We start from the raw sequence: 44,321 nt of genomic DNA on the forward strand, positions 1-44,321 counted from the left end.
CGGTGGCCCGTAGTGTCGTGGTCGCCCGGGAGGACCGTCTGGTCGGCTACCTCGTCCCGCACACCGCCGACGACGGCACCGGCCGGGCCAGGAACAGCGCGGCGGAACGCGAACAGCTCGACGCCTGGCGGCGGATCTACGAGGACCTGTCCGACGCACCCGAACACCCCGGCCGGCGTCGGCAGGCGCCGTTCGGCGAGGACTTCACCGGCTGGAACAGCAGCTACGACGGCTCGGCCCTCCCGGTCGGCCAGATGCGGGCCTGGCGGGACGCCGCCGTCGACCGCATCCTGGCGCTGCGGCCCCGGCGGGTGCTGGAGATCGGCGTCGGCACGGGTCTGCTGCTGGCCCGGATCGCCCCGCACTGCGTGCACTACCGGGCCACCGACGTCTCCGGCAGCGCCGTCGCCGCGCTCGCCGAACAGGTCGCCGAACGGCCGGAGTTGGCGGGCAGGGTGCTGCTGGAGCGGCGCGACGCCGAGGACACCGAGGGCCTGCCGGCCGGAGAGTTCGACACGATCGTGCTGAACTCCGTCGTCCAGTACTTCCCCAGCGGGGAGTATCTGACCGAGGTGCTGGCCGGGCTGCTGCCGCTGCTGGCACCCGGCGGCGCCGTCTTCGTCGGCGACGTGCGCGACGCGCGGCTGCTGCGGACGCTGGCCACCGCGGCACAGCTGCACCGCGCCGGGCCCGGCACCGACCTGCCCACGCTGCGGCGCGGCATCGACCAGGCGCTGCGCATGGACAAGGAACTCGCCGTCGACCCGGCGTTCTTCGCCGCCCTGCCGGACCAGCTCGACGCGCTCACCGACGTCGACGTGCAGCTGAAGCGCGGCCGGTTCCCCAACGAGCTGCTCCGGTACCGCTACGACGTGGTGCTGCACACCGCGCCGTCCCCGGCCGGCCCGGACACCTCCGCGATCCCGCGGCTGGAATGGCCCCGGCAACCGGATCCGCTCGACGCCGTCCGGCAGGTGCTGACCGGGGACCGGCCCCCGCTGCTGCGGCTCACCGGCGTGCCCAACTCCCGGCTCGCGCACGAGGTGTCCCTCGCCCGCGCGGCCGGGCGCGGGGACACCACCGTCGAGGAGCTGCGCCGCCGGCTGCACACCGAGCCGGCAGACCTGAGGGACCCGGCGGACCCGGTGGGCGGGGCCGTCGACGTCGAGGATCTGCGGGAGCTGGCGGGGGAGTGCGGCTACCGGGCCGGGGTCACCTGGTCACCGGACGCGCTGGAGGCCGTGGAGTTCGTCCTCGCCGACACCGCGCACACCCCGGCGGCCACCGTGCTCGGCCGGTACCGCGCTCCCCGTGCCGGGGCCGCGGCGGCGCTGACCAACCACCCCGTGGCCGCCCGGGGCACCGGCGCCCTGCTGGCCGCGCTCCGCGACCACCTGGCCGCCAGGCTGCCCGAACACCTCGTCCCTTCGGTGCTCGTCCCGCTGGAGGAGCTGCCGCTGACCGCGTCCGGCAAGCTCGACCGCGCGGCGCTGCCCGCACCCGAACTGGGCGCGGGCAGCGGCGGACGGGCCCCGCGCACCCCGCAGGAACAGGTGCTCGCCGAGCTGTTCGCCGAGGTGCTGGGACTGCCCCGGGTCGGGGTCACGGACAGCTTCTTCGCGCTCGGCGGGCACTCCCTGCTGGCGACCCGGCTGACCGCCCGGGTGCGGGCCACCCTCGGCGTCGAACTGCCGGTGCCCACACTGTTCGAGGCCCCGACGGTGGCCGCGCTGGCCGAACGCCTCGCCCGCGCCCATGCCGCGCGCCCCGCGCTGCTGCCCGAGCCGCGCCCCGCACGGGTGCCGCTGTCGTTCGCACAGCGCCGCCTGTGGTTCCTGCACCGGATGGACGGCCCGAGCGCCACCTACCACATGCCCCTCGCGCTGCGGCTCACCGGGCCGCTCGACCGGGAGGCCCTGCACGCCGCGCTGGGGGATCTCCTCACCCGGCACGAGAGCCTGCGCACCGTCTTCCACGAGACGGGCGGCGTCCCGTACCAGCACGTGCTGCCCGCCGACACGCCGATGCCGCTGCGCACCGCCGCCGTCGACGGCACACAGCTGCCGCAGCGGCTCGCCGAGGAGGCCCGGCGCGGCTTCGACCTGGCCGCCGAACCCCCGGTGCGGGCCGCGCTGTTCACGCTCGACCCGGGGCAGCACGTCCTGCTGCTCGTCGTGCACCACATCGCCGCCGACGGCTGGTCCATGGGCCCGCTCTCCCGCGACCTGGCCACCGCCTACGCGGCCCGCTGCCGGGGCACGGAGCCGGCCTGGGCGCCGCTGCCTGTGCAGTACGCCGACTACACCCTGTGGCAGCGGCGGCTGCTCGGCGACGAGGACGACCCGGACAGCGCGTTCGGCGACCAACTCGCCTACTGGCGCGATCAGTTGGCCGGGCTCCCGGAGTGCCTCCGGCTCCCCGCCGACCGGCCGCGCCCCGCCGTCGCCGGAAACCGGGGCGACACCGCCGTCGTACGGATCGACCCCGAGCTGCACCGGGCGGTCCGCAGGCTGGCGACCTCCAGCGGCACGAGCGTGTTCATGGTCCTCCAGGCCGCGCTGGCGGCGCTGCTGCACCGGCTCGGCGCCGGCACCGACATCCCCGTCGGCAGCCCCGTCGCCGGCCGCACCGACGCCGCGCTCGACGACCTCGCCGGGTTCTTCGTCAACACCCTGGTGCTGCGCACCGACACCTCCGGCGACCCGGCCTTCACCGAGCTCCTCGCCCGGGTACGCGGCACCGCGCTGGCCGCCTACGCCCACCAGGACGTCCCCTTCGAGTACCTCGTGGAGGCGGTCAACCCGGCCCGCTCGCTCGCCCACCATCCGCTGTTCCAGGTCATGCTGGCCCTCCAGAACGCGCCCTCGGGCGAGTTCGCCCTGGACGGTCTCCAGGTGACGCCCGAGCCGGTGTCCACCGGCACCTCCCGTGTCGATCTGACCTTCAGCCTGACCGAGCAGCAGGCACCCGACGGCGGCCCGGCCGGTATCGACGGCGCCGTCGAGTACGCCACCGACCTGTTCGAGCCCGGCACCGTCGCCGAGCTGTGCGCCACCTGGCTGCGGCTGCTGCGGCAGTTCGTGCGGCACCCGGAGCGGCCGATCGGCCGGGCCGAGGTGCTGTCCGCCGAGGAACACCGGCGGCTGGCCACCGGCCCCCGGCTGGACCTCGGCCCGGACGCCACCGTGCCCGGCCTGTTCGCCGCCCGCGTCCGCACCGCCCCGGACGCGCCCGCCGTGCTCGCCCCCGACGCCGAGCTGACCTACGCCGAACTCGACGCGCGCTCCGACCGGTTGGCGCACGCGCTGATCGAGCAGGGGGTGCGCCCCGAGGGAGCCGTCGCCGTGCGGCTGCCCCGCTCGGCCGGGTTCGTCGTGGCCGTCCTCGCCGTCCTGAAGACCGGCGCCGCCTATGTGCCGCTCGACCCCCGCTACCCGTCCGCCCGCACCGAGCTGATCATGCGGGAGACCGGTGCGCGGGTGCTGCTCACCGAGGACGTGCTCAGCGCGCTGGAGGGCACGGCACCGGACCGGGGCGCACCCCCCGCCGTGTGCCTGCCGCAGCAGCTCGCCTATGTGATGTACACCTCCGGGTCCACCGGCCGCCCGAAGGGCATCGGCACCACCCACCACGACGTCGCGGCCCTCGCCCGGTCCGGCTGCTGGCGCGGCGGCGCCCACCGACGGGTGCTGCTGCACTCGCCCGCCGCCTTCGACGCCGCGACCTACGAACTGTGGACGCCGCTGCTCGGCGGCGGCACCGTCGTCGTCGCCCCGCCCGGCGACCTCGACGTGGGCACGCTGCGCGACGTCGTCGCCCGGCACCGGGTCACCGCGCTGTGGCTGACCGCCGGCCTGTTCCACCTGGTCGCCGAGGAGCACCCGGAGTGCTTCGCCGGGGTGCGCGAGGTGTGGACCGGCGGCGACGTGGTGTCCGGCGCGGCCGTCACCCGGGCCCTGGAGGCGTGCCCCGGCCTGGTCGTCGTCGACGGATACGGACCGACCGAGACCACGACCTTCGCCACCGCCCACCGGATGACCGCCCCGCCGGGCCCCGGCCGCCCCGTCCCCGTCGGCCGGCCCCTGGACGGCATGCGGGCGCACGTGCTGGACGAGGCCCTGCGTCCGGTGCCGCCCGGCGTGGTGGGGGAGCTGTACCTGGCCGGCGCCGGGCTGGCCCGCGGCTATGTGCGGCAGCCCGCGCAGACCGCCGGCCGGTTCGTCGCCGACCCGTGGGGCCCGGCCGGTGCACGGATGTTCCGCACCGGCGACCTGGCCCGCCGGCGCACCGACGGCGAGCTGGAGTTCACCGGCCGCGCCGACGACCAGGTCAAGCTGCGCGGCTTCCGGGTCGAGCCGGGCGAGGTGGAGGCCGTGCTGGCCGGCTGCGCCGGGGTCGCACAGGCGGCGGTCGTCGTCCGGGAGGACCGGCCCGGCGACCGCCGGCTGGTCGGCTATGCCGTACCGGCGCCCGGCGCGGAACCGGACGTCGCCGAGCTGGTCGAGACGCTGCGGCAGCGGCTGCCCGGCTATCTGGTGCCCTGGGGCCCGGTGCTGCTGGACGCGCTGCCGCTGACGGACAACGGCAAGCTCGACCGTGCCGCGCTGCCGGCCCCGGACGCCCACGCGGCGGACCGCGGCCGGAATCCGCGCACCCCGCAGGAGGAGCTGCTGTGCGGGCTGTTCGCCGAGGTGCTCGGGCTGGAACGGGTCGGCGTCGACGACGACTTCTTCTCCCTGGGCGGCCATTCGCTGCTGGCCGCGCGGCTGGTCTCCCGGATCCGGGATGTCCTCGGCACCGAACTGGGGCTGCGCACCCTCTTCGAGGAGCCCACCGTGGCCGGACTGTCGGCCCGCCTGGCCTCCGGTGAACCCGACGCCGCGTTCGAGGTGCTGCTGCCGCTGCGCGCCAACGGCAGCCGCCCGCCGCTGTTCTGTATCCACCCCGGCAGCGGCATCAGCTGGTCGTACTCCAGCCTGCTGAACCATCTCGGGCCGCAGCACCCGGTGTACGCGGTGCAGGCCCGTGGCCTCGCCCGCGCCGAGACGCTGCCGGACTCCTACGAGCGGATGGCCGTCGACTACGTCGAGCAGATCCGCACGGTGCAGCCCGCGGGCCCCTACCGGCTGCTCGGCTGGTCCGCCGGTGGGCTGATCGCCCACGCCGTCGCCACCGAACTCCAGCGGCGCGGCGAGGCCGTCGACCTGCTGGCGGTGCTCGACGCCTACCCCGTCCCCGACGTCGACTTCGACGAGCCGCCGGTGCCCACCGAACGGGACGTCCTGGTCGGCATGTTCGACCACGCGCCGCAGCTCGCGGACGACGAGACGCTCACCTACGAGCAGGTGGCGGACTTCCTCCGGGAGCAGGGCAGCGCGCTGGCCGGGCTGGAGCCGCGGCACCTGGAGGCGATCGTCCGCATCATGATCAACAACGCGACGCTCGCCCTCGACTTCCGCCCCGGCGTCTTCGACGGCGACCTGCTGCTGTTCAACTCCACCATCGACCGGGAGGCCGACGCACCGGGCCGGCACACCTGGCAGCCGTACGCCACCGGCACCGTCCACTCCCACGACATCACCACCCGGCACGACCGGATGACCCAGCCCGGCTCCCTCGCCCAGATCGGCCCGCTGCTGTCGGCGGCGCTCGACGAACTGCCCGACAGCCCGCACGACGACGAGGACGAGGCGTGCGGAAAGCCGCCCGGGGAGTCGTTCGAGGAGTCACCCGGGAAGCCGTCCGCGCGGCGGACCGGGGAACGGGCGGCCGGCGAGCCCGGCGTCCGGCACGACCGCGGCCCCGACACCCCGCCCGAGCACGCGGCCCCGCACACCCCCGTGGCCGACGTCCCGCACGCGCGCCGCCCCGAGGAACCCGGCCACGGGCCCGTGCACCCGCAGGACCGGTCGGCCCCCGCGAACGGCTGACGACCGGCCACCGCACGGCCGACGGCCCGCGACGGCGGAACGACGGCCGACGACCGAAGTCCGGCAGCCGAAGACCGCCGGCCGACGACCGACAGCTGAAGACCGACAGCTGAAGACCGCCGGCCGAAGCCCGAAGCCCGAAGCCCGAAGCCCGAAGCCCGAAGACCGAAGACCGCGTACCGCCCCGGCGCGCCCGCGCCGGGGCCCGCAACCGGAAGAGAGAGACCCATGAACAACCCGTTCGAGGACGACGAGCGCACCTACCAGGTACTGGTCAACGACGAGCGCCAGCACTCCCTGTGGCCGGTCGGCATCGACGTGCCCGCCGGCTGGACCGTCGCGCACCCGGAGGACACCCGGGAGGCGTGCCTGGCCTACGTCGAGCGCGAGTGGACCGACATGCGCCCGCAGAGCCTCGTCGACGCCATGAACACCGGGCAGTGAGCCCCCAGTCCGCACGCCGACCGGCATCGAAACCGACACCCCGGCACACCATGGACGACACCGACACCCGCTCCGGCCCCACCGACCTCCCCGACGGCCCCGGCAGTCCGGGCGGCCCCCGACCCGAGAGCGCACCCGGCGGCGCCGACACGACCGGCTCGACCGGAACGACCGACTCAGCCAGCACCGCCGACACGACCGACACGACCGACACGACCGACACTGCCGAGATCATCACCCGGGAACTGGCCTCCGACCGGTTCCGCGCCGACCCCTACCCCGCCTACGCACTGCTCCGCGACCGGCCGGAGCCCTACCGCAGCCCGGACGGCGTCTGGTACCTGGCCCGGCACGACGACGTCCAGGCGGCACTGACCGACCTGCGGCTGTCCAACGACCGGGATCGGATCACCCGCGCCCTGGCGGCCCGCACCGGCGCGGGCCGCGACATCAGCCGGCTCACCCGCCGCCTGGGTCGGGTGATGACCAACACCGACCCGCCCGAGCACGCGCGGCTGCGGACCCTGGTCAACAAGGGCTTCACGGCCCGGCGGATCCAGCAGCTGCGCCCCCGCATCCAGCAGGTCGTCGACGCCCATCTGGACCGCGCGCTCGCGGCCGGGCGGCGCCTGGACCTCATCGCCGACCTGGCCGCCCCGCTCCCGGCCACCGTCATCTGCGACCTGTTCGGCATCCCCGAGGCCGACCGGCCCCGGCTCCTCGCCTGGTTCCGGCGGATGACCGACCTGACGGACGGCATCGACCGCGTCGAGGCCGCCGTCGACCGCTTCGAGAACTATCTGGCCGGCGTCATCGCCGAGCGGCGCGCCGCCCCGGGCGACGACATCATCAGCGCGCTGGTCGCCGCGCAGGAACGCGGTGACCGGCTGACCGACGAGGAACTGTGGTCGACCTGCTTCATGCTGCTCACCGCGGGCGTGGACACCACCACCCATCTCATCGGCAACGGCGTCCTCGCCCTGCTGCGCCACCCCGCCCAACTCCGGCTGCTGCAACAGGATCCGGCGCTGATCGGCCCCGCCGTCGACGAGCTGGTGCGCTACGACCCCCCGACGCAGATGATCATCCGGGCCGTCGCCCGGCCCGTCCCGCTGCACGGCGTCACCCTGCGCCCCGGCGACCTGGTGCACCTCGTCCTCGCCGCGGCCAACCGCGACCCGGCGCGCTTCAAGGACCCGGACAGGCTCGATCTCACCCGCGACGAGGGTCGCCCGCTCAGCTTCGGCACCGGGCGCCACTTCTGCCTCGGCGCGCCCCTCGCCCGGCTGGAGGCCGAGATCGCCATCGGCACCCTGATCCGCCGGCTGCCCGGGCTCCGCCTCGACACCGGCACACCGCGCCGGCGCGCCAACCCCATGATGCGCGGCCTCACCGCACTGCCCCTGACCCACTGAACCGCCCACCGACCGGCCGACCACCCGCAGCGCCCCGGCACCGACCAACACCGACCAGCCCCGCCCAGCCCCGACAGCGTCACCCCGCACCGACAGCACCGACAGCACGGACCAGCACCGACCACCACCACCCCGGCCGCCACGCCGGGAGACGGAGGCCCACACCGATGTCCTGGGAATACCTCATCCGCCGCGAGCACCAACTGCCCGTCACTCCCGAGCAGTTGTGGCAGGCCGTGGCCACCGACGCGGGCAACCGCGGCTGGCTCTACCCGATGGAGATCGAGCCGCGCGTCGGCGGCCGGGTCTCCCGCGGCCCCGCCACCGTCCTGCACTGGGAGCCGCCCGCCCACTTCGCCTGCCGGCACACCGACGAGGAGACCGGCTTCTCCAACACACTCAGCTACCGCATCGAGCCCGGCCCCGACACCGGCTCCACCCTGCGCTTCTCCATCCACTGGCAGCACCCCGGCGCCGCCGACGACAACTGGAACCTGCGGGCCGACGCCGCCACCCGGCACAGCGACTTCTACCACCACAGCCTCGCCGAGTACCTACGGCACTTCGCACCGCGCCCCGCCCACTACATCCGCGCCTACCGCCCGGGCCCCGACCCCGACCCGGACGCCTTCCCCCGGCTGCTGGACAGGCTCGGTGTCCCCGCCGACGCCACGGCCGGCGACCGCGTCGCCCTGCGCCCCGACGGACTCCCCGCGCTGGACGCCGTCCTCGACCACCGCAGCCCCGACTTCCTCGGCCTGCGCACCGAGGACGGCCTGTACCGCTTCTTCAACGGCCACTCCTGGAACTGGCCGACCTGGCTGGGCCACCACCTGTTCGACGAGAGCACCGACCCGGACGAGGCCGTGCACCGCTGGACGGAATGGCTCACCAAGACCAGCTGACCACCCCACGCGCCCGCCTCCGCCCCCGCGTGGCGGCCGTCCGGCGAGTACCGGCCCTCCGGCCGATCGGAGCCGGACGGCCGGCAGGGGTCAGGCGGCGGTGACCGGGGCACGGGCCGGATCCTCCGGCAGCCCGGCACCACAGCGCTCACGTAAGGAGTGGACACCGTGCAATCACCACCGTCCCGCCCGGTCGGCTCGGCGAACGTGACCGACCACCCCGGCCCTGCCGCCGCGCCCCTCTCCGGCGATGAACCGGACCTGACCGGCCACGAGTTCCAGCACGACCCCTGTCGCGCCTACGGGCGGCTCCGCGAGCAGGGGCCGGTCGTGCGTGGCTGGCTCTCCCCGGAGCAGTCCGTCTGGTTGATCACCCGCTTCGCCGACGTCCGCGCGGTGCTCCGCGACCACCGGTTCGTCAACTCGCCGCTGTCCGTGCCGGGCCACACCGGGCCGGACCCCAGGAAGCCGATGCTCTCCGCACTCGGCCTCCCCGAACGGATCCACCCGTACTTCCTGCGTTCCGTGGTCGACAGCGATCCGCCCGGACACACCGTGCTGCGCGGCCTGGTGTCCCGGGCGTTCACCGCTCGCCGCATTCGCGCCCTGCGACCGCGCGTCGCACAGATCGCTGACCGGCTGCTGTCCGAGCTGCCGGGTTACGCCGAGAACGGAGTGGCCGATCTGGTCCGGCACTTCGCCTATCCGCTCCCGATCGCCGTCATCTGCGAACTGGTCGGCATCCCGGAGCCCGACCGGCCGCTGTGGACGTCGTGGAGCGAGGATCTGCTCGCGCTGGATCCCGGCCGGCTGAGCACCTCCACCCCGTCCCTCGTCGACAGTGTGCACGCCGCCGTCGAGGCCCGGCGCCGCTGCCCCACCGACGACCTGCTCAGCGGTCTGATCCAGGCTGCCGACGGCAGCGGCGGCGGCCTCGCCGACGGGGACATCGTCACCATGGTGCTCATCCTCGTCCTCGCCGGGCACGAGACCACCGCGCACCTGATCAGCAACGGCACCGCGGCGCTGCTCGGTCACCCGGACCAACTGGGGGCGCTGCGGGCCGACCCGGGCCTTCTTCCCGGCGCGGTCGAGGAGTTGATGCGCTGGTGCGGTCCGGTCCAGTTGGCCCGCACCCGTTATGCCGCCGAGGACGTCGACCTGCACGGAGTCCGCATCCGCCGCGGCGACACCGTGCAGTGCGTACTGGTCTCCGCCAACCACGACCCCCGGCAGTACACCGCACCGGAGCGGCTCGACCTGACCCGCCACCGGGGGGCCTCCGCCGAGACGCATCTGGGTTTCGAACACGGCATCCACTTCTGTCTGGGCGCGCCTCTCGCCCGTCAGGAGGGCGAAGTGGCATTCCACGCGCTGTGGGAGCACTTCCCGCGGCTCTCCCTCGCCGTACCCCGGGACAGCCTCGAACGGCTCCCGGCCTCCGGTGGCTGGCGTCTTGCCCGTCTTCCGCTCCGTCTCGGACCGCATGCGTTCCGCACACCGTCCGGTTGAACGGGCATCCGGCCACACCGATACGGAGCAAACGGGCACCTCCACGCCCGCCCGGTGACGTGCGCGGACGCGGAGCGGACCGGGCGTAACGGGCGCAACGGCCGCCGCCCGGAGCGCTCGTCCGGTCCGCCTCCGCGGCCCCTTTCGTTGACCTTGTCCAATCCAGGGCGGCGTGCCGGGGCGATGGCCGCCTCACGAATGCATTACGGCCGCCGGTTTTCCGAAATCACGTCCACTTGTGGGCGATTTCTTCTCGCGACGAGCGCGGCGCCGATCGCGCCACTCCGTGGTACACCTGTCCGATCTCCGTCCGGGCGCACCCCCGCCCGGACGGCTGTGCGCGGCCGGCCGACGTCCGGCGTGCACATCTCCCGGGGAGTCGGAGTCCGATCCGGACGGGCCGGATCGCACGGAGAAAGGCGCACGACATGACCTCTGAGAAGGTCACGGACGGCACGGAGAACGCCCCAGCGGACGGCACGGGCGGCAACAGCGCAGAGGGAGTGTCCGACGAGGGATACCAGCGAGGGCTGGGCAGCCGCCAGGTCCAGATGATCGCCATCGGCGGTGCGATCGGTGTGGGCCTGTTCATGGGTGCCGGCGCGAACATCGCCAAGGCCGGACCCAGCATCATCCTGATGTACGCCATGGCGGGCGTCGTCATCTTCTTCATCATGCGGGCACTGGGCGAACTGCTCATGTACCGCCCGGTGTCCGGCAGTTTCGCCGAGTACGCCCGGGAGTTCCTGGGCCCGTTCTTCGGCTTCGTGACGGGCTGGACGTACTGGCTGCTGTGGGTCGTGACCGGCATGGCCGAACTGACGGCCGCCGCGATCTACATCCACTACTGGTTCCCCGGCATACCCCAGTGGGTCAGCGCACTGGTGTTCCTGATCGTGCTGTTCGGCGTGAACCTGATATCCGTCAAGGTCTTCGGCGAGGTCGAGTTCTGGTTCTCGATGATCAAGGTCACCGCGATCATCGGCATGATCGTCATCGGCCTCGGCGTGCTCACCTTCGGCTTCTCCCAGGCCGGTGACACCGCGACCGTCAGCAACCTGTGGGCCCACGAGGGCTTCTTCCCCAACGGCATCGGCTCCAGCCTGATGACGTTGCAGGGCGTCATGTTCGCCTACATCGCCGTCGAACTCGTCGGCATCACGGCCGGCGAGAGCCAGGACCCGAAGACGACGCTGCCCAAGGCGATCAACACCCTGCCGTGGCGCATCATCATCTTCTACGTCGGCTCGCTCGTCGTGATCCTGTCCGTCGTCAAGTGGACCGAGTTCTCCGAGGGCGTCAGCCCCTTCGTGGCGGCCTTCGCCAAGATCGGCATCCCGCTCGGCGCCGGCATCGTCAACTTCGTCGTGCTCACCGCGGCGCTCTCCTCCTGCAACTCCGGCATGTACTCCACCGGCCGGATGCTCCGCGACCTCGCCGAGAACAAGGAGGCCCCCACCTACTTCGGCCGGCTCAACACGCGCCAGTCCCCGGCCACCGGCATCACCGTCTCGGTCCTGCTGATGGGCATCGGCGTCGTGCTCAACTACGTCGTCCCGGAGAAGGCGTTCGCGTACGTCACCTCGGTCGCCACCGCGTGCGGTATCTGGACCTGGTCGATGATCCTCATCAGCCACCTCCTCTACCGCCGGGCCGTCGTCGCCGGACGGCTGCCGAAGTCCTCCTTCCCCGCACCGGGCGGCAGCGCCCTCAGCTGGGTCGCGCTGATCTTCCTGGCCATGGTCCTGGTGATCGTCGCGCTCGACCCGACCGCCCGGATCTCGCTCTACGTGGGCATCGGCTGGGCCGTCGTCCTCGGCGCCTACTGGCTGCTGAGCGCACGCAGCACCGCCTACGCCCACCGCTCCGGCCTCCAGGCCGGCGCGCGGCCCACCGAGGACCTGGAGACCGCGGACAGCGCCGACTGACCCGGCCCCCTTCCTCGCCCCGGCAGAGCCCGGCCGCCACGCACCTCGGTGCCCCGGCGGCCGGGCTCTCCGGTCTCCGGCGACCGCCGTCCTCAACTCCCGTCGTCGAGCGCCGCGATGAGCCGCTCGGCGGTCGGCAGATTGCACCGCCCCAGATCGAGCAGCGGCCCGACCAACTCGTCCGCGCACGAGGAGAGATCGACCTGGAGCGAGGGCAGCAGCACATCCGCCTTGCCCAGCGCGACGATCAGCCGCCGGCAGACATCATCGGCTTCACGAAGCTTGGCCATCGTCGTCGTCATGGTGTCGCGCCTTCCGGGAGAGATCTTCACTTTCTGTGCCTCCATGGTTGCGCTGGGGGCATAGTGGTGTGCAGGGGGAAATCGTGCCGATGCGTCTGTCAAGAGGCGGAGAGCGAAGAGATGACGGCTGAGAACGAAGCCGGCGCGGACTTCAAGAGTGATCCCCAGGTCTCGACCCTGGCCTACTTCGGATCGGAGCTGCGCATCAAACGGGAGGAGGCGGGACTTTCCCAGACGGAGCTGGCCAGGCGGATGTTCTGCACCCACTCCTTGGTGTCCCGGGTCGAAAGCGGGAAGCGCCCCCCGACGTGGGAGTTCGCGCGACGCTGTGACGAAGTGCTTGGCACAGGCGGCGCTTTCCTTCGCCTGGGGCCAGTTGTGATAAAGCACGCGTACCCGGACTGGTTCCGGCCGTTCGTGGAACTGGAGAAGGACGCCAGGGAGATCTGGAACTTCGAGAACCAGGTCGTACCGGGCCTGTTGCAGACCGAGGAGTACGCCCGGGCCCTGTTCGCGGCGGCCCGCCTGCCCAACACGGAGGCACTCGTCGCGGCCCGCATGACCCGCCAGCACATCCTGGAACGCGACAGCCGGGCCCACGTGTGGGCCGTGCTCGACGAGAACGTCCTGCGCAGGGCCGTGGGCGGACCTGCTGTCATGGCCCGGCAGTTGCGCGCGGTGCTGGAAGCGGCGGAGGACCAGCGCACCCTCGTCCAGGTCATCCCGTACGACGTGGGGGCACACGCGGGCATGGCAGGTCCGTTTGCCGGGCTGACCATGAACGAGGGGGCGGACGTCGTCTACATCGACGGTCGCGTTCGCGGTCACGTCACGGCGGATACGAACCACCTCGACGAGTACCGGTACGGCTACGATCTGCTGCGAGCGGACGCTCTCTCGCCGAAGGCGTCGCTCGACATGATCGCCGCGGCGGCAAAGGAGTTTTCCCCGTGACCAGTGCGAGCAGCGTGCCGTCGGTGGCATGGCGCAAGAGCAGCTACAGCGGTCAGGGCGGCGGCAACTGCCTGGAGGTCGGGGAGGGCTTCGTGGGTCCGGCCGTTCCCGTGCGGGACTCCAAGAGGCCCGAGGGTCCGGCGCTCCTCATCCCGGCGGGTGCCTGGCGCGCGTTCACGGCCGGGCTGCACACCGGCGGGCTGTGACAACGTCGGCGGCACAGACGGGGTGAGGGCGGGTCCGGGGGTTCCGGGCCCGCCCCCACACCTGGCCGGGGCCTACGGCGTACCGGGCAGACTCATGACGGGCTCACGGATGTGCCCCGGGTTGTTCGTGTGCGTCGGGCCGGGCGTCGGCCGTCACCTGGTAGGAGAGGAGTTCCTGGAACAGGCCGGGCCGGGCGGCGAGTTCGGGGTAGGTGCCGTCCTGGACGACGCGTCCCTCGTCCAGGACGACGATGCGGTCGGCGACGGCCAGATTGGTGATGCGGTGCGTCACCAGCAGCACCACCCGTTCCCGTGCGAGCCCCCGCAGCCGTTGGAAGAGCCGGTGTTCGGCGCGCGGATCGAGGTTGGCGGTCGGCTCGTCCAGCACCAGGAGACCGGCGGGGCGGAAGAACGCGCGGGCCAGGGCGATGCGTTGCCACTGGCCGCCGCTCAGTTCCTCGCCGTTGAGCCACTCCCGGGCGAGGAGGGTGTCGAGGCCGCTGCCCAGCCGGGCCACGACCTCGTCGGCCCCCGCGGCCCCGCACGCGTCGTGCACCGCGGTGTCCCCGCGCGCGGACGGCTGGCCGAGGGTGATGTTCTCCCGCGCTGTCAGCGGCCAGCGCGCGTAGTCCTGCGGCACGAGAGCCACCTGCTGCCACAGCGCCTGCGGATCGGCCTCCGCGGTGGGCAGCCCGTCCCACAGCACCTGTCCCCGCGTGGGCAGATACAGCCCGCTGACGAGCTTCGACAGCGTCGACTTGCCGGAGCCGTTGAAGCCGACCAGGGCGGTGACCTCGCCCCGGCGCAGGGTGAGCGACACCTCGGACAGCGCGTCGCGGTCCTTGCCGGAGTAGCGGTGCGAGAGCGACCGGATCTCGATCGTCCGCGGCGGCCCGGGCCGGCGCGCGCCCCGGCGCATCCGGAAGCCGCCCGCCTTGTCGAGGAAGCCCGTCCAGTCGTCCATGTACAGCCCCGTACGCACCGCCCGGGAGCCGACGGAGACGAGACCGCGCACCGACTGGCCCACCGTCTGGAGGGCGAAGACCGCCGTCCCGGCGTGCCCGACGCTGATCCGGCCGCTCGCCAGCAGCCCGACGACGGCGGCCCACACGATCGCCGAGCCGAGCCCGCCGCACACCGCACCGACGAGTGACATCCGGGCGCCCTTGTCGGCGGCGGTCCGGTCCTCGCGGTTGATCCGGGCGACGGTGTCGCGGTACCGGCCCGAGAGGAAGGGCGCCATGGTGCCGGCCCGGATCTGGTCGGCGGCGTCCTTGGTGTAGATGTGCCAGCGCAGCACCGCGAGCATCCGGTTGTCGCCGTTGGAGCGGAGGTTGGCGAGGTAGCGCACCCGGGCCGCGCTGACCTGGGAGAGCGCCTGGGGCAGGCTCGCGGCCACCAGCAGTGGCAGCAGTACGGGGTGGACCCCGGCCAGGACGACGGCCCCGGCGAGGAACGAGGCCGCCTGGGCGATCAGATCCTGCCCCTCGTTGATCAGATCGCCGGTGACCTGTGCACCGCGGTCGGCCGCCTCCCTGTCCCGGTTGAAGTCCGGCTCGTCGTAGGCGCACAGCTCGACGCCGGTGCAGCCGTCGAGGAGCATCTGTTCGGCTTCCCGCTTCATGAGGGGACCGAGCCGGGAGGACAGCCAGTTGACGGTGATCGCCAGCAGTGCCCGCGCCCCCGCGGCGCCCGCGAGCAGCACCAGGGACGGCCATGCCTGCATCAGCCGGTGGAGGACGTCCCCGTGCGCGAGGAGCGCGGTGAGGGTGCCGCCGATGGCGAGCAGCCCCATCGCCTGGAGCACGCCCGAGACGGACTGACAGGCCAGCAGCCCCACCGTCGCGGCCCGGTCCACCCGCCACGCCAACTGGAGGGAGCGGCGGACGAGTTGCGGCAGCCGCCGGGCCATGTCGACCAGCCGGATCGACCGCCCGGCCGCCTCCCGGCTGCCCGTCACGTCGACGTACCGCAGCCCACCGGACGGCGGGGCGCTCCGCTCGGCGGACTGCGCGCCGGAGTCCCTCGCGTCGACGGGCTGCGCGTCGACGGGCTGCGCGTCGACGGGCTGTGCGTCGGTGCGCTGTCCGTCGCCCTGCTGCGGGCCGCCCTGCTGCGGGCCGCCGTGCTGCGGGCCGGAGTCGGCGGGGCGGGGGCCGGTGTGCTGCGGGGCGGTGCGCGGCCCGGGGACACCGCGGGCTGAGGCATCGGAGGGCTCGCTCATACCGCCCACCCCGTATCCGGCCGTGCCGGACGCACGGCACCGTCAACACGACGCGAGAGCCCGACCACGCGCTGTTCGAATCCGGGAGGCTGCTGGCTGAGAGCGCGGACAGTGTGCATGGATCCTCCGTCTGAGCGTCGAGGTGGCACTGGTGCTCTAAAAACGCCCCGGATCCGCTCCCGTCACGGCCCGATCGTGGGAGAAGTGGTGAACGCCAGTTCCCATCAAGGGAGTTGACCGAAGACGGCGCGGCACCCGCCCGCCAAACTCGTTCGATCAGGCCGCGACACCCGCCCGGGGGATTGCGCGCACCGGGGAATGCGCGCACCGGGGAATGCGCGCATCGGGGGATTGCGCGTACCAGGGGAGCAGTCCGGCCACTCCTCACCGTCCGGCGCGGGGGCGAGGCGGTGTTGGTGAGGCGGTGGTGGTGAGGCGGGCAACGTCACGAGGGCGGACGCTCACCCCTCGCCGAGCACCGCCCGGATCACATACCGGGCGTTCCCCGCCATCACCCGGTTCGTCCTCCGGTAGTACGGCAGCGCGATCAACGCCTGCGAGAGCGTTCGCGCCCGGCCGCGCAGCCAGGTCGCGTCGTCCACCCCCAGCGCCGCACGAAAGGCTTCCCGCGCCTCGGCCGGCAGCAGATTCCACGCCGGGAACAGATCGCACGCGGGATCGCCCACCCCCAGACATCCGAAGTCGATCACCGAGCTCAGCCTGCCGCCGTCCACCAGCAGGTTCCCCGGCATGAGATCGGCGTGCAGCCACACCGGCGGCCCCGTCCAGCCTGGAGCCCGCAGCGCCTCCTCCCACACCGCGACAGCGGCATCGCAGTCGACGCCCTCCTCCGGGATCCCGCGCAGCTCCTCGATCGCCGCCCTGGTCTCCGCATCGAGCGAGGCGAGCGGCCCGCCCCGGTGGGCCTGCGGTGCGCCGGGGAGGGTGACGCTCCACATCGCCGCGACGAACCCGGCCAGGTCCTCGGCCAACGGCACGGGCGCACCCAGCGCCCCTGCCTCCGGGTTCTCACCCGGAAGCCACCGGTACACCGACCACGGCCAGGGATATCCCTCCGCCGGTTCCCCGGCCCCGAGCACCTCGGGAACGGACACGGGCAGCAGCGGCGCGAGCCGCGGCAACCACGCCTGCTCCACCGGCACATCACCGGCCCCGCCCTCCACCAACGGAAGCCGCACCACCATGTCGTCACCGAGCCGGAACATGGCGTTGACGGTCCCGCCCGACCGGAACCGCTCCACCGCCAGCCCGCCCCACCGCGGAAACTGCCCACCGACCAACCGCCGTACGAGCCCGTCATCGACGGGACACACACCGGGATGCCTCTGCCCTGTGGCCATGACCGGCCATCCGACCGCCGACCACCGTCAGGCGTCAAACCCTTTCCGCGCGACCTGCCGGACGTCATGGCGTCGGCGCGTGAACTCCTGTCCCGCCTACGGCGATTGCCCATGTTCGTGCGGCGTCCGCTGCGAGCGTGTCCACATGTGCGGAGTCGACGACATGGTGCAGGTTGCCGCTGACGGCGAGGGCGGCGACGCCGTGAGCGATGGACCATAGCTGGGCGGCACGGTCCACGAGCTCCGCCTGCGGGATGAAGGGCGAAAGCGCCGCTTCCAGCCGGTCCTGGGTGTGGCGGGTCGTCTCGAGCAGTTCGGAGTGGGACGACTTGTCGATTCCGGAGGCGAACATGATCTCGAACCGTGCGGGGTCGGTACGGGCGAACGTGACGTAGGCGACAACGATCTGTGCGGCGCGGGCGGCGAGGGACTCCCCCAGGGGGAGTTCGGCGAACGACGCCTCCAGTTCGCCGAAAGCCTGTTGAGCGGCCGCGGCGAGCAGCGCGTCACGGTCGGCGAAGTGGCGGTACGGCGCCGATGAGGACACGCCTGCTCGGCGGGCGGCCTCGGAAACGCTGAAGCCTTTCGCCCCGCGCTCGCGGACCAGCTCGATGGTCGCGTCCAGGAGGGCGTTCCTCAGATCGCCGTGATGGTAGGTGCGCCGACCTGCCATGGAACCTCCTCATGTTGCAAGCTCTCACATTGCCGCGTACTCTCAATGTGAGAGCTTATTACATCGGACGCGGGCTGTGACGCGGCCGCGGTCGGGAGGCGTTGATGCAGTACGCGGGGACCACCGCGCTTGTGACGGGGGCGAGCTCCGGGATCGGGGCCGAGTTCGCGCGCCGACTGGCCGGACGCGGCGCCGACGTCGTGCTCGTCGGGCGGCGGGAGGAAGCACTGCGCGCACTGGCGGCGGACATCACCGCGCAGACGGGACGCGCGGCACACCCTGTCGTGTTCGACCTCGGCGACGAGCGTGGCGGGTGGTTGCTCAAGCAGCGGCTGGACGGGCTGGGGGTCCGGGTGGACACCGTGATCAACAGTGCCGGCATGGGCGCGACGAAGCCGTTCGCGGAGTCCACGGCAGCCGAGGCGCGTGCGCAGTTGCAGATCGACGCCACCGCCGTGATGGAGGTCTCGCAGGCGTTCCTGCCGGACCTGCTCGCCTCGGGGCGTGGGGCGTTGGTCAACGTCGGGAGCCTGACGGGGTTCATGCCGGTGCCCGGGATGGCCGTCTACGCGGCATCGAAGGCGTTCGTGATCCGTTTCACCGAGGCGCTCGCGTACGAGCTGCGCGAGGAGAGCCTGACAGTGATGGTCGTCTCGCCGGGACCCACGCGCACCGAGTTCTACGAGCGCAGCGAGACCAGCACGAGCGGCGTCCGATTCCAGACGCCGGAGCAGGTGGTGGCCACAGCACTGACCGCGCTCGACCGGCGCAGACCACCCGCCAACATCGTCTCCGGACGCGCGAACCGACTGATGCGCCACCTCGCCACATGGCTACCGACACGCACCACACTCAAACTCGCACAAACCCAACCGGCCAACTGACCCGATCCCCCCCACAGTCCGAGCACTGAGGGCCGCCTTCACGACGCAGCTACCGGAGCGGCCCTCGTTCGTCGACGTGGACCGTGGGCTGCGACAGGAACACCTGTGCTTCCACGGGGCCGTAGGCGACGTTGAAGGTGTCCCACCAGTAGGACCAGTCCTGCATCCCCGCTGCGCTGCTGAAACGGTAGTTGAGCTGCCAGCGGACCCACTGGCCCGGAGCGAGCCGGACAGCCGGGGGCCTACGTGGCCGGGGCGGCATCGCGAACAGGGGCTCCAGCCGGGGCTGGACGCGCAGGCGGCCGTCGGTTTCCCGGAGCTGGAGGCTGATGCCGCGCACGTCCTCCTGGGCGTCGAACGGTGCGAAGCCGTCGCGCTCGTGCATGCGCACCACGTGTGCGAAGGAGGGCGCCATGGAGGGCAGGGAAAAGCCGACCGGCGCCGCGTTCCTGCGTGCGGCGGCTTCTCCTCCTCGGGACCTCTTCGTCCAGGACGTCCGTACCCACTGGACGACGATCTCCACGGTACAAACCCCTGCGAACTCCCCGCCGGGTTCACTACTTCAGGCGCGCATCACGCCCTGGAACCCCGGCCGGAACTGAGCCTACGCGTGATCGCGACCGGACTGAAAGGGACCAACTATGGGAGGAGAGACGGGTGTTCCCCCCTGGCGTTGTCCCTGCCAAGCAGGAAACCTCTCTCGCAGCGGTAACTCTGGAACTGAACGCTGGTGCCGACCACAGTCAACCTGACCGGCACGGGCCGTAAGTCAGGAGTCCGCACCGATACGCTTGCGGAGGTCCTCCCGAAGTGGGAACTCCCGCTCAGTAGGCAACGCCTGCACCGCCTCGGCTACCCGCCCCCGGCTCACGTCGCCATGGATGTCATGAACAAGCTCTGTGATATCCGTGATCTTCACGATCCAGTCGTGCACGTACCGTTGGACCGCTTCTCCCGACAGCCCGACTTGGATGGCCCTTCTCGACAGGGGCTCAAGGGACACGGAGCGGTCAGGATCCCACTGAATCCGCACGGGACTTCCGCTGAGTTCCTTTCTCCATGACTCCTTGTCCTGGTGCACCGCGCTGTCGAAGTGGCTCAACGAGGCACGCTCCAGCGCCCATTCGAGCCCCGGATGTGTGAGCTCGATGGAGAGCACGTGCTCCTGCCCCGGTTTGGTCGCCCACCCCGACCTGTACATCGTCCACAGGAAGGATGGCTTGATCCACGTCATCCGCTCCCTCTTGAAGGGCGGAACGAACGTCCCCGCCCGCACGGCGGCTTGTGCAATCTCCTTCGGATAAGCCTGATACACCGTGATAGTGGATGCGGTGTAGGCGGCCCTGACGACTCGCATGGTTCCCTCGGTGTCTTCCTCAAGTGGCATCCGCAGGCCCGTCCTTGGCCTCCGCAGCCCAGTCCTCTACATCCCGGACCGCCGGACCGTCGACATGCACGGCCCCGGCTGTGCACAGCAGCCAGCGCAGCTCCTCACACCCGAAGAAGGACTCGCCCCAGCAGTCGACCCAGACACGCACCCGCGAGAGTCCCACCAGCGTGGCGTCCCACCATTCCCAGCCCCGGGACTCTTCTTCCGGGGCAAACCTGTAGAGCCAGTCTTGGATATCCCAAGGTACCCATCCTGTGTAGCTTACGTAGAGGTCACGCCCGTTCCTCGAAAACTCTGGCGGGTTGCCCCCCGGGCCAGAACTCACCGCTATAAACCAGCCCGGAATGCTCTCGACCGGGAGATCCTGGTCCTCGAACTCGGAGGTGGCTCCGAGGGCCACTGCGGCAGACAGTACCGCTCGCACGCGGTCAACATATGGCGCGGGTTCACCTGCCACATCCACCATGAACTCACCGAGCACAGGCGTAGCAGCTTCAGCTCGGGGACGGCACCGCAGACGCGCAAGCTCCTTCTCCAGACTCTCCACGCTGTGCATCATCAAGCAAAATCGCCTTACTGAAAGAAACTCCTAAGTCACGTCCGTACCCCGTGCTCGATCAAGTCCTCGATGGCTTGGCGAAGCCAGGCATTGAAGTCCGGGTACCGCTGACGCAGCTCTCGGCCAGGACTTGAGAAATCATGAATGACAGCAACGTCTCCCTCGGCAAGATCCCAACAGGCCACGTCGTCATTGTCTTCGCGCCGCGCGAAGGGGACCAAACTCCTCTCAGGGTATCGGGACTTCAGCCCCGACGCCCTGGTGCGCAGTTGTTGGCCGTCGAAGATCCACCAGGGCTCCAGATTCGTCAGCCCCAGTTCAACAACACGAAGAAACTCCGGAGGGTACGCGAAACCATCCGGAAGTTCAGACCCTGAAAGGAGGTCACACATCCAATCCCCTGTTAAGTCAATTCCAGGTGCCCTTTAAAGGTCATGGAGGCGGGAGCAGTTGTATCAACCGTGCAAGGGGTGTGTTCATGGAGCACTGCAAGAGGTAGACCTAGCTGTGGGTTGGAGAAGTCAGCGACCAGGGTCCTCGTCCTCGCTGGGCCGGCCAAAGACCTGCCGTACTGCCTCCTCGTAGCGGTTACGTGCGGAAAGGCAGGAGGATCGCAGTTCAGCTACTCGCTCCGGGGTGATACGTGCGCCAGTGCCATCAGTGAACTCGCTCATGAACGAGGCTTGTTCCTGCTGCTCAAGCTGTTGAAGTGGCCCGGTAGGCGAATCTTCCCCGGGCCTCACGGTGCGGGATTTGTCACCACTCACGGCGAAGTCGAAACCGGCGAGGAGCGACTCCAGCGTACGACCCGACATCGCGGCCCTTGTCGGATCGGGGTTGAGATGGACAGCCAGTGTGTTGACCAGAAGGAAAGCGCTCTGTGTCACATGGAAAGTCGTTTCTGATTCTTCATCTGCTTCATCGTCGTCCAGGGATTCCTCGAACTCCTCCACGATGCCGGCGAGGTCCGTGTCAGGGTGACCGCCGGTGCTGACGCTCCAGCCCAAGTGCAACAGTTCATTGAGATGCTGGACTTCGTCGTCTTGCCCCAGCACAGCGTAGATCGCACTTCCTCTCTCTGCGCATGACGCACAGAAAGCGACGAGCTCGCTGCTCGCTGTTCCCGCTAGGGAGTTGTACACGTTCTCGTTGTATGCCATGAGGTGAGTTCACTCTGTGCCTCTGGTGTTGATCAACGGCAAGCAGATGTCCCTGCAAAAATGTCGTGAGCCGCATCGTAGACAGCATGCTCGTGGGGGCCCAGCGAATTACGGACGCCCTCCTTTGCGTGTCCAGGAGCCTGCACAAACTCCCTCCGGGTAGCAGTTGTTCGGACCGACTGGGCGGCATAGGGCCACTGCCGTCACTGCCTATGCGGACGCCGTACTCCTGGTGCCGAAGACGCGTGCAGCGGTGAGCGGTGCCACTGTGCGGTGGGGTACGCGGTGACGGCCCCGACCCGAGGCAGGTGCGGCGCCGTGGGCCCTGACCGGGAAGGGGCTTCAGGGATGGAGCCGGACTCGACGCACCGTGGATCACCGATCATGAAACCCGGCCCCGCGCTCCCCGGCGTGAGTGGCACTCTCCGCCGCCCAACCACCGTCGGCGAACGGTGTCATGACGGACGCCGTGTGAGGCTGTCGGTGCAGATCATCCGATCCGCCTGGCGACATCACCGGGGCCGCGGTGCACCAAGCCGAACCACAGGACAAGCCCGCGATCCGTTCCCGGCCCGGGGCTCCCCACCTACGTCACGGCGACCCGCTTCCGCCAGGTTGCGCGCTGTTCCGGAACCGCGCTGGTCCTTGCCGTCCGATGGCGGGAAGCGCGCAGGTCCGCGCTCAACCTTCGGCCGGCCCCGCGGAGAGTCGCAGCGAAGCGGCAAAAGCGGCAGGAGCGCTGAAGCAGCCGTCGTCCCTCGGGCGTGAGGCGAGGCGAGGGGAAGATCAACGAATTTGGGGGCTGCGTCCCGGGCTGTGATCTGTAGGCGTGAAAAATCCTGGCCGGGATCGACTCGGCCAGGATTTGAGTGGAGCCTTCAGGCTCTTGTGTGTGTCGGGAGGGGGACTTGAACCCCCACGCCCTGTAAAGGGCACTAGCACCTCAAGCTAGCGCGTCTGCCATTCCGCCACCCCGACCGGGTGTGCCGCCCGGTGCGCTGTGCGCCCTGGCGACGGGTTAAACCTTAGCACTGGTTCGGGAGTGCGATCACCCGCCTCTTGGGGTGGGCGGCGGGGAGGAGGAGACTGGGGCGGTACCTGCGAGAAGAGGAGGCAGCGTGAGTGTCGACAACGCCGGGACGGCGGCCAGCACCGGGAGCGCCCAGGACGAGGTCGTGGAGCTGTGCCGTGACCTGATCCGGATCGACACCAGCAACTACGGCAACAACGAGGGCCCGGGCGAGCGGGCGGCGGCCGAGTACGTGGCGGAGAAGCTCGCCGAGGTCGGGCTGGATCCGCAGATCATCGAGTCGCGCCCGGGGCGGGCCTCGACCATGGCGCGGATCGAGGGCGAGGACCCCTCCCGCCCCGCGCTGCTGATCCACGGGCACACGGACGTGGTCCCGGCGAACGCCGACGACTGGACCCACGACCCCTTCTCCGGGGAGATCGTCGACGGCTGCGTCTGGGGGCGCGGCGCGGTCGACATGAAGGACATGGACGCCATGACGCTGGCCGTCGTGCGCGACCGGATGCGTACCGGCCGTAAGCCGCCGCGCGATGTGGTGCTGGCCTTCCTGGCGGATGAGGAGGCGGGCGGCGTCTACGGCGCCCGGCACCTGGTGGACCACCACGCCGATCTGTTCGAGGGCGTGACCGAGGCGATCGGCGAGGTCGGCGGCTTCTCCTTCACCGTCAACGAGAATCTGCGGCTGTATCTGGTGGAGACGGCGCAGAAGGGCATGCACTGGATGCGTCTGACCGTGGACGGCACCGCGGGCCACGGGTCGATGACGAACTCGGACAACGCCATCACCGAGCTGTGCGAGGCGGTGGGCCGGCTCGGGCGGCACAAGTTCCCGGTGCGGGTGACGAAGACGGTCCGCTCGTTCCTGGACGAGCTGTCGGACGCGCTCGGCATCCAGCTCGACCCCGAGGACATGGACGAGACGATCGCCAAGCTGGGCGGCATCGCCAAGATCATCGGTGCGACGCTCCAGAACACCGCGGCGCCCACCCAGCTCGGTGCCGGCTACAAGGTGAACGTCATCCCGGGCCAGGCCACGGCCCATGTCGACGGGCGCTTCCTGCCGGGGTACGAGGAGGAGTTCCTCGCCGATCTGGACCGGGTGCTGGGCCCCCGGGTGCGCCGCGAGGACGTGCACGCCGACAAGGCGCTGGAGACGACGTTCGACGGCGCGCTGGTCGAGGCCATGCAGTCGTCGCTGAGCGCGGAGGACCCGATCGCGCGTGCCGTGCCGTACATGCTCTCCGGCGGTACGGACGCGAAGTCCTTCGACGATCTGGGCATCCGCTGCTTCGGCTTCGCGCCGCTGAAGCTGCCGCAGGAGCTGGACTTCGCCGGAATGTTCCACGGCGTGGACGAGCGGGTGCCGGTCGACGGCTTGCAGTTCGGTGTCCGCGTCCTGGACCGGTTCCTCGATCAGGCGTAACCGCGCGCACCACTCACGAGGGTGACGGGGCCGTCCGGAGGACGGCCCCGTTGTGCTGTCTGCGGGCGGCGTGACGCGCGTCTGCTGAGGTCACGGGGCATGGGGCGATGCAATTCGACTAGGTGTACCCATGTGACTGAGAAGGGTGAATGATTCCATAGGTTCGTAGCCCGATTCCCTCTTCCTCGTTACAGGGGATGCGGTCCTCGGCTGGGGCCGTATTGCCAACAAGGAGGAAGAATGATCAAGAAGGTCGTCGCCGCCGCGGCTGCCACCGGTGGCCTCGTACTCGCGGGTGCGGGTATGGCCGTTGCCGACTCCGGTGCTCAGGGCGCGGCCCTCAACTCGCCGGGTGTGCTCTCCGGCAACAATGTTCAGATTCCGATCCACCTGCCGGTGAACGCCTGCGGCAACACCGTCGACATCATCGGCCTGCTGAACCCGGCGTTCGGCAACACCTGCGTCAACAAGTGACGCACGGCCTCCGCGTGAGGCCATGAATCCCTGGCGGCCCCGGAGTGCATGCCACGCGCTCCGGGGCCGTCGGGTATGAGGGGGCGGGACGGCCCGGTCAGGGCCTCCCCCTGTGGTTCACACACAGATCACATCGGCAGGGGTGGAAAGCACAATGCGACAAGGCACCAGGAAGGGCCTGATCACCGTGGCCGCGGCGGGCGGAGTCCTCGCGGTCTCGGGTGGGACGGCGTTCGCGGATTCGGGGGCTCAGGGAGGAAGCGCGAACTCTCCGGGGATCTTCTCGGGGAACACCTTCCAGGCGCCCGTGAACGTCACGGTGAACGCCTGCGGCAACACCGTCAGCGTCGTCGGGCTGCTGAACCCGGCGTCCGGCAACGGCTGCGCCAACTTCCCGGGCGGATCGTCCGGTCAGCAGGGCGGGCCGTCCGGCCACCAGGGGGGACAGGGCGGATCGTCCGGTCACCAGGGCGGTTCCGGGGCGCACACCCAGGGCGGACACGGCGCCCACGCGGACGGTTCGGCCGTCAACTCCCCGGGCGTCGGCTCGGGCAACCAGGTGCAGGTGCCGGTGGACGTTCCGGTGAACGTCTGCGGCAACAGCGTCGACGTGGTCGGGATCGGCAACGCCGTCCACGGCAACGACTGCGGGAACGACGGGAGTCCGGAGCGGCCCGGGCCCGAGAAGCCGGGCCCGGAGACCCCGGACGAGCCCGAGCGGCCCGGAACCCCGACGGAGCCGGGCACCCCGGAGCAGCCGGACGAGCCCGGCCCGCCCTCGGAGACGCCCGGTGGGCACACCCCGCAGACGCCGGACCGGGGGACGCCGGACGAGCCCGGCGCACCCGCGCAGCCGGCCGGTTCGCGGACCGTCGTCACGGCCTCGAAGCCGGAGCCGGTCGCGCACCCCGCGCCCGAGCACCGGGCGCACGCCCAGCTCGCGGAGACGGGCGGGGGCTCGCAGCTCGGGGTCGTGGCGCCGGTGGGCGCCGGGATGCTGATCGGCGGGTATGTGCTCTACCGCCGTTCGCGGGCGGCAGCGCGCCGCTGAGCAGGACCGTGTGAGGTGTTCCGCGGCGCCCGGAGGGGCGTCGGGGGACACCGGGCGGATCCTCAGGGCCGTGCCGTCCCCCGCGGACGGTACGGCCGGGCACGGGCCGGGTGCGGCCCGTGCCTTCGGTGTGTGCGGCGCCGTGGGCGGTTCACCACGTGGGGCGCGGCTGGCGGATGATGCGGCGGCGCAGCCGCACCCGGCGGCTGCCGTCCGGGTAGAGCCGCATCCGCGCCAGCTCCCAGTAGCCGTACTCGGCGTGCTCGGTCAGCAGTTGGGTCGCCGCCCTGCGGGAGACACCCCGGGGGACGTACACATCGCGAAATTCGTATTCCGGCATCTCATCCATTGTGCGGGCAGAGCCCCTGTGCGGATAGCGTCTGCACTATGTCTGATGCTGCGCAGCCCACCGCTGCCGACGTTCGTGCCGCTGTCGAGGCGGTCAAAGCCGCGCTGGACCGGCATCTGGAGGCCGTCGAACGACGGTCGGAGTCGTCCGGGCCGAGTGGCCCCGCCGGTGCGGAGGGCGGTGCCGGGGCCGCGGCGGAACTGGACTCCGCCGTCTACGCCGCCTTCGATGCGCTCGCCGCGGCGGGCGAGACGTACGACGAACTGCTCTACGAGGTCTACGACGAGGTGACCCCGTTCGAGATCCCCGGGAGTGACACGCTGCCCGCCTACGCGGGGCCCGAGGTACCCAGCGCGCTGAGCGTCTTCGTCCGGCGGGACTACACCGTCAGCGAGCCGCAGCGGCTGCTGGCCCAGGCGGAACGCGTCGTCGAACTGGACCCGGAGTCGGCCGAGGAGGAGAGCGAGGCCCCGTCGGCCGGCAGCAGTGTGCACGCCGCGCTGGGGGTGCTGTTCGGCGAGTACGAGCCGGACGAGATCGCCACCCGGCACAAGGAGTTCGGCCTGGAGGAGGGCGACTCGACGCTGTGGGTGCTGGCCGGGGACGAGCCCAGCGAACCCGGTGAGTGGCTGGCGGCGCCCTTCGAACAGGCCGATCCGCAGCGGGTGGTCTGCCGGTTCGACGTCAGCTCCGTCTTCGACGACGAGGACCTGATCACCGGGGTGACCGGCGCGGACGTGGACGAGGACGGGGAAGGCGCCGACGAGGGGGACGGCCCCGTCGGGGGACGGGCCGGCGGGGCCGGATAGCCGGGCCGCTCACTCCTCGGCGGGCGGGGTCTGGGCGCGGGCCGCTTCCGCCAGGAGGGAGCGCAGACGGGTGGTGCGCTCCGGCGCCGTGCCGGTGGCGACCGCACGGGGCAGGGCGTCGCCCGCGCCCTGGACGACGGACAGATGCCGGGCGGCGCGGGAGAACGCGGTGTGGACCCACTCCCGGGTCAGCGCCGCACCGGCGTCGCCGGGGAGGACCGCGACGACGGCGGGCCAGCGCGAGCCCGCCGCCTGGTGGGCCGTGACGGCCCAGCCGTGCCGTACCGTCCCGGCGACGCGGGCGGGCGGCACGGTGCACCGCACCTCGCCGCACACGAGATGGAGCCCGTCGTCGTCCGCCGAGGCGACGGTGCCGACGAGGGTGCGGCCCGGCGCGGGGGAGTGGGCGACGCGGTCGCCCGGGTCGAAGCCGGCGAAGCGGCCGGGGCCGGGGTTGAGCCGTTCCTTGAGGGCGGCGTTGAGCGCGCGGGTGCCGGCCGGGCCGCCGTGGCCGACGGTGACGGCCTGGGTCTCCTCGGAGGGGATCCCCAGGGCACGCGGCACCGAGTCCGCGACGAGCTGGACGGTGCGGTGCACGGCCTCGCCCGGATCGCTCACCGGGACGATCACGACCTCCTTGCCGGGCGCCTCGACCGCGTTCAGTTCGCCGATGCCGATACCGGAGACCAGCTCGCCGACCGGGCCGGGGTCCGGAGTGCGCGAGACGACCTGGGGGCAGAACCGGGCGGCCAGCAGGTCCTTGAACACCTGGCCCGGGCCGGCGGCGCCGAGCAGGCCGGGATCGCCGCTGAGCACCAACCGGGCTCCGTCGCGCAGGGATTCGAGCAGCGCGGCGGCCGTCTCGGTGTCGAGCTGCGGGGCGTCGCAGACGGCCAGCAGATCGAGCGCGAGCACGCCGTCCGCGTCCCGGCCGGGGCCCTCGGCGCCGCTCAGCAGCCCGGCCGTCGTGGCGACCGGAACGGTGGGTGCCGCGGCCGTTCCCTCGCCCGCGCCCGCGTCCCCCTCCGCGTCCTGCGGGGCCAGGGCGCGGGCCAGCCGGGACCGGCCGTCCGGTGTGTGGGCGACGGCCCAGGCGCGCAGCCCGAGCCGGTGTGCGGCCGCGACGAGTGCGGCCGGTTCGGCGCGGGCGGCCTCGCCGCCGGTGTGGGTGACCAGGCCGTGCTGCGCCGCGGCGCGGATCAGTTCGGCGGCCGAGGGGGACGGTGCCGCCTCGGCGGCGGCAGCCCAAGCGGCGGGGGAGGGCGCCGGGCCCGGCGTCTCCCGCGCCTCCTGCCTGTCCGGCGTCTGCGGCGGCTGTGCGATGCCGTTCCCGTCGGCGGCCTCCTGGCCGGGTTCCGCGCCCGAGGCGTCCTCGTGCGGGGAGCCGTCCTCCGGTGCGGCCTCCGGTGAAGGCTCCTGCTCGGGCTCCTGCTGGGTCTCCTGCGCGGGCTCGGGTGTGGCCTCCGGCGTGGCGAACGTGCCGGCGATACGGGCCAGGCCGTCGGCGAGGCTCTCCTCCGCGAGCGCGTGGCGTTCCAGGCCGAGCCGGACGGTCGCCGGGCGCTCCTCCTCCTCGCCGCTCTCGTCCATGGGCGAGGCGACCGGGCCCGCGTCCAGCGCGTCCTCGAACGCGAGCACCGCGCCCGCGTCCACCGCCGCGCGCACGGCCTCGTCCGGCTCCGGTACCGCGTGCCGGGCCAGCCCGGCGGAGAGCGCCTCCGGATCGACGACGGTGTCGCCGCGCAGCGCCGCACGCTCCAGCAGATGCACGACGAGGGCCTCGCTGCGGCGCGGATCACCGGGCGAGGCCGCGCCGTCGAGCAGGGCGCGGGCGAAGGTGTCGGCCTGCTCGGGCAGCACGCCGGGCACGGCGAGCAGCTGCCACGGGTCCTCCCGCAGCAGCCCGGCGGCGCCCTCGCCGAGGGTCTCGACCACGCGGCGGCCCAGCGACTCGGGTGCGCCGCCCTCGGCGAGCACCGCCGTCACCTCCTCCGGCACCGTCACCGGGCCCCGGGCCGGCGCGGAGGGCGCGGAGGCTGCGGGGTGCTGCCGGGCGGGGCCGGACGCCGGGGGCGCCGCGGCCGGCGGGGGCGCGGGGCGCTGCGGCTCGGTGAAGAAGGACGCGGCGGAGCGCTCGCCGCTCTCCACGGCACGGACGGCGGCCAGGAGTTCCGCTGCCTTGTCGTTCTTCACAGCTCGCTCCAGTCGTGATCGGGGTAGCGGTGCACCGGCGCCGACACGTCGTCCAGCGCCGCGCGGATTTCCTCCGGAAGACTAAGGCCCTCCACCGACAGCGCCGCCGCGAGCTGCTGTGCCGTACGCGCCCCGACCAGCGGTGCGACCACCCCGGGACGGTCCCGCACCCACGCGAGGGCCACCTGGAGCGGGGGCAGCGCGAGCCCGTCGGCGGCCGTCGCCACCGCGTCCACGATCCGGCCCGCGGCCTCGTCCAGATACGGCGCGACGAAGCCGGCCATCCGCTCCGAGGCGCCCCGCGAGCCGGCGGGCGGCGGGCCCGGCTGGCGGTACTTGCCGGTGAGCACGCCGCGGCCCAGCGGGGACGAGGGCAGCAGCCCGACGCCGAGATCCAGCGCGGCGGGCAGGACCTCGCGTTCGAGGCCGCGCTGGAGCAGGGAGTACTCCAGCTGCGCACCGGCCAGCGGGGTGCGGCCCGGGGCGGCGAGCTGCCAGGTGGCGGCCTTGGCCAGCTGCCAGCCGCAGAAGCCGGTGACGCCGGCGTACCGGGCCCGGCCGCTGGCGACGGCGGTGTCCAGCGCGTGGAGGGTCTCCTCCAGCGGTGTGTACGGGTCGAAGGCGTGCACCTGCCACAGGTCGACATGGTCGGTACCGAGGCGTGCCAGCGAGGCGTCGAGGGCGGCGAGGAGATGCCCGCGGGAGCAGTCGACCCGGCGTTCTGGGTCGGGGACGCTGCCAGCCTTGGTGGCGATGACGAGGTCGCGCCGGGCGACGAGGCCGTCCAGCAGCCGGCCGAGCAGGTACTCGGCCTCGCCGTCGCCGTACACGTCGGCGGTGTCGACGAGGGTGCCGCCGGCCTCCCAGAACGTTTTCAGCTGGTCGGCCGCGTTCTGTTCCCGGCTGTCCGGCCCGCCGGCCTGTTCGCCGCCGGCCCGGGCCCAGTTGAGGGTGCCCAGTCCGATCCGGGATACGCGCAGGCCGGTGCGGCCCAGCTGCCTGAGTTCCATGGCCGTTGAGCGTACTTGTGGCGGAGGTTAGAGTCCGAGGGTCATCGACATTACTGATCGGTAGGGGAGTGGGCAGGCATGGGGATGAAACTGGGGATCAACCTCGGCTACTGGGGCGCCGGTATGGACGCCGACAACCTCGCCGTCGCCCAGGAGGCCGACCGGCTCGGCTACGACGTCTGCTGGGCCGCCGAGGCGTACGGCTCCGACGCCGCGACGGTCCTCACCTGGGTCGCGGCCCACACCGAGAACATCGACGTGGCCTCGGGCATCTTCCAGATCCCGGCCCGCACCCCCGCGATGACGGCCATGACGGCCGCCACTCTCGACTCGCTCTCCGGGGGCCGCTTCCGGCTGGGGCTCGGCGTCTCCGGCCCGCAGGTGTCCGAGGGCTGGTACGGCCAGAAGTTCGACAAGCCGCTGGCCCGCACCCGCGAGTACGTGGAGATCATCCGCGCGGCCATGTCCCGCGAGCGCCTCAGCTACCAGGGGGAGCACTGGACGCTCCCGCTGCCGGACGGCCCCGGCAAGCCGATCAAGCTGACCGTCCACCCGGAGCGCGCCGAGATCCCGCTCTACATCGCCGCGATCGGCCCGAAGAACCTCCAGCAGACCGGCGAGATCGCCGGTGGTGTGCTGCTCGTCTTCTTCTCGCCCGAGCACGCGGAGGAGACCACGCTCCAGCATCTGCGTGCCGGGCGGGCGGCCGCCGGCACGACGATGGAGGGCTTCGACGTGTGCCCGACGGTCCCGATGGCCGTCGGCGACGACATCGACGCGCTCGCGGACCTCTTCCGCCCGTACACCGCGCTGTACGTCGGCGGCATGGGCAGCAGGAAGCAGAACTTCTACAACAAGCTGGCCCAGCGCATGGGGTACGAGAAGGAGGCCGCCGAGATCCAGGAGAAGTACCTGGCCGGCGACAAGGAGGGCGCGGCCGCCGCCGTCCCGCGGGAGCTGATCGACTCGACGACGCTGCTCGGCCCCGTCGACCGGATCGCCGAGCGGATGCGCGCCTACGCCGACGCCGGAGTCACCACGCTCTCGCTCGCACCGGCCGGCTTCGGCAAGGAGGACCGGCTCGCGGGGCTGCGTGCCGGTGTGGAGGCGCTGGAGCGGGCGGGCCTCGCCTGAGCTGAGCTGAGCCGGGCCTGTCCGGTCCCGGCGGGCGGTCCGGGGACGGGCCCGGACCGCCCGATGTGCCACCGGACATGCTTGCGGCCGTGGTGGGGGCTCGGGGTCTTCCCCGCCACGGCCGTCACGAGGGACAACGCCGCGCTGCTCCCGTGGTTACGCGGGGCGCGCGCCGGGGGGCGCGGCCGGCCGACGGTCGCCTCCCGCTTTTGGCGCAGATCCTCTCCTCACCTGTTGCCGGTTCGGCTGCACGGCACTTGACTCGTTCTTTGCAGGTGCCGCGCTGTGCGGACGTCGTGCACCGGTGAGAGGGAGGCAGCGATGCTTTCGGCCAGGAGTCTGTTCCAGGAGATCCTCGACAACGACGAGTCCTTCCGGCTCTTCTGCTCGATCGCGGCGAGCGGCGAGGCGCAGGGCGGCTGGGAGAACGGCCGGATCGCCGCGCTCGTCCCCGCGTCGCAGCGCCACCTCGCCCCGAAGATCGCCCGGCACGGCGCCGACGAGGACAAACACGGCCGGATCTTCACCGCGCTGCTGCGCAAGCGCGGCCTGGAGCCGGGGGAGATCCCGGACGACACGGACTACACGATGATCCTGGAGGGCCTCGGCATCGGTCTCGCGCACGAGAAGCTGCGCCGCGACGAGCCGTTGGCCGAGGACGACATCATCGCCTACCTCGTGCACAGCCGGGTGACCGAGCAGCGCGCCTCCGAGGAGATGCGCATGCTGCGCAAGCTGTTCGGCGACCACCCCGACCTCGGCCGCGCGGTCAAGATGATCTCCAACGACGAGGACAACCATCTCGCCTACTGCCACGAGGAGTTGCTGCGCCTCACGCACTCCGGGCACGCGCGGCGGATCCGTGCACTGCTGCGCGAGAGCGCCCTGGCGGAGATCTCCGTCTACCGCGATGTGAGCCTGGCCGTGATGGGCCGGATGGCGCGGATCCTGGGCTGGTCCCGGCCCAAGCTCGCCCTGCTGGCGCTGGGCATCCACGGCAGGTTCGTGCAGGAACGGCTGGGCGGCTGGCGGCGGTTGACGCGTCTGCGGCAGCCGGAGCGCCGCGACGCACTGGGCGGCGGCCCGGCCGGGGCGGCGCCCGAATTCGCCTGAGACGGCCGCGGATCCGCCGGTCGGGGACCGCGTGGGTCCGCCGTCCCGGGACGGCGTGATCCGCCGGGAGTGCGGCAACTGCGCCGGGGCGGGCGGCGGTTGCGCGCGTGCACGCACCGGGGCCCGTCCGCACCGCCGGCCCCGGCTCACATCCAGCCGCGGCTCTTGAAGACGCGGAAGAGGACGAGGCACACACCGAGCATCAGCAGCAGGGCCATCGGATAGCCGAAGATCCAGTGCAGCTCGGGCATGTGTGTGAAGTTCATGCCGTAGACGCCCGCGATCGCCGTCGGCACCGCGAACATCGCGGCCCACGCGGAGATCTTGCGCATGTCGTCGTTCTGCCGCACCCCCATCTGTGCGAGGTGCGCGGAGAGGATGTCGGTGAGCAGCCGGTCGATGCTCTCCACCTGCTCGTTGACGCGGGAGAGATGGTCGGCGACGTCACGGAAGAAGAACCGCGAGTCGTCGTGCACGAACGGCACCCGGCCGCCCGTCAGCCGGGCCACCGGGTCGATGAGCGGCACCGTGGCCCGGCGGAACTCCAGCGCCTGCCGTTTGAAGGCGTAGATCCGGCCGGCGAGGCTCGCGGTGGCCCGCACCTCGGTGGAGAACACATGGGCCTCCAGATCGTCGAGGTCGTGGTGGAGCGCGGCGGCGACGTCCAGGTAGTGGTCGACGACGGTGTCGCTGACGGCGTACATCACCGCCGTCGGGCCGTGCCGCAGCACGCTGGGGGTGTGTTCCAGACGCTCGCGGACGGCGCCGAGGGGGTTGGCCCGGCCGTGCCGCACCGTCAGCACGAAGGAGTCGCCGACGAAGACCATCAGCTCGCCCGTGGACAGCTCGCCGGTCTCCTCCTCGTAGGCGATCGGCTTGAGCACCAGGAAGAGCGAGTCGGCGTACGTCTCCAGCTTCGGCCGCTGGTGGGCCCGCAGGCTGTCCTCGACCGCGAGCGGATGCAGCCCGAAGTCCCGGCTGACGCGGGCGAACTCCGCCTCCGTCGGCTCGTACAGCCCGATCCACAAGAAGGCGTCGCCCGCCTCCCGGGCCTCCCGCAGCGCGGCGGGGAAGTCGGGCGGACGGTCGGCACGCTTCCCACCGCGGTAGAGCGCACAATCGACGATCACCTCTTGTATTCTTCCGGCCCCTGCCGGGGGCACAACCCGGGCGCAGCGTTGCGGGGGCCTCGCCTACGCTGGCGGGCATGCCCACGCTGATCCTCGTACGCCACGGCCGGTCCACCGCCAACACCTCCGGGCTGCTCGCCGGGCGCACGCCGGGCGTCGCCCTGGACGACAAGGGCCGCGAGCAGGCCGCGCGTCTGCCCGGCCGGCTGGCCGGGCTGCCCCTCGCCGCCGCCGTCGGCAGTCCGCTCCAGCGCTGCCAGGAGACGCTCGCGCCGCTTCTGCGGGAGCGGCCCGAACTGGCCTCGCACACCGAGGAGCGCATCACCGAGTGCGACTACGGCGAGTGGAGCGGACGCAAGCTCGCCGAGCTGAACGACGAGCCGCTGATGCGCACCGTCCAGCAGCACCCCTCGGCCGCCGCGTTCCCCGGCGGGGAGTCGATGCGCGCCATGCAGGCGCGCGCCGTCGACGCCGTCCGGGAGTGGAACGCCCGGATCGAGGCGGAGCACGGTGCCGACGCGCTGTATCTGATGTGCTCGCACGGCGACATCATCAAGTCCCTGGTCGCGGACGCCCTGGGCATGCATCTCGATCTCTTCCAGCGGATCTCCGCCGGCCCCTGCTCGGCCACCGTCATCACCTACACCCCGCTGCGGCCCTTCCTGCTGCGCCTCGGCGACACCGGGGAGCTGGGCTCGCTGGCGCCGCCGGAGGCCTCCGGGAGCGGGAGCGAGCCGGACGACGAGGGAGCGGGCCGGGCGACCGTGGGGGGAAGCGCCTGAGCGCGATGATCGACGTGCGCAGTAGGGTGCGTGTGTCCGAAGCTTCACCGAATCGTCGACCCCAACGGAGCAGGACGTGTCCCGTCAGGTGTTCCTGTACGACCCGCCGGACCGGTTCGTCGCCGGTACGGTCGGGTTGCCTGGCCGCCGTACCTTCTTTCTTCAGGCCAGCGCCGGAGGCCGCACCACGAGCGTGGCACTGGAGAAGGCTCAGGTGGAGGCGCTGGCCGAACGCATCGACGAGCTGCTCGACGAGGTGGTGCGGCGTTCCGGCGGCAGCGCGCCCGTCCCGGCCGTGGCCCCGTCCGAGGTGGAGGACACCGGGCCCCTGGAGTCCCCCGTCGAGGAGGAGTTCCGGGTCGGCACCATGGCGCTGGCCTGGGACGGCGAGGGCGAGCGGATGGTCGTCGAGGCCCAGGCGATGGTCGAGCTGGAGCCCGAGGACGAGGAGGACCTCGCGGAGGCCGAGGAGCGGCTGCTCCAGGACGACGAGAACGGGCCGCCCATGCTGCGGGTGCGGATCAGCGGCGCCATGGCCCGCTCGTTCGCCAAGCGCGCGATGGAGGTCGTCAACGCCGGCCGCCCGCCGTGCCCGCTGTGCAGCCTGCCGCTCGATCCGGAGGGACACGTATGTCCGCGCCAGAACGGATACCGCCGCAGCCTGTGACCGCTCACCGGGCCGGCCGGATGCCGCCGCCTCCCGCCTCGTCCGCGATGTGCACGCTCCTCGCCCGCGGCACGCTCACGGTGCACGGCCGGATCCAGCAGGCGTCCAACGCGGTGCTGTACGGGGAGGTCGCGCACGAGGGCGTGCGGGTGCCCTGTGTGTACAAGCCGGTGGCGGGGGAGCGCCCGCTGTGGGATTTCCCCGACGGCGATCTGGCGTCGCGTGAGACGGCCGCCTACGAAATCTCCCGGCTCACCGGCTGGGATCTGATCCCCGCGACGGTGCTGCGGGACGGGCCGTACGGCATGGGCATGTGCCAGGCGTGGATCGGCCCACCGCCGGGCGGGCCGGACGCCGAGGACGCCGAGGCCGCCGGGGTCGTTGCAGACACCGGGGACGACGACGCCGCCGGGGCTGCCGAAGAGGACGCCGAGGCGCCGGAGGAGGACGCCGCCGAGGACGGGCCCGGGCTGCTCGCGCTCGTCGACGGGGACGAGCCGGGGGAGGGCTGGAAAGCGGTCGGCTACGCCGATGTGGGCGCGGACCGTCCGGCACTGCTCGTGCACGCCGACGACCCGCGGCTGCGGCGGCTGGCGGTGCTCGACGCCGTCCTCAACAACGGCGACCGCAAGGGCGGCCATCTGCTGCCGCAGCCCGGCGGTGAGCTGTACGCGATCGACCACGGGGTGACCTTCCACGTCGACGACAAGCTGCGCACGCTGCTGTGGGGCTGGGCGGGCGAGGAGCTGACCGCCGAGGCCGGCGCGGTGCTGCGGGTGCTCGCCGGGGCGCTGGCCGAGGGCGAGGCGGCGGCCGTACGGCTGGGTGAGCTGCTGACCGCCGCCGAGGTGGACGCCGTACGCAAGCGCGTGGGGACGCTGCTCAGCTCGGGGCGTCATCCGCTGCCCAGCGGGGAGTGGCCGGCGATCCCCTGGCCACCGGTCTGAGGCCGCCCGCCGGCCGGTGCCGGGCGCCGGTGTCCGGGCCCGGTCCGATCGGGGATGGTCCGTCCGAGTACGGAACACCAGTCCGGGTTAGGCTCAAGGCATGCATGCCTGGCCCGCTACCGAGGTCCCCGTCCTGCCAGGTCAGGGCCGCGACCTCGATGTCCACGACACCGCGACCGGTGGGCGACTCACCCTCGCCCCCGGTCCCGTCGCCCGTCTCTACGTCTGCGGCATCACGCCGTACGACGCCACCCACCTGGGGCACGCGGCGACCTACAACGCGTTCGACCTCGTCCAGCGCGTGTGGCTCGACACCAAGCGGCAGGTTCACTACATACAGAACGTCACCGACGTCGACGACCCGCTGCTGGAGCGGGCCGTGCAGACCGGTGAGGACTGGACGCAGCTCGCCGAGCGCGAGACCGCGCTGTTCCGCGAGGACATGACGGCGCTGCGGATGCTTCCGCCGCGGCACTTCGTCGGCGCCGTCGAGGCGATACCCCGGATCGTGCCCATGGTGGAACGGCTGCGCGAACTGGGCGCCGCCTACGAGCTGGAGGGCGACATCTACTTCTCGGTGGAGGCCGATCCGCACTTCGGCGGGGTCTCCCGGTACGACGCCGAGACGATGCGGCTGCTGTCCGCCGAGCGCGGCGGCGACCCCGAGCGGCCCGGCAAGAAGAACCCGCTCGACCCGATGCTGTGGATGGCCGCCCGCGAGGGCGAGCCGCACTGGGACGGCGGCTCGCTGGGTCCCGGCCGGCCCGGCTGGCACATCGAGTGCGTGGCCATCGCCCTCGACCACCTCGGCATGGGCTTCGACATCCAGGGCGGCGGCTCCGACCTGGCCTTCCCGCACCACGAGATGGGCGCCTCGCACGCGCAGGCGCTGACCGGCGAGTACCCGTTCGCCCAGGCGTATGTGCACGCCGGGATGGTCGGCCTGGACGGCGAGAAGATGTCCAAGTCGAAGGGGAACCTCGTCTTCGTCTCCCAGCTGCGGCAGGACGGCGTCGACCCGGCGGCCGTCCGGCTCACGCTGCTGGCACACCACTACCGCTCCGACTGGGAGTACACCCCCGCGAAGCTCCACCAGGCGCAGGAGCGGCTGGCGCGGTGGCGTGCGGCGGTCTCGCGTCCGGACGGTCCGCCCGCCGAGGAGATGCTGGCCGAGGTGCGCGCGGCGCTCGCCGACGATCTGGACGCGCCCGCCGCGCTCGCCGCCGTCGATCGCTGGGCCGAGCGGCAGGCCGCCGAGGGCGGCACCGACGAGGGCGCGCCCGGCCTCGTCTCGCGCACGGTGGACGCCCTGCTGGGGGTCGCGCTCTAGCCGGATCCCCGGGGCCGGGCCCCGACCGGCGGAGAAGCCGAGTGGCCGGTGGCACCGGGAGATCGGTGCCACCGGCCACAGCTGTGAGCGGCGGGTCAGCCGTCCTCGTCGTCCGTGCCGTCGGTGCCGCTCGCGGCGCTGTCGCCGGTGCCGGAGGTCTCGCCGCTCCCGGCGCTCCCGGTGCTGCCGTCGCTCCCGGCGTCCTCGGTGGGGCCGGGGTCCGGGCGGTCCGGGTGGTCCGTGCGGTTCTCGTCCGGCTCGTCGGGTGGCTCCGGCCGCGGGGGTTCACCGGTCGGCTTGGGGCTGGGCGGCTGTCCCGGGTCGCGCAGATAGGGGGCCGTGGGGCCGCCGGTGGCGTTCGGGTCGGAGTCGTCGTCGCGGTGGCGCAGATAGCGCTCGAACTCCTTGGCGATGGCCTCGCCGGAAGCCTCCGGCAGTTCGGCGGTGTCCCGCGCCTCCTCCAGGGACTGCACGTACTCGGCGACCTCGCTGTCCTCGGCGGCCAGTTGGTCGACGCCGAGCTGCCAGGCCCGGGCGTCCTCGGCCAGCTCGCCCTGCGGGACGCGCACGCCCAGCAGATCCTCCAGCCGGTTGAGCAGGGCGAGCGTCGCCTTGGGGTTGGGCGGCTGGGAGACGTAGTGCGGAACGGCCGCCCACAGCGTCGCCGCGGGCACCCCGGCGTGGGTGCAGGCTTCCTGGAGGATGCCGACGATGCCGGTGGGGCCCTCGTAGCGGGACTCCTCCAGATTCATCGTCCGGGCGAGATCGGGGTCGGAGGTCACGCCCGTCACCGGAACCGGACGGGTGTGCGGGGTGTCGCCGAGCAGCGCTCCCATGATGACGACCATCTCCACGCCCAGCTCGTGCGCGAAGCCGAGGATCTCGTTGCAGAACGAGCGCCAGCGCATGCTCGGTTCGATGCCGCGCACCAGGACGATGTCCCGCCGGTTGCCCTTGCCGTCGGCGTCGTCCACGCGGACCACCGACAGCCGCGTCGTCGGCCAGGTGATCTTGCGCGCTCCGCCGTCCATCCACACGTGCGGGCGGTTGACCTGGAAGTCGTAGTAGTCCTCGGCGTCCAGCGCGGCGAAGACCTCGCCCTTCCATTCCCGTTCCAGGTGCGTCACCGCTGCGGAGGCGGCGTCACCGGCGTCGTTCCAGCCTTCGAACGCGGCCACCATGACTGGGTCGACCAGCTCGGGAACCCCCTCCAGCTCGATCACCCAGCGCCTCCTTCCGGCCGGGCGCGCGGACCTGAAGCCCCGCCCCGGCAACCGTTCCTGCCTGCTGCCGCCCCGTTGTCGCCAGCTCTTGCGTGCGGGGCCCAGCCTACGGCGTGACGGTGCCCCGGCCGCAGCCCCCGCACGCCTGCCGATCGCCTCCGGATTGCCTCCGGAGCGTCCGCGGGAGGTGCGCGGGGAGGCGCCGGTGGAGGTGTGGGGAAGGTGCGGGGAGAAGTGCGGGGGAAGTTGTGGGGGGAGCCGCGGGGGGAGTCGCCGTGGAGGTCCGCGGGAGGGTCCGGGGGCGGGGTCGGTGACGGGGCAGGTGGTGGGGAGCGGTGCGGGCCGGAGTCGGCGGTGCACACCCCTGGACGCCGTGCACACGACAGGGCTATACATCGGATCTATGACCAGAGGTCCGATGTATAGCGTCACCGGGGTCGAGGTCCACGACGTCCGCTTCCCCACCTCGGAGCAGCACGACGGCTCGGACGCGATGAACCCCGACCCCGACTACTCCGCCGCCTATGTCGTGCTGCGCACCGACGCGCCCGACGGACACGAGGGGCACGGCTTCTGCTTCACCATCGGCCGGGGCAACGACGTCGTCGTCGCCGCGATCGAGGCGCTGCGGCCCTACGTGCTGGGCCGCCCGCTGGACGCCGTCACCGGCGATCCGGGCGCGCTGCACAGGGAGTTGACGCACGACTCGCAGCTGCGCTGGCTCGGGCCCGAGAAGGGCGTGATGCACATGGCGGCCGGTGCCGTGCTCAACGCGGTCTGGGACCTGACGGCCAAGCGTGCCGGGCGCCCGCTGTGGGAACACCTGGCCTCGCTCAGCCCCGAGGAGCTGGTGGCGCTCGTCGACTTCCGGCATCTGACCGACGCGCTCACCCCGGACGAGGCGCTCGCCCTGCTGCGGGCGGCCGAGCCCGGGCGGGCCGAGCGCGCCGCCCGGCTGCGCGAGCACGGCTACCCGGCGTACGCGACCTCGCCCGGCTGGCTCGGCTACTCCGACGAGAAGCTCGTCCGGCTCGCCCGCCGGGCCGTCGCCGACGGCTTCACCCAGATCAAGCTGAAGGTGGGCGCCGATCTGGAGCGGGACGTGCACCGGATGCGGCTGGCCCGGGAGGCGGTCGGCCCCGGGGTACGGATCGCGGTGGACGCCAACCAGCGCTGGGAGCGGGACGAGGCCGTGCGCTGGATGACGGCGCTCGCCGCGTACCAGCCGTACTGGATCGAGGAGCCGACCAGCCCCGACGACATCCTCGGGCACGCCGCCGTCCGTGCGGGACAGCCCGTCAAGGTCGCCACCGGTGAACACGCCGCCAACCGGATCGTGTTCAAACAGCTGCTCCAGGCCGAGGCCGTGGACTTCGTCCAGATCGACGCGGCGCGGGTCGCCGGGGTGGGCGAGAACCTGGCGATCCTGCTGCTGGCCGCGAAGTTCGGGGTGCCGGTGTGCCCGCACGCGGGCGGGGTCGGGCTGTGCGAACTGGTGCAGCATCTGGCGATGTTCGACTACGTCGCGGTTTCCGGGACGCAGCAGGACCGGGTCATCGAATACGTCGACCATCTGCACGAGCACTTCACCGAGCCCGTCGTCGTCCGGGACGGCCGCTACCGGGCACCCGCCGCTCCCGGATTCTCCGCGCGGATGCGGCCCGAATCGCTCACCGCCCACCGCTATCCCGACGGCGCCGTCTGGCGCGAGCGGGCGGCGCGGCCGGGCCCGCGCCCCGGCGACGCGCCCGCCGCCGGCTGACGCCCCCCGCCCCGGCCCGGGCCGCACCCCGGCACCCGCACGGTCCGGCTCCCACCCCGACCCCGCACCCGACGAGACAGGACGACCTCATGCGACAGCGCACACCGATCACCACCGGCGCCGCCTGCTGTGCGGTGCTGCTGGCGGCCACCGCGCTCGCCGGCTGCAACCGCGGCAGCGAGGGCTCGGCGGCGGCCAAGGGCAGGGTGGGCATCGACATGCCCCGCACCGACACCGACTTCTGGACGGCCTACCAGGGCTATGTGCGCAAGGGCGTGGACAAGGGCACGGTGGCCGCGCTGCCGCTGTCCAACTCGCAGAACGACGTGGCGAAGCTCGTCGCCAACGTCCAGACGTTCACCGACCAGGGGGCCAAGGCCGTCGTCATGGCCCCGCAGGACACCGGCGCGATCTCCACCACGCTGGAGCGGCTGGAGAAGCGGAACATCCCCGTCGTCACCGTCGACACCCGGCCCGACAAGGGCCAGGTCTACATGGTGGTGCGCGCCGACAACCGGGCCTACGGGCGCAAGTCGTGCGAGTACCTGGGCGAGAAGCTGGGCGGCGAGGGGCGGGTGGCCGAGCTGCAAGGCGACCTCAGCTCCGTCAACGGCCGGGACAGGTCCCAGGCGTTCGCCTCGTGCATGAAGAAGAAGTACCCGAAGATCAAGGTGCACGAGCTGCCCACCAACTGGGACGGCAAGGAGGCGTCGGGCAAGCTCCAGAGCCTGCTGGCACAGCATCCGGATCTGGACGGCATCTACATGCAGGCCGGCGGTGCCTTCCTCCAGCCCACGCTCGCTCTGCTGGGGCAGAAGAACCGGCTGAAGAAGGCGGGCACCGAGGGGCACATCACGATCATCTCCAACGACGGCATCCCGGAGGAGCTGGCGGCGATCCGCAAGGGCACCATCGACGCGACGCTCTCCCAGCCGGCCGATCTGTACGCCGAGTACGCGCTGTACTACGCCCGCGCGGCGCTGGACGGCAAGAAGTTCGAGCCCGGTCCGACCGACCACGGGTCGAAGATCATCAAGCTGCCGAACGGTATGGAGGACCAGCTGCCCGCACCCCTGGTCACCCGGAAGAACGTCGACGACAAGGGACTGTGGGCCAACCAGCTGGAGAAGAAGTGACCGCCGCGGACGGGCCCGGGGACGGCGTGCGCCCCGGCGCTCCGGCCGCCGTGCACGCCGAGGGGATCGTCAAACGCTACGGGCCGACCCTCGCGCTCGACGGCGTCGGGCTGACCGTGCGGCCCGGCGAGGCACACGCCCTCGTCGGGCGGAACGGCGCCGGGAAGTCCACGCTCGTCTCCGTACTGACCGGAATGCAGCGCCCCGACTCCGGCACGGTGCGCTTCCACGGCGAACCGGCGCCCGCCTTCGGGGACACCGCGGCCTGGCGCTCCCGGGTGGCCTGCGTCTACCAGCGGTCCATGGTGGTGCCGGAGCTGACCGTCGCGGAGAACCTGTTCCTCAACCGCTTCCCCGGCGGGCCGCGGATCCGGTGGAAGGCGCTGCGTGCGCGGGCCGGCGCGCTGCTGGAGGGCTACGGCGTCGCCGTCGACCCGGCCTCCCGGACGAAGGAACTCACCGTCGAGCAGCGGCAGTTCGTGGAGATCGCCCGCGCGCTCTCGTTCGGGGCCCGGACGGTGATCCTGGACGAGCCGACGGCACAGCTCGACGCCGCCGGGATCGAGCGGCTCTTCGGCAAGCTGCGGGAGCTGCGCGACCAGGGCGTGGCCTTCCTCTTCATCTCGCACCACCTCCAGGAGGTGTACGAGCTGTGCGACACGGTCACCGTCTACCGCGACGCCCGGCAGGTGCTCACCGCGCCGGTGGCCGGACTGCCGCGGCGCGAACTGGTGGCGGCGATGACGGCGGACACCGACGCGGCCCCGGCCCGCACAGCTGAGAGAACTCGCACAGCTGGGGCAGCCCGCGCAGGCGGAACGGCTCGCACAGCTGAGGCGGTTCGGACACCCGACGGGGCTCGCACAGCTGAGGCAGTTCGTGCGGACGAGGCGGCTCGCACAGCTGACGCGGCGCACGCGTCCGACGAGACCCGCACAGCTGACGCGGCACACGCACCGGACGGGACCCGCGCAGCTGACGCGGTGCGACCGGGGCCCGGTGACGCGGTGCTGTGCACCGAACAGCTGGCGCTGGAGGGCGGGTTCGCGCCGGTCGACCTCCGGGTACGCGCCGGCGAGGTGCTCGGCCTGGCCGGTGCCACGGCCAGCGGCAACACGGCGCTGGGGGAGACGCTGGCAGGGCTGCGCCGGCAGACGGCCGGCACCGTCCGGGTGCGCGGGCGCACGGTCCGGCCGGGCAGCGTGCCGCACGCGCTGGACGCGGGCATCGGCTATGTGCCCGAGGACCGGCACGCGCAGGGCCTGGTGCCGCACCGCAGCGTCGCGGAGAACGCCACGCTGACCGTCGCGGACCAGCTGGGCCCGTGGGGCACCGTCCTGCCCTCCCGCACCCGCCGGTTCGCGCGGCGCATGATCGAGTCACTGGACATCAAGACCCCGGGCCCGGAACAGCCCGTCTCCGGGCTCTCCGGCGGCAATCAGCAGAAGGTCGTCGTCGCCCGCGCGCTGGCCCGGGACCCGGCCGTGCTGGTCGCCGTCCGGCCCACCGCCGGAGTGGACGTCAAGTCCAAGGACGCGCTGCTCGGCGTCGTCCGTGACGTCGCGGACCGGGGCAGCGCCGCGGTGATCGTCTCCGACGAGCTGGACGATCTGCGGGTGTGCGACAGGGTGCTGGCGCTCTTCCACGGCCGGGTCGTCGCCGAGTACCCGGCCGGCTGGAGCGACCGCGAACTGGTCGCCGCCATGGAGGGCATGACGGCCCGGCGCGGGCACGGCCCGGCGGACGACGGCCCGGCGGACGAAGGCCCGGCGGACGACGGCCGGGCACCGGACGGCACCGGCGCGGCAGACGACGGGAGCGGCGGCGACGCCGGCACGGACGCCACGGAGGGGAACGCACCATGACCGACACGGCACAGCCGTCCGCCCGCGAACTGGCCGACGGGCTCCACCAGGCTCAGCAGAGCGCACCCCGGCGGGCCCGCCCCGCGCTCGCCCGCTGGCGCGATCTGTCCCTGGTGCCGGTCATCCTCGTGCTGATGCTGATCGGCTTCATCGTCTCGCCGGCGTTCCTGACCACCGACAATCTCGTCGGCGTCGTGCAGCAGTCCACCGAACTCGGCCTGCTGGTCCTCGCGTTGGCACTGGTGCTCATCTGCGGGCGTATGGACCTCTCGCTGGAGTCGACGCTGGCGGTCGCGCCGAGCGTCGCCATGTGGCTGGTGCTGCCGGCCGAGGGCGACGGCTTCCACGGCATCGGGCTGCTGCCCACCTGGCTGGCCATCCCGCTCTGTCTGGCCGTCGGCGCGCTCATCGGCACCACCAACGGCTTTCTGATGCTGAAGCTGCGCGTCAACGGGTTCATCGCCACCCTGGGCATGCTGACGATGCTGCGCGGCCTCCATGTAGGGCTCACCGACGGCAAGTCGATCGTCAACGTCCCCGACTCCTTCTCGTACCTGGGCAACGCCAGCTGGCTCGGGGTACCGGGCGCGGTGTGGCTGTGTCTGCTGCTGTACCTGCTCGCGGGGCTCGCGCTGGCGTATCTGCGGCACGGGCGCGCGCTGTACGCGATCGGCGGCAACGCCGAGGCGGCCCGCGCCGCGGGCGTGCGCACCGACCGGATCACCTGGATCGTGCTGGCGCTCGGCGGCACCCTGGCCGCGTTCGCCGGGCTGCTGTACACCGGGCACTACGGCTCCGTCTCGGCGAGCCAGGGCGACGGCTGGATCTTCCAGGTGTTCGCCGCTGCCGTCATCGGCGGCATCGGGCTGCGCGGCGGGCGCGGCACGGTGTTCGGCGCGCTGACGGGTGTGCTGACGCTGCAACTCGTCGTCAACGTGATGACGTTGGGCGGGGTGCCGGCGATGTGGAACCAGTTCCTCAACGGGACGATCATCATCGTCGCGCTGATCATCTCGCGGTTCGCGAGCGGCGAGCGCCAGGAGTGA

The 44,321-nt window shown here is 72.2% G+C and carries 36 protein-coding genes, 1 tRNA gene and 1 pseudogene; 24 read left to right on the top strand and 14 right to left on the bottom strand.

Features of this window, described 5'->3' with window-relative positions:
- The 6 genes from SCA03_RS29020 to SCA03_RS29045 form a co-directional block, all read left to right on the top strand.
- The coding region (locus SCA03_RS29020; RefSeq protein ID WP_141275744.1) for a non-ribosomal peptide synthetase at positions 1–5,930 on the top strand (5,930 nt) is incomplete at its 5' end.
- A gap of 228 nt (positions 5,931–6,158) precedes the next feature.
- Positions 6,159–6,374 (top strand): MbtH family protein, encoded by a 216-nt coding sequence (locus tag SCA03_RS29025; RefSeq protein ID WP_030896353.1) that lies wholly within the window; start codon positions 6,159–6,161, stop codon positions 6,372–6,374.
- 50 nt (positions 6,375–6,424) lie between these two features.
- The gene (locus SCA03_RS29030; RefSeq protein WP_230988983.1) at positions 6,425–7,789 is read left to right on the top strand and encodes a cytochrome P450; all 1,365 of its coding nucleotides are present in this window, start codon (positions 6,425–6,427) and stop codon (positions 7,787–7,789) included.
- A gap of 167 nt (positions 7,790–7,956) precedes the next feature.
- Entirely contained in the window at positions 7,957–8,694 is a 738-nt protein-coding gene (locus tag SCA03_RS29035) for an SRPBCC family protein (protein WP_086814491.1), read from the top strand.
- A gap of 168 nt (positions 8,695–8,862) precedes the next feature.
- Positions 8,863–10,206, top strand: coding sequence for a cytochrome P450 family protein (locus SCA03_RS29040; protein WP_230988984.1), 1,344 nt, complete (start codon positions 8,863–8,865; stop codon positions 10,204–10,206).
- A gap of 428 nt (positions 10,207–10,634) precedes the next feature.
- Positions 10,635–12,134 carry an amino acid permease gene (locus tag SCA03_RS29045; RefSeq protein ID WP_086814490.1) on the top strand — a complete coding sequence of 500 codons (1,500 nt, stop codon included), beginning with the start codon at positions 10,635–10,637 and terminating at the stop codon, positions 12,132–12,134.
- 92 nt (positions 12,135–12,226) lie between these two features.
- Here SCA03_RS29045 and SCA03_RS29050 read toward each other — a convergent pair whose 3' ends face one another.
- Entirely contained in the window at positions 12,227–12,436 is a 210-nt protein-coding gene (locus SCA03_RS29050; RefSeq protein ID WP_030896363.1) for a hypothetical protein, read from the bottom strand.
- Between the two features lie 120 nt (positions 12,437–12,556).
- On the opposite strand from SCA03_RS29050, the pseudogene SCA03_RS36560 reads away from it, so the two are divergent.
- The 3 genes and pseudogenes from SCA03_RS36560 to SCA03_RS29060 form a co-directional block, all read left to right on the top strand.
- Positions 12,557–12,781 (top strand): annotated as a pseudogene (locus SCA03_RS36560) (helix-turn-helix domain-containing protein); the annotation flags it as partial.
- Between the two features lie 33 nt (positions 12,782–12,814).
- Entirely contained in the window at positions 12,815–13,390 is a 576-nt protein-coding gene (locus SCA03_RS29055) for a DUF5753 domain-containing protein (protein ID WP_230988988.1), read from the top strand.
- Positions 13,387–13,596 carry a DUF397 domain-containing protein gene (locus SCA03_RS29060; protein ID WP_086814488.1) on the top strand — a complete coding sequence of 70 codons (210 nt, stop codon included), beginning with the start codon at positions 13,387–13,389 and terminating at the stop codon, positions 13,594–13,596. The genes SCA03_RS29055 and SCA03_RS29060 overlap by 4 nt, the downstream gene beginning before the upstream one ends.
- A 103-nt stretch (positions 13,597–13,699) precedes the next feature.
- On the opposite strand, the gene SCA03_RS29065 is transcribed toward SCA03_RS29060, so the two are convergent.
- The 3 genes from SCA03_RS29065 to SCA03_RS29075 all read right to left on the bottom strand — a co-directional run bounded on the left by SCA03_RS29065 (position 13,700) and on the right by SCA03_RS29075 (position 17,854).
- A complete protein-coding gene (locus SCA03_RS29065; RefSeq protein ID WP_037853451.1) occupies positions 13,700–15,571 on the bottom strand; it encodes an ABC transporter ATP-binding protein in 1,872 nt (623 codons plus the stop codon).
- A gap of 710 nt (positions 15,572–16,281) precedes the next feature.
- On the bottom strand, positions 16,282–17,181 hold the full coding sequence (locus tag SCA03_RS29070; RefSeq protein WP_086814487.1) for an aminoglycoside phosphotransferase family protein: 900 nt from the start codon (positions 17,179–17,181) through the stop codon (positions 16,282–16,284).
- A 64-nt stretch (positions 17,182–17,245) separates the two neighbouring features.
- The gene (locus SCA03_RS29075) at positions 17,246–17,854 is read right to left on the bottom strand and encodes a TetR/AcrR family transcriptional regulator (protein ID WP_086814486.1); all 609 of its coding nucleotides are present in this window, start codon (positions 17,852–17,854) and stop codon (positions 17,246–17,248) included.
- Positions 17,855–17,958: 104 nt separating this feature from the next.
- Between SCA03_RS29075 and SCA03_RS29080 the strand changes: the two genes are divergently transcribed.
- A complete protein-coding gene (locus SCA03_RS29080) occupies positions 17,959–18,738 on the top strand; it encodes an SDR family NAD(P)-dependent oxidoreductase (protein WP_086814485.1) in 780 nt (259 codons plus the stop codon).
- 49 nt (positions 18,739–18,787) lie between these two features.
- Here the strand turns inward: SCA03_RS29080 and SCA03_RS29085 are convergent, their stop codons facing one another.
- From SCA03_RS29085 to SCA03_RS29110, 5 genes are all read right to left on the bottom strand, one after another.
- Positions 18,788–19,261: a hypothetical protein gene (locus tag SCA03_RS29085; protein ID WP_086814484.1), complete on the bottom strand. Its 474-nt coding sequence runs from the start codon at positions 19,259–19,261 to the stop codon at positions 18,788–18,790.
- 246 nt (positions 19,262–19,507) lie between these two features.
- Positions 19,508–20,125 (bottom strand): DUF4291 domain-containing protein, encoded by a 618-nt coding sequence (locus SCA03_RS29090; protein ID WP_086814483.1) that lies wholly within the window; start codon positions 20,123–20,125, stop codon positions 19,508–19,510.
- Positions 20,115–20,684 (bottom strand): hypothetical protein, encoded by a 570-nt coding sequence (locus SCA03_RS29095; RefSeq protein WP_230988989.1) that lies wholly within the window; start codon positions 20,682–20,684, stop codon positions 20,115–20,117. The genes SCA03_RS29090 and SCA03_RS29095 overlap by 11 nt, the downstream gene beginning before the upstream one ends.
- Positions 20,685–21,208: 524 nt before the next feature.
- Positions 21,209–21,847, bottom strand: coding sequence for a hypothetical protein (locus tag SCA03_RS29105; RefSeq protein ID WP_141275745.1), 639 nt, complete (start codon positions 21,845–21,847; stop codon positions 21,209–21,211).
- Positions 21,848–22,740: 893 nt separating this feature from the next.
- Positions 22,741–22,825 (bottom strand) — tRNA-Leu (locus SCA03_RS29110).
- Positions 22,826–22,965: 140 nt separating this feature from the next.
- On the opposite strand from SCA03_RS29110, the gene SCA03_RS29115 reads away from it, so the two are divergent.
- The 3 genes from SCA03_RS29115 (at position 22,966) to SCA03_RS37065 (ending at position 25,825) form a co-directional block, all read left to right on the top strand.
- Entirely contained in the window at positions 22,966–24,300 is a 1,335-nt protein-coding gene (locus SCA03_RS29115; protein ID WP_030891676.1) for a M20/M25/M40 family metallo-hydrolase, read from the top strand.
- A gap of 240 nt (positions 24,301–24,540) precedes the next feature.
- Entirely contained in the window at positions 24,541–24,774 is a 234-nt protein-coding gene (locus tag SCA03_RS29120) for a chaplin (RefSeq protein ID WP_030891673.1), read from the top strand.
- Between the two features lie 154 nt (positions 24,775–24,928).
- A complete protein-coding gene (locus tag SCA03_RS37065) occupies positions 24,929–25,825 on the top strand; it encodes a chaplin (protein WP_030894724.1) in 897 nt (298 codons plus the stop codon).
- Positions 25,826–25,976: 151 nt separating this feature from the next.
- Here the strand turns inward: SCA03_RS37065 and SCA03_RS29130 are convergent, their stop codons facing one another.
- Complete coding sequence (locus SCA03_RS29130) at positions 25,977–26,165, bottom strand: DUF5703 family protein (RefSeq protein ID WP_030891668.1); 189 nt, start codon at positions 26,163–26,165, stop codon at positions 25,977–25,979.
- Between the two features lie 47 nt (positions 26,166–26,212).
- Between SCA03_RS29130 and SCA03_RS29135 the strand changes: the two genes are divergently transcribed.
- Positions 26,213–26,983, top strand: a complete 771-nt coding sequence (locus SCA03_RS29135; RefSeq protein WP_086814479.1) for a hypothetical protein — start codon at positions 26,213–26,215, stop codon at positions 26,981–26,983.
- Between the two features lie 9 nt (positions 26,984–26,992).
- Here the strand turns inward: SCA03_RS29135 and SCA03_RS29140 are convergent, their stop codons facing one another.
- Together SCA03_RS29140 and SCA03_RS29145 are read right to left on the bottom strand one after the other, a co-directional pair.
- Complete coding sequence (locus tag SCA03_RS29140; protein WP_030891664.1) at positions 26,993–29,176, bottom strand: helix-hairpin-helix domain-containing protein; 2,184 nt, start codon at positions 29,174–29,176, stop codon at positions 26,993–26,995.
- A complete protein-coding gene (locus tag SCA03_RS29145; RefSeq protein ID WP_030891662.1) occupies positions 29,173–30,186 on the bottom strand; it encodes an aldo/keto reductase in 1,014 nt (337 codons plus the stop codon). Before SCA03_RS29145 ends, SCA03_RS29140 begins: the two co-directional genes overlap by 4 nt.
- Positions 30,187–30,270: 84 nt before the next feature.
- Here SCA03_RS29145 and SCA03_RS29150 point away from each other — a divergent pair, with 84 nt between their 5' ends.
- On the top strand, positions 30,271–31,320 hold the full coding sequence (locus SCA03_RS29150; protein WP_030891660.1) for an LLM class F420-dependent oxidoreductase: 1,050 nt from the start codon (positions 30,271–30,273) through the stop codon (positions 31,318–31,320).
- 321 nt (positions 31,321–31,641) lie between these two features.
- Positions 31,642–32,433: a ferritin family protein gene (locus tag SCA03_RS29155; protein WP_030891658.1), complete on the top strand. Its 792-nt coding sequence runs from the start codon at positions 31,642–31,644 to the stop codon at positions 32,431–32,433.
- A gap of 146 nt (positions 32,434–32,579) precedes the next feature.
- Here the strand turns inward: SCA03_RS29155 and corA are convergent, their stop codons facing one another.
- Entirely contained in the window at positions 32,580–33,572 is a 993-nt protein-coding gene (gene corA, locus SCA03_RS29160) for a magnesium/cobalt transporter CorA (RefSeq protein ID WP_030891656.1), read from the bottom strand.
- Positions 33,573–33,640: 68 nt separating this feature from the next.
- Here corA and SCA03_RS29165 point away from each other — a divergent pair, with 68 nt between their 5' ends.
- The 4 genes from SCA03_RS29165 to mshC all read left to right on the top strand — a co-directional run bounded on the left by SCA03_RS29165 (position 33,641) and on the right by mshC (position 37,289).
- Positions 33,641–34,345 carry a histidine phosphatase family protein gene (locus tag SCA03_RS29165; RefSeq protein WP_086816815.1) on the top strand — a complete coding sequence of 235 codons (705 nt, stop codon included), beginning with the start codon at positions 33,641–33,643 and terminating at the stop codon, positions 34,343–34,345.
- Between the two features lie 76 nt (positions 34,346–34,421).
- Complete coding sequence (locus SCA03_RS29170; RefSeq protein ID WP_030891651.1) at positions 34,422–35,012, top strand: DUF3090 domain-containing protein; 591 nt, start codon at positions 34,422–34,424, stop codon at positions 35,010–35,012.
- The gene (locus SCA03_RS29175; RefSeq protein WP_086816817.1) at positions 34,976–35,959 is read left to right on the top strand and encodes an SCO1664 family protein; all 984 of its coding nucleotides are present in this window, start codon (positions 34,976–34,978) and stop codon (positions 35,957–35,959) included. Before SCA03_RS29170 ends, SCA03_RS29175 begins: the two co-directional genes overlap by 37 nt.
- A 100-nt stretch (positions 35,960–36,059) precedes the next feature.
- Positions 36,060–37,289, top strand: a complete 1,230-nt coding sequence (mshC, locus tag SCA03_RS29180) for a cysteine--1-D-myo-inosityl 2-amino-2-deoxy-alpha-D-glucopyranoside ligase (RefSeq protein ID WP_030891644.1) — start codon at positions 36,060–36,062, stop codon at positions 37,287–37,289.
- 95 nt (positions 37,290–37,384) lie between these two features.
- On the opposite strand, the gene SCA03_RS29185 is transcribed toward mshC, so the two are convergent.
- Complete coding sequence (locus tag SCA03_RS29185; protein ID WP_230988985.1) at positions 37,385–38,512, bottom strand: PAC2 family protein; 1,128 nt, start codon at positions 38,510–38,512, stop codon at positions 37,385–37,387.
- A gap of 418 nt (positions 38,513–38,930) precedes the next feature.
- Between SCA03_RS29185 and SCA03_RS29190 the strand changes: the two genes are divergently transcribed.
- The 4 genes from SCA03_RS29190 (at position 38,931) to SCA03_RS29210 (ending at position 44,321) form a co-directional block, all read left to right on the top strand.
- Entirely contained in the window at positions 38,931–40,274 is a 1,344-nt protein-coding gene (locus SCA03_RS29190) for an enolase C-terminal domain-like protein (protein ID WP_141275746.1), read from the top strand.
- Between the two features lie 89 nt (positions 40,275–40,363).
- The gene (locus SCA03_RS29195; protein WP_030884219.1) at positions 40,364–41,410 is read left to right on the top strand and encodes a sugar ABC transporter substrate-binding protein; all 1,047 of its coding nucleotides are present in this window, start codon (positions 40,364–40,366) and stop codon (positions 41,408–41,410) included.
- Positions 41,407–43,275 carry a sugar ABC transporter ATP-binding protein gene (locus SCA03_RS36565; RefSeq protein WP_230988986.1) on the top strand — a complete coding sequence of 623 codons (1,869 nt, stop codon included), beginning with the start codon at positions 41,407–41,409 and terminating at the stop codon, positions 43,273–43,275. The genes SCA03_RS29195 and SCA03_RS36565 overlap by 4 nt, the downstream gene beginning before the upstream one ends.
- A complete protein-coding gene (locus SCA03_RS29210) occupies positions 43,272–44,321 on the top strand; it encodes an ABC transporter permease (protein ID WP_030884212.1) in 1,050 nt (349 codons plus the stop codon). The genes SCA03_RS36565 and SCA03_RS29210 overlap by 4 nt, the downstream gene beginning before the upstream one ends.

Origin of the sequence: Streptomyces cacaoi (assembly GCF_006539165.1) — a bacterium.
Taxonomy (GTDB): Bacteria; Actinomycetota; Actinomycetes; order Streptomycetales; family Streptomycetaceae; genus Streptomyces; species Streptomyces cacaoi.

Coding starts and splice junctions, on each gene's coding strand:
- SCA03_RS29155 (WP_030891658.1), top strand. CDS start 31,642: ATGCTTTCGGCCAGGAGTCTGTTCCAGGAGATCCTCGACAACGACGAG.
- SCA03_RS29075 (WP_086814486.1), bottom strand. CDS start 17,854: ATGGCAGGTCGGCGCACCTACCATCACGGCGATCTGAGGAACGCCCTC.
- SCA03_RS29090 (WP_086814483.1), bottom strand. CDS start 20,125: ATGCCACTTGAGGAAGACACCGAGGGAACCATGCGAGTCGTCAGGGCC.
- SCA03_RS29035 (WP_086814491.1), top strand. CDS start 7,957: ATGTCCTGGGAATACCTCATCCGCCGCGAGCACCAACTGCCCGTCACT.
- SCA03_RS29175 (WP_086816817.1), top strand. CDS start 34,976: ATGTCCGCGCCAGAACGGATACCGCCGCAGCCTGTGACCGCTCACCGG.
- SCA03_RS29130 (WP_030891668.1), bottom strand. CDS start 26,165: ATGCCGGAATACGAATTTCGCGATGTGTACGTCCCCCGGGGTGTCTCC.
- SCA03_RS29150 (WP_030891660.1), top strand. CDS start 30,271: ATGAAACTGGGGATCAACCTCGGCTACTGGGGCGCCGGTATGGACGCC.
- SCA03_RS29050 (WP_030896363.1), bottom strand. CDS start 12,436: ATGACGACGACGATGGCCAAGCTTCGTGAAGCCGATGATGTCTGCCGG.
- mshC (WP_030891644.1), top strand. CDS start 36,060: ATGCATGCCTGGCCCGCTACCGAGGTCCCCGTCCTGCCAGGTCAGGGC.
- SCA03_RS29030 (WP_230988983.1), top strand. CDS start 6,425: ATGGACGACACCGACACCCGCTCCGGCCCCACCGACCTCCCCGACGGC.
- SCA03_RS29105 (WP_141275745.1), bottom strand. CDS start 21,847: ATGGCATACAACGAGAACGTGTACAACTCCCTAGCGGGAACAGCGAGC.
- SCA03_RS29145 (WP_030891662.1), bottom strand. CDS start 30,186: ATGGAACTCAGGCAGCTGGGCCGCACCGGCCTGCGCGTATCCCGGATC.
- SCA03_RS29080 (WP_086814485.1), top strand. CDS start 17,959: ATGCAGTACGCGGGGACCACCGCGCTTGTGACGGGGGCGAGCTCCGGG.
- SCA03_RS29165 (WP_086816815.1), top strand. CDS start 33,641: ATGCCCACGCTGATCCTCGTACGCCACGGCCGGTCCACCGCCAACACC.
- SCA03_RS29120 (WP_030891673.1), top strand. CDS start 24,541: ATGATCAAGAAGGTCGTCGCCGCCGCGGCTGCCACCGGTGGCCTCGTA.
- SCA03_RS29095 (WP_230988989.1), bottom strand. CDS start 20,684: ATGCACAGCGTGGAGAGTCTGGAGAAGGAGCTTGCGCGTCTGCGGTGC.
- SCA03_RS29135 (WP_086814479.1), top strand. CDS start 26,213: ATGTCTGATGCTGCGCAGCCCACCGCTGCCGACGTTCGTGCCGCTGTC.
- SCA03_RS37065 (WP_030894724.1), top strand. CDS start 24,929: ATGCGACAAGGCACCAGGAAGGGCCTGATCACCGTGGCCGCGGCGGGC.
- SCA03_RS29045 (WP_086814490.1), top strand. CDS start 10,635: ATGACCTCTGAGAAGGTCACGGACGGCACGGAGAACGCCCCAGCGGAC.
- SCA03_RS29195 (WP_030884219.1), top strand. CDS start 40,364: ATGCGACAGCGCACACCGATCACCACCGGCGCCGCCTGCTGTGCGGTG.
- SCA03_RS29025 (WP_030896353.1), top strand. CDS start 6,159: ATGAACAACCCGTTCGAGGACGACGAGCGCACCTACCAGGTACTGGTC.
- SCA03_RS29190 (WP_141275746.1), top strand. CDS start 38,931: ATGTATAGCGTCACCGGGGTCGAGGTCCACGACGTCCGCTTCCCCACC.
- SCA03_RS29070 (WP_086814487.1), bottom strand. CDS start 17,181: ATGGCCACAGGGCAGAGGCATCCCGGTGTGTGTCCCGTCGATGACGGG.
- SCA03_RS29210 (WP_030884212.1), top strand. CDS start 43,272: ATGACCGACACGGCACAGCCGTCCGCCCGCGAACTGGCCGACGGGCTC.